The sequence below is a fragment of the Enteractinococcus helveticum genome (assembly GCF_020742345.1).
In the GTDB taxonomy this organism is placed as follows: domain Bacteria; phylum Actinomycetota; class Actinomycetes; order Actinomycetales; family Micrococcaceae; genus Yaniella; species Yaniella helvetica_A.
In genome coordinates this window covers 1-57,671 of sequence record NZ_DYXC01000030.1, presented here as the reverse complement: position 1 = coordinate 57,671, position 57,671 = coordinate 1, and the positions used below count along the sequence as shown (strand labels likewise).

Annotated in this window: 52 protein-coding genes (1 of these 52 running past the window's edge); 37 read left to right on the top strand and 15 right to left on the bottom strand. The window is 56.3% G+C overall.

Features of this window, described 5'->3' with window-relative positions; translation table 11 throughout:
- The 7 genes from K8V32_RS02630 to K8V32_RS02600 form a co-directional block, all read left to right on the top strand.
- On the top strand, nt 1–560 hold the end of the coding sequence (locus tag K8V32_RS02630; RefSeq protein ID WP_303902438.1) for a monovalent cation/H+ antiporter subunit D family protein. 1,090 nt of this gene lie to the left of the window's left edge; the window shows 560 of its 1,650 coding nt (coding positions 1,091–1,650); its start codon lies off the left edge, out of view; the stop codon is at nt 558–560.
- Nucleotides 557–964, top strand: a complete 408-nt coding sequence (locus K8V32_RS02625) for a Na+/H+ antiporter subunit E (protein WP_303902435.1) — start codon at nt 557–559, stop codon at nt 962–964. Before K8V32_RS02630 ends, K8V32_RS02625 begins: the two co-directional genes overlap by 4 nt.
- On the top strand, nt 961–1,230 hold the full coding sequence (locus K8V32_RS02620; protein WP_303902431.1) for an MrpF/PhaF family protein: 270 nt from the start codon (nt 961–963) through the stop codon (nt 1,228–1,230). The genes K8V32_RS02625 and K8V32_RS02620 overlap by 4 nt, the downstream gene beginning before the upstream one ends.
- Nucleotides 1,230–1,670: a monovalent cation/H(+) antiporter subunit G gene (mnhG, locus tag K8V32_RS02615; RefSeq protein WP_303902428.1), complete on the top strand. Its 441-nt coding sequence runs from the start codon at nt 1,230–1,232 to the stop codon at nt 1,668–1,670. Before K8V32_RS02620 ends, mnhG begins: the two co-directional genes overlap by 1 nt.
- A 112-nt stretch (nt 1,671–1,782) precedes the next feature.
- Nucleotides 1,783–4,545, top strand: a complete 2,763-nt coding sequence (polA, locus tag K8V32_RS02610; protein WP_303902461.1) for a DNA polymerase I — start codon at nt 1,783–1,785, stop codon at nt 4,543–4,545.
- A 235-nt stretch (nt 4,546–4,780) separates the two neighbouring features.
- A complete protein-coding gene (gene rpsA / locus K8V32_RS02605) occupies nt 4,781–6,247 on the top strand; it encodes a 30S ribosomal protein S1 (protein WP_303902424.1) in 1,467 nt (488 codons plus the stop codon).
- Nucleotides 6,248–6,381: 134 nt separating this feature from the next.
- Nucleotides 6,382–6,585, top strand: a complete 204-nt coding sequence (locus K8V32_RS02600) for a hypothetical protein (RefSeq protein WP_303902421.1) — start codon at nt 6,382–6,384, stop codon at nt 6,583–6,585.
- Nucleotides 6,586–6,597: 12 nt separating this feature from the next.
- On the opposite strand, the gene K8V32_RS02595 is transcribed toward K8V32_RS02600, so the two are convergent.
- Genes K8V32_RS02595 through K8V32_RS02585 form a run of 3 tightly spaced genes read right to left on the bottom strand, consistent with a single transcriptional unit; the run spans nt 6,598 to nt 8,943 of the window.
- The gene (locus K8V32_RS02595; RefSeq protein WP_303902418.1) at nt 6,598–7,161 is read right to left on the bottom strand and encodes a phosphoribosylanthranilate isomerase; all 564 of its coding nucleotides are present in this window, start codon (nt 7,159–7,161) and stop codon (nt 6,598–6,600) included.
- Entirely contained in the window at nt 7,154–8,251 is a 1,098-nt protein-coding gene (locus K8V32_RS02590; RefSeq protein ID WP_303902415.1) for a class I SAM-dependent methyltransferase, read from the bottom strand. Before K8V32_RS02590 ends, K8V32_RS02595 begins: the two co-directional genes overlap by 8 nt.
- Nucleotides 8,248–8,943, bottom strand: coding sequence for an IMPACT family protein (locus K8V32_RS02585; protein WP_303902411.1), 696 nt, complete (start codon nt 8,941–8,943; stop codon nt 8,248–8,250). Before K8V32_RS02585 ends, K8V32_RS02590 begins: the two co-directional genes overlap by 4 nt.
- A 26-nt stretch (nt 8,944–8,969) precedes the next feature.
- Here K8V32_RS02585 and coaE point away from each other — a divergent pair, with 26 nt between their 5' ends.
- From coaE to K8V32_RS02570, 3 genes are all read left to right on the top strand, one after another.
- On the top strand, nt 8,970–9,581 hold the full coding sequence (coaE, locus tag K8V32_RS02580; protein ID WP_303902408.1) for a dephospho-CoA kinase: 612 nt from the start codon (nt 8,970–8,972) through the stop codon (nt 9,579–9,581).
- A gap of 80 nt (nt 9,582–9,661) precedes the next feature.
- Nucleotides 9,662–11,806: an excinuclease ABC subunit UvrB gene (uvrB, locus tag K8V32_RS02575; protein WP_303902405.1), complete on the top strand. Its 2,145-nt coding sequence runs from the start codon at nt 9,662–9,664 to the stop codon at nt 11,804–11,806.
- Between the two features lie 212 nt (nt 11,807–12,018).
- Nucleotides 12,019–13,326 carry a TerC family protein gene (locus K8V32_RS02570; protein WP_303902402.1) on the top strand — a complete coding sequence of 436 codons (1,308 nt, stop codon included), beginning with the start codon at nt 12,019–12,021 and terminating at the stop codon, nt 13,324–13,326.
- 79 nt (nt 13,327–13,405) lie between these two features.
- On the opposite strand, the gene K8V32_RS02565 is transcribed toward K8V32_RS02570, so the two are convergent.
- The 3 genes from K8V32_RS02565 to K8V32_RS02555 all read right to left on the bottom strand — a co-directional run bounded on the left by K8V32_RS02565 (nt 13,406) and on the right by K8V32_RS02555 (nt 19,768).
- Nucleotides 13,406–15,538: an HNH endonuclease signature motif containing protein gene (locus tag K8V32_RS02565; RefSeq protein WP_303902399.1), complete on the bottom strand. Its 2,133-nt coding sequence runs from the start codon at nt 15,536–15,538 to the stop codon at nt 13,406–13,408.
- A 178-nt stretch (nt 15,539–15,716) separates the two neighbouring features.
- Nucleotides 15,717–17,018, bottom strand: a complete 1,302-nt coding sequence (locus K8V32_RS02560; RefSeq protein WP_303902397.1) for an alpha/beta fold hydrolase — start codon at nt 17,016–17,018, stop codon at nt 15,717–15,719.
- A gap of 116 nt (nt 17,019–17,134) precedes the next feature.
- Complete coding sequence (locus K8V32_RS02555; protein ID WP_303902394.1) at nt 17,135–19,768, bottom strand: DEAD/DEAH box helicase; 2,634 nt, start codon at nt 19,766–19,768, stop codon at nt 17,135–17,137.
- A gap of 104 nt (nt 19,769–19,872) precedes the next feature.
- Here K8V32_RS02555 and K8V32_RS02550 point away from each other — a divergent pair, with 104 nt between their 5' ends.
- Nucleotides 19,873–20,721 carry a methyltransferase gene (locus tag K8V32_RS02550; RefSeq protein ID WP_303902391.1) on the top strand — a complete coding sequence of 283 codons (849 nt, stop codon included), beginning with the start codon at nt 19,873–19,875 and terminating at the stop codon, nt 20,719–20,721.
- Nucleotides 20,722–20,811: 90 nt separating this feature from the next.
- Here K8V32_RS02550 and K8V32_RS02545 read toward each other — a convergent pair whose 3' ends face one another.
- A complete protein-coding gene (locus tag K8V32_RS02545) occupies nt 20,812–21,504 on the bottom strand; it encodes an MBL fold metallo-hydrolase (RefSeq protein WP_303902388.1) in 693 nt (230 codons plus the stop codon).
- Between the two features lie 230 nt (nt 21,505–21,734).
- Between K8V32_RS02545 and uvrA the strand changes: the two genes are divergently transcribed.
- The 11 genes from uvrA (at nt 21,735) to K8V32_RS02490 (ending at nt 34,757) form a co-directional block, all read left to right on the top strand.
- Nucleotides 21,735–24,677, top strand: coding sequence for an excinuclease ABC subunit UvrA (uvrA, locus tag K8V32_RS02540; RefSeq protein WP_303902457.1), 2,943 nt, complete (start codon nt 21,735–21,737; stop codon nt 24,675–24,677).
- A gap of 62 nt (nt 24,678–24,739) precedes the next feature.
- Nucleotides 24,740–25,420, top strand: coding sequence for a lysophospholipid acyltransferase family protein (locus K8V32_RS02535; RefSeq protein WP_303902385.1), 681 nt, complete (start codon nt 24,740–24,742; stop codon nt 25,418–25,420).
- Between the two features lie 23 nt (nt 25,421–25,443).
- Nucleotides 25,444–27,381 carry an excinuclease ABC subunit UvrC gene (uvrC, locus tag K8V32_RS02530; protein ID WP_303902382.1) on the top strand — a complete coding sequence of 646 codons (1,938 nt, stop codon included), beginning with the start codon at nt 25,444–25,446 and terminating at the stop codon, nt 27,379–27,381.
- Complete coding sequence (gene rapZ / locus K8V32_RS02525; protein ID WP_303902379.1) at nt 27,378–28,271, top strand: RNase adapter RapZ; 894 nt, start codon at nt 27,378–27,380, stop codon at nt 28,269–28,271. The genes uvrC and rapZ overlap by 4 nt, the downstream gene beginning before the upstream one ends.
- Nucleotides 28,268–29,323, top strand: coding sequence for a gluconeogenesis factor YvcK family protein (locus tag K8V32_RS02520; RefSeq protein ID WP_303902376.1), 1,056 nt, complete (start codon nt 28,268–28,270; stop codon nt 29,321–29,323). The genes rapZ and K8V32_RS02520 overlap by 4 nt, the downstream gene beginning before the upstream one ends.
- A 60-nt stretch (nt 29,324–29,383) precedes the next feature.
- Nucleotides 29,384–30,367: a DNA-binding protein WhiA gene (gene whiA, locus K8V32_RS02515; protein WP_303902373.1), complete on the top strand. Its 984-nt coding sequence runs from the start codon at nt 29,384–29,386 to the stop codon at nt 30,365–30,367.
- Nucleotides 30,368–30,521: 154 nt separating this feature from the next.
- The gene (locus tag K8V32_RS02510) at nt 30,522–31,148 is read left to right on the top strand and encodes a superoxide dismutase (protein ID WP_303902370.1); all 627 of its coding nucleotides are present in this window, start codon (nt 30,522–30,524) and stop codon (nt 31,146–31,148) included.
- 169 nt (nt 31,149–31,317) lie between these two features.
- Nucleotides 31,318–32,541 (top strand): phosphoglycerate kinase, encoded by a 1,224-nt coding sequence (locus K8V32_RS02505; RefSeq protein ID WP_303902367.1) that lies wholly within the window; start codon nt 31,318–31,320, stop codon nt 32,539–32,541.
- A gap of 43 nt (nt 32,542–32,584) precedes the next feature.
- The gene (gene tpiA / locus K8V32_RS02500) at nt 32,585–33,400 is read left to right on the top strand and encodes a triose-phosphate isomerase (RefSeq protein ID WP_303902365.1); all 816 of its coding nucleotides are present in this window, start codon (nt 32,585–32,587) and stop codon (nt 33,398–33,400) included.
- Between the two features lie 23 nt (nt 33,401–33,423).
- Nucleotides 33,424–33,672, top strand: coding sequence for a preprotein translocase subunit SecG (gene secG / locus K8V32_RS02495; protein ID WP_303902362.1), 249 nt, complete (start codon nt 33,424–33,426; stop codon nt 33,670–33,672).
- Between the two features lie 398 nt (nt 33,673–34,070).
- On the top strand, nt 34,071–34,757 hold the full coding sequence (locus K8V32_RS02490; protein WP_303902359.1) for a LysM peptidoglycan-binding domain-containing protein: 687 nt from the start codon (nt 34,071–34,073) through the stop codon (nt 34,755–34,757).
- A gap of 85 nt (nt 34,758–34,842) precedes the next feature.
- Here K8V32_RS02490 and tal read toward each other — a convergent pair whose 3' ends face one another.
- Both tal and tkt read right to left on the bottom strand, forming a co-directional pair.
- Nucleotides 34,843–35,961 (bottom strand): transaldolase, encoded by a 1,119-nt coding sequence (tal, locus tag K8V32_RS02485; protein ID WP_303902356.1) that lies wholly within the window; start codon nt 35,959–35,961, stop codon nt 34,843–34,845.
- Between the two features lie 9 nt (nt 35,962–35,970).
- Nucleotides 35,971–38,118, bottom strand: coding sequence for a transketolase (gene tkt / locus K8V32_RS02480; protein ID WP_303902352.1), 2,148 nt, complete (start codon nt 38,116–38,118; stop codon nt 35,971–35,973).
- A 204-nt stretch (nt 38,119–38,322) separates the two neighbouring features.
- Between tkt and K8V32_RS02475 the strand changes: the two genes are divergently transcribed.
- Nucleotides 38,323–39,315 carry a heme o synthase gene (locus K8V32_RS02475; RefSeq protein WP_303902454.1) on the top strand — a complete coding sequence of 331 codons (993 nt, stop codon included), beginning with the start codon at nt 38,323–38,325 and terminating at the stop codon, nt 39,313–39,315.
- A 3-nt stretch (nt 39,316–39,318) separates the two neighbouring features.
- Nucleotides 39,319–39,858, top strand: a complete 540-nt coding sequence (locus K8V32_RS02470) for a Cpe/LpqF family protein (RefSeq protein WP_303902350.1) — start codon at nt 39,319–39,321, stop codon at nt 39,856–39,858.
- A gap of 304 nt (nt 39,859–40,162) precedes the next feature.
- Here K8V32_RS02470 and K8V32_RS02465 read toward each other — a convergent pair whose 3' ends face one another.
- The 3 genes from K8V32_RS02465 to K8V32_RS02455 form a co-directional block, all read right to left on the bottom strand.
- Nucleotides 40,163–41,179, bottom strand: a complete 1,017-nt coding sequence (locus K8V32_RS02465) for a COX15/CtaA family protein (RefSeq protein WP_303902347.1) — start codon at nt 41,177–41,179, stop codon at nt 40,163–40,165.
- A gap of 62 nt (nt 41,180–41,241) precedes the next feature.
- Entirely contained in the window at nt 41,242–42,012 is a 771-nt protein-coding gene (locus tag K8V32_RS02460) for an ABC transporter permease (protein WP_303902344.1), read from the bottom strand.
- Nucleotides 41,999–42,859, bottom strand: a complete 861-nt coding sequence (locus K8V32_RS02455) for an ABC transporter ATP-binding protein (RefSeq protein ID WP_303902341.1) — start codon at nt 42,857–42,859, stop codon at nt 41,999–42,001. The genes K8V32_RS02460 and K8V32_RS02455 overlap by 14 nt, the downstream gene beginning before the upstream one ends.
- A 260-nt stretch (nt 42,860–43,119) precedes the next feature.
- Here K8V32_RS02455 and K8V32_RS02450 point away from each other — a divergent pair, with 260 nt between their 5' ends.
- The 7 genes from K8V32_RS02450 (at nt 43,120) to K8V32_RS02420 (ending at nt 50,353) form a co-directional block, all read left to right on the top strand.
- Nucleotides 43,120–43,866: a helix-turn-helix transcriptional regulator gene (locus K8V32_RS02450; RefSeq protein ID WP_303902338.1), complete on the top strand. Its 747-nt coding sequence runs from the start codon at nt 43,120–43,122 to the stop codon at nt 43,864–43,866.
- Between the two features lie 94 nt (nt 43,867–43,960).
- Complete coding sequence (gene sufB / locus K8V32_RS02445) at nt 43,961–45,421, top strand: Fe-S cluster assembly protein SufB (RefSeq protein WP_303902335.1); 1,461 nt, start codon at nt 43,961–43,963, stop codon at nt 45,419–45,421.
- 59 nt (nt 45,422–45,480) lie between these two features.
- Nucleotides 45,481–46,680 carry a Fe-S cluster assembly protein SufD gene (sufD, locus tag K8V32_RS02440; protein WP_524536675.1) on the top strand — a complete coding sequence of 400 codons (1,200 nt, stop codon included), beginning with the start codon at nt 45,481–45,483 and terminating at the stop codon, nt 46,678–46,680.
- Between the two features lie 64 nt (nt 46,681–46,744).
- The gene (gene sufC, locus K8V32_RS02435) at nt 46,745–47,509 is read left to right on the top strand and encodes a Fe-S cluster assembly ATPase SufC (RefSeq protein WP_303902329.1); all 765 of its coding nucleotides are present in this window, start codon (nt 46,745–46,747) and stop codon (nt 47,507–47,509) included.
- A 44-nt stretch (nt 47,510–47,553) separates the two neighbouring features.
- The gene (locus tag K8V32_RS02430; protein ID WP_303902326.1) at nt 47,554–47,877 is read left to right on the top strand and encodes a metal-sulfur cluster assembly factor; all 324 of its coding nucleotides are present in this window, start codon (nt 47,554–47,556) and stop codon (nt 47,875–47,877) included.
- Between the two features lie 109 nt (nt 47,878–47,986).
- On the top strand, nt 47,987–48,676 hold the full coding sequence (locus tag K8V32_RS02425; protein ID WP_303902323.1) for a ribonuclease H family protein: 690 nt from the start codon (nt 47,987–47,989) through the stop codon (nt 48,674–48,676).
- A gap of 78 nt (nt 48,677–48,754) precedes the next feature.
- On the top strand, nt 48,755–50,353 hold the full coding sequence (locus K8V32_RS02420; RefSeq protein WP_303902320.1) for an ABC-F family ATP-binding cassette domain-containing protein: 1,599 nt from the start codon (nt 48,755–48,757) through the stop codon (nt 50,351–50,353).
- A gap of 13 nt (nt 50,354–50,366) precedes the next feature.
- Here the strand turns inward: K8V32_RS02420 and K8V32_RS02415 are convergent, their stop codons facing one another.
- Nucleotides 50,367–51,269 (bottom strand): SURF1 family cytochrome oxidase biogenesis protein, encoded by a 903-nt coding sequence (locus tag K8V32_RS02415; RefSeq protein ID WP_303902317.1) that lies wholly within the window; start codon nt 51,267–51,269, stop codon nt 50,367–50,369.
- A 250-nt stretch (nt 51,270–51,519) separates the two neighbouring features.
- Nucleotides 51,520–52,017, bottom strand: a complete 498-nt coding sequence (locus tag K8V32_RS02405; protein WP_303902314.1) for a DUF3099 domain-containing protein — start codon at nt 52,015–52,017, stop codon at nt 51,520–51,522.
- A gap of 126 nt (nt 52,018–52,143) precedes the next feature.
- On the opposite strand from K8V32_RS02405, the gene fabG reads away from it, so the two are divergent.
- The 3 genes from fabG (at nt 52,144) to K8V32_RS02390 (ending at nt 54,454) form a co-directional block, all read left to right on the top strand.
- Complete coding sequence (fabG, locus tag K8V32_RS02400) at nt 52,144–52,854, top strand: 3-oxoacyl-[acyl-carrier-protein] reductase (protein WP_303902311.1); 711 nt, start codon at nt 52,144–52,146, stop codon at nt 52,852–52,854.
- 5 nt (nt 52,855–52,859) lie between these two features.
- The gene (locus K8V32_RS02395) at nt 52,860–53,630 is read left to right on the top strand and encodes an SDR family oxidoreductase (protein ID WP_303902308.1); all 771 of its coding nucleotides are present in this window, start codon (nt 52,860–52,862) and stop codon (nt 53,628–53,630) included.
- Nucleotides 53,631–53,764: 134 nt separating this feature from the next.
- On the top strand, nt 53,765–54,454 hold the full coding sequence (locus tag K8V32_RS02390) for a suppressor of fused domain protein (protein WP_303902305.1): 690 nt from the start codon (nt 53,765–53,767) through the stop codon (nt 54,452–54,454).
- A 31-nt stretch (nt 54,455–54,485) separates the two neighbouring features.
- Here the strand turns inward: K8V32_RS02390 and serB are convergent, their stop codons facing one another.
- The gene (gene serB, locus K8V32_RS02385; RefSeq protein WP_303902303.1) at nt 54,486–55,337 is read right to left on the bottom strand and encodes a phosphoserine phosphatase SerB; all 852 of its coding nucleotides are present in this window, start codon (nt 55,335–55,337) and stop codon (nt 54,486–54,488) included.
- 146 nt (nt 55,338–55,483) lie between these two features.
- On the opposite strand from serB, the gene K8V32_RS02380 reads away from it, so the two are divergent.
- The 3 genes from K8V32_RS02380 to K8V32_RS02370 all read left to right on the top strand — a co-directional run bounded on the left by K8V32_RS02380 (nt 55,484) and on the right by K8V32_RS02370 (nt 57,526).
- The gene (locus K8V32_RS02380) at nt 55,484–56,254 is read left to right on the top strand and encodes an ABC transporter ATP-binding protein (RefSeq protein WP_303902448.1); all 771 of its coding nucleotides are present in this window, start codon (nt 55,484–55,486) and stop codon (nt 56,252–56,254) included.
- 18 nt (nt 56,255–56,272) lie between these two features.
- Nucleotides 56,273–57,103, top strand: a complete 831-nt coding sequence (locus tag K8V32_RS02375; protein ID WP_303902300.1) for a sulfite exporter TauE/SafE family protein — start codon at nt 56,273–56,275, stop codon at nt 57,101–57,103.
- 165 nt (nt 57,104–57,268) lie between these two features.
- Nucleotides 57,269–57,526, top strand: coding sequence for a type B 50S ribosomal protein L31 (locus K8V32_RS02370; protein WP_043058278.1), 258 nt, complete (start codon nt 57,269–57,271; stop codon nt 57,524–57,526).
- The last annotated feature ends 145 nt before the right edge of the window (nt 57,527–57,671 follow it).

Sequence of the window (57,671 nt, the reverse complement as noted above, 5' to 3'; positions counted from 1 at the left end):
TGGGCGGCATCTCGCGCACCGAACCGATCGTCGCCGTGACATTTATGATCGCTGCGCTCTCGCTGGCCGGGATTCCGCCCTTCTCCGGTTTCGCCGCCAAATTCATGCTCATCGTCGGTGCCGTGGAGGCCGGCGAGATCGCCGCCGTCGTCGTCATGCTGTTCGTCTCACTGATCACCCTGATGTCCATGTTGAAAATCTGGACCGGCATGTTCTGGGAAAAGGGTTCAGGCGGCCCGGCCACCAAATCCGGAACAATCATCACCTCGGCCACCCGCGACCCCTACGCCCAAGAGGCCTCCTACACTCCCGAACTGGCCACCGAGGCCACCCACGCCCAGGTCACCACGCTCACCGGAGTCCAAACCATCCTCGAATCCGATGACACCACCCTGCCGCGTCGGCGCATCAACTTCGCGCTGGCCGCACCGTCGGTCATCCTAGCCGCCATCACCGTCGCCTTTGGCCTGGGCGCCCAGTTCCTGCTGACGCTCTCCGGCATCGCCGCCGAAGGCCTCCTGGACACCACCGACTACATTCAGGCGGTGCTCACCCGATGAAAACACTCACCTGGCTGCCCCGCTGGATTTGGTTGATCATCTGGTTCATCGGCCAGATCATCGCCTCGTCCTGGGCCGTCCTCCACGACCTGATCACCCCCGGCGTCAACGCCCACCCCGGCATCGCACGCGTGCGCACCGACTGCCGCACCGACGCCGAAATCACCATGCTCTCGGCGTTCATCACCATCACGCCCGGTACCCTCACCCTGGGCACCGAAATTGACGACGACGGCGTACGCTGGATCTACGTCCACTCCCTCTACGACGGCGACCCCGCAGCCGTGGCCGAAGGCTCACTGGACATGCAAAACCACATCCTGGCCGCCATGCGCCGAACAGGCTTTGACCCGCACACCGTCGACCAAACCAACCGCCACCACCCCGGGAGGGCCACCACATGACTGCCGTCACCTTTGGCCTGCTGACCGGACTGGTTGTGCTGGCCGCCTGCATGATCGCGGTGGCCTACCGCATGATCAGCGCCACCACCGACGCCAACCGCGCCATCGCCGCCGACCTCCTAATGTTTTCATTCACCGGCATCCTGGCCATCCTCGGCGTCATCCTGGCCGGGGACTTCTTCTTTGACCTGATCCTGGTCGCATCCGTGGTCGGCTTCCTCTCCGCGGTATCCCTGGCACGCGCACTCACCAGGGGGCGCCGCTAATGCAACCGGTCATCCTCGAGTTCAGCGCCAACGCCAGCATCCTGCTGGGCGTACTAGTTTTCGCCGGGGCCGCCATCGGCCTATTCAAATTCCGCGACGTCTACACCCGTATCTCCGCGGTCGGCACCGCCGCCGGGCTGGGCATCTGCCTGGTCATCATCGGAGTATTTCTTATGACGCCGTCCTGGCCGAACTTCATCAAACTGCTCATTATCCTGTTCCTCCAATTGGCCACCTCATCCATCGGCACCATGGCCATCGCCCGATCCGCCTATCTGACCGGTTCCACAATGCAGCCCGGATACTTCGATCACCTGGCCGAAGACCAGACCGACCCGTCGGAAACCGCGCAACCCGATCATGACGTCCCACTCCAAGACCCCAACGACGACGCACACCCAGATTCCACCGACGACGACACGGTACTGGGCGCATCATAATGCCGCCTGCGGCACAACTGTGGAGAACAACCCGCCACCAGGCCAGCGGCTCGTTACACTAGATACCGTGACTGCTACCAATAACTCTGCTTCGACGAATTCCAACCGCCTGATGGTCATCGATGGCCACTCCATGGCCTACCGCGCATTCTTCGCGCTTCCCGCCGAGAACTTCCAAACCAAAACCGGCCAACACACCAACGCCGTCTACGGTTTCCTCTCCATGCTGCTGGCCATGATCCGGGAACAACAACCCACCCACATCGCCGTGGCCTTCGACACCGAAGTCCCAACCTTCCGTGCCGAACAGTACGCCGAATACAAAGCCGGCCGCGACAAAACCCCCGACGAATTCCACGGACAAATCGATTTGACCAAACAGGTCATGGCCGCCCTGAACATCCCGTGCATCGAAGTTGATGGTTTCGAAGCAGACGACATAGTCGCCACCATGGCCACCCAGGCCGCAGCCCAAGGTTGGACCGCCCGCGTCGTCTCCGGCGACCGGGACACCTTCCAGCTCATTGATGACAACATCACCGTCTTGTACCCGATGCGCGGGGTCTCGGAACTGCCACCCTTCGACGCCGCGGCAATCGAAGAACGTTACGGCGTGTCCCCCAAGCAGTATCCAGAACTGGCCGCCCTGGTGGGCGAAACCGCCGACAACCTGCCCGGTGTCCCCGGCGTAGGCCCCGGTTTCGCGGCCCGCTGGCTCAAAAAATATGGCAGCCTGCAGAGTATTTTGGAAAATATTGACCAAATCGGTGGAAAAAAGGGCGAGGCCCTGCGCGAGCACCTCGACGACGTCAAACGTAACCGCCAGCTCAACGCCCTGGTCACCAATATGGAATTACCCATCGAGCTCGACGACACCGAAATGGGCAACCCAGACCGCAACCTGGTCGCGGAACTCTTCGATGCCCTGGAATTCAACACGATCCGTGATCGCGTGTTCACCACATTCGAAAAACAATTGGGCAATGCCGACGACGCCGCTGACGACGACCACGATATGCCCGAACCCACGGTCATCGACACCACGGAAGCCTTCGCCGCATTCTTAACCGACGTCAACGAACCCATCGCCGTGTTCAGTCACATCAACCCACCGGCAACCGTGACGCGACGCAAAATCCCCGCCCCGGGCGACTACGGCCAGATCCGTGCCTTCAGCTTCGCCACCGCCCAAGCCACCGCAGTCATCGACCTGGACACCGCAAGTAGTCAACTGGGAGCCGCCGTCGCCGATTTCTTGGCCAATGACCACTACGCCAAGGTCGTCTACGACCTGAAAGCCATGCTCAAAGCCCTGGCCACCGCACCGGAGTTCACACCGCTGCCGGCCCGCCCCGATGTCAACACCTCCATCGTCAACGTCACCGACGACGTCCTACTATCGGGGTACATCCTGCAGCCCGATCGCCGCGGCTACGAGCTGGCAGACCTCGTCCAAACCTACCTGAACACGCGTCTGGAAGCCGTCAGCGCCACCAGCAACCAGGGGCAACTGACTATCGAAGGCCTCGACGACGATGCCAATGCCAAACTCTTAGCCCAATACGCCCGCAACGCCTGGATGATCCACCGCCTCAACGAGTCGATGGACGTCCAATTAGCCCAGCGTAACGCCGAATCACTGCTGCACGATTTGGAAATCCCACTGTCGGTCGTGTTGGCCAAGATGGAACTCACCGGTATCGGCATCGACCGTCAACGCCTCGACTCGCTGCTGGAAGGCTTCACGAATGAAGTCAATCAGGCCCAGCAGTCCGCTTTTGCCTCCATCGGAGGACAGGAAGTCAATCTGGCCTCACCAAAACAGCTCCAAGTCGTGCTGTTCGAGACCCTGGACATGCCCAAGACCCGCAAAACCAAGACCGGATATTCCACCGACGCAGACTCCCTGGCCGACCTATTAGAAAAAACCGATCACCCGTTCTTGCACAATTTGATGTCCTATCGTGATGCAACCAAACTGCGTCAGACCGTCCAAGGCCTGCTGGACTCCATTGCCGACGACGGCCGCATCCACACCCGGTTCTCCCAAACCGCTGCAGCCACCGGCCGATTATCCTCGCTAAACCCCAACCTGCAAAACATCCCGGTACGTACACCTGCCGGCCGCCAGATTCGCGATATATTCGTTGCCGGGTCCAACCCGCACGTCAATGAGCGCACCACCCTGCTCACCGCCGACTACTCGCAGATTGAAATGCGCATCATGGCACATATGTCCGGAGACGAAGGCCTCATCCAGGCCTATCAGGACGGCGAAGACCTGCACCGCTTCGTCGGCTCCCAGGTCTTCGAAGTCGCACCCGAGGACGTCACCAACTCAATGCGCGACAAAGTCAAGGCCATGTCTTACGGTCTGGCCTACGGGCTGAGCTCATTCGGACTGTCCCGTCAGCTGCGCATCTCGGTGGATGAAGCCCGCGAACTGATGAGCAGCTACTTTGACCGGTTCGGCGATGTCCAGCGCTACCTGCGGAACGTCGTTCGCCAGGCGCGCAAGGATGGCTATACCCAAACCATGCTGGGACGACGTCGATACCTGCCTGATCTACAATCCGACAACCGCCAGCTGCGAGAAATGGCCGAGCGAGCTGCCCTCAACGCACCCATCCAGGGGTCAGCAGCCGACCTGATCAAGGTCGCAATGCTTGGCGTGCAGGCACGTTTGGAAAAAGAAGCGCTCAACTCCCGCATGATCCTGCAGGTGCACGACGAATTGATCCTGGAAGTTGTGGATTCGGAGATCGAGGCAGCTGAAGCCATACTGGTTGAAGAGATGTCCTCGGCGGCCACCCTAAAAGTCCCGCTCGACGTCCAGATCGGCAAGGGCTACTCGTGGCATGAAGCCGCTCACTAAGCTCCAGCGGTAACATCCTGTTCACTTCGATGTCAGCTCGAGGTCAAAATACGAACCGAAATTTCACAACTCATCAACAACAGCGCGGGTCTTACGTTGATTTTGACAGGACGGATACCGTACTATATTAAACGTTGCCTAATTTTTGGCAAAAACTGTTGTGACTGGTCACAGGCCATGTCATAAAACTCGTAAGTTTATCAACCATATTAATCCATATCGGAGTCCCTACTACATGACCACTACTAGCAACGCCCCGCAGGTCGCTGTGAACGACATCGGCTCGGCTGAAGAATTCATGGCCGCAGTTGATGAAACCATCAAATACTTCAACGATGGCGATCTGGTGGCTGGCACCGTCGTCAAGGTCGACCGAGACGAAGTACTGCTCGACATCGGCTATAAGACCGAAGGTGTCATTCCTTCACGTGAACTGTCAATCAAAAACGACGTCGATCCTGATGACGTCGTCGAAGTTGGCGATTCCGTTGAAGCATTGGTTCTTACCAAAGAAGATAAAGAAGGTCGCCTGATCCTTTCCAAGAAACGCGCTCAGTACGAGCGCGCTTGGGGCGACATCGAAAAGATCAAGGAAGAAGACGGTGTTGTCACCGGTACCGTCATCGAAGTTGTCAAGGGTGGTCTCATCCTCGACATCGGCTTACGCGGCTTCCTGCCAGCATCGCTGGTTGAAATGCGTCGTGTTCGCGACCTGGCACCATACGTCGGTCAGGAACTCGAAGCCAAGATCATCGAACTTGATAAGAACCGCAACAACGTTGTGCTGTCCCGCCGCGCATGGCTGGAACAGACGCAGTCCGAAACCCGCTCAAACTTCCTGCAGGCTCTGCAGAAAGGTCAGGTTCGTACCGGCGTCGTCTCATCGATCGTCAACTTCGGTGCGTTCGTCGACCTGGGCGGCGTCGACGGTCTGGTACACGTTTCCGAACTGTCCTGGAAACACATCGACCACCCATCAGAGGTTGTCGAAGTTGGTCAGGAAGTCACTGTAGAGGTCCTGGACGTCGATATGGATCGCGAACGCGTCTCCCTGTCGCTGAAAGCCACTCAGGAAGATCCATGGCAGGTCTTCGCCCGCACCCACGCTCTGGGACAGATCGTACCGGGCAAGGTCACCAAACTGGTTCCATTCGGTGCATTCGTTCGCGTCGAAGACGGCATCGAAGGCCTGGTTCACATCTCCGAGCTGGCCAACCGCCACATCGACACCGCAGAACAGGTCGTTTCGGTCAACGAAATCCTGTATGTCAAGGTTATCGACATCGATCTCGATCGTCGTCGTATCTCCCTGTCGCTCAAACAGGCCAACGAAGGTGTGGACCCACAGGGTACCGACTTCGACCCAGCCCTTTACGGTATGGCTGCCGACTACGACGAAGACGGCAACTACAAATACCCAGAGGGCTTCGATCCTGAATCCAACGAATGGATGGAAGGCTTCGAAGCAGAACGCGCCGCTTGGGAACAGCAATACGCTGACGCTCAGGCTCGCTGGGAAGCACACAAGGAACAGGTTTCCCGTCACCAGGCCGAAGCAGCAGAAGCCGCTACCGCCAGCCCAGCCGAGACCGGTGCAGCTTCGTACTCTTCTGAAGACGAAGACACCCACGTCGATGACTCCGGCACCCTGGCTTCTGACGAAGCCCTTGCCGCACTGCGTGAAAAATTGACTGGTAACTAACCCGTCAGCCCACTAGGGCAGACCACGTACGAAAGGCCGTCACTCACTTGAGTGGCGGCTTTTCGTATGACATCACAACACGTCACCATCTGAGATCACTTTCACCCACTCACACCGACACGACGTAGGCCCACATGGTCACAAGCCGCACCGCCGTCGACCCCGTTATGGCAGCCTATAGTCTGGCAACCACCATGACCGAGGTCGGGTGGCCACTCTTAGCGTTTACACTGTGGGAAGGTCTCATCTGTGCATTTTTGCGCATGCGACGCGGTGTGACCACAGCGGCACTGGCACACGGAGTGGCGATCTTTCTGCTCGGCAGCGGATTGATCTAGCAGTACCCAACGCTAACGCTCAGACTGTGCAACGCCACGGGCCGCCTCAATGAAGGACTTCATCAGGGCATAATCTTTCGTTCCGGGACTGGATTCCACACCCGAGGAGACGTCAATGCCATCGGGACGGTAGTGTTCGATAACCTCTGCAACATTGCCGGGATTCAGCCCGCCGGCCAGGATACATCTCGCATCGACGTCGTGCACCCACTCGGGGATTCTAGAAAACGTTCCCGTGCCGTGCGAGGCATCATAGAACCAGTAGTCCAGGCCCTGCGTTGATGCTGGGGGAGTGTCTGAAGCCAGCGCCAACGACTCGACCTCAGCGGGTTCATACAGTTGTATCGTATCGACATGGTCCTTGAGGGATGCCACCTGATCCAGCGTAAGGCCCACGGCAAAGGTCTGGATCTTGCCATCCGCGTAGGCGATCAGCTCTCGGGCCGTCTCGACATCCACGAGGCGCGGTGAATGCGGCGCGCGCATCAGACCGATGGCATCATAGCCCAAGTCGATGGCCCACTCGAGCTGTTCCACGGTGGTAATACCGCAGACTTTGACAAACAGGTCAGACATTTTCGTGGACTTTCTGTGATTGTGTAACGATAAAACGCTGATCCCGGGCCAGCTGCCGGGTCGGTCCCACACGGTGTTGCAACTGAGGCCGATAGTGTCTTGATGCGTTGAACACCGTCAACAGTACACCACCGGGTTTCAGGGTTCGAGCCGCTTCATCGAAGAGGAAAAACGCAATGTCACTGGTCAGCTGTGTGCCCGCGTGAAACGGTGGATTCAGGACGACGACGTCCACGGACGCATCGGCAAGCTCAACCAGTCCGGACTGGTGCATCACCTCAACACCGTCAATCCCATTGGCGGCCAGGGTCGCCGTCGTCGAAAGCACCGCAGAGGCCGAATCATCGGTGGCGATCAACCTGCCCACCGGAACGCTGTGGGCTAATCCGGCAGCAATTATTCCGTTGCCACTGCCCAGGTCCACCACGGTTGCCTCGGGTGTGAGTTGTTCTGGCGGGTGGATCTGCAGCGTTGCTAGGAGCAGTTTGGTACCGGGATCCAGGCGTGCGGCACCGAAGGTCAAGCCGTGAGCGCGCAAGTGAAGCTCCTGACCGGCGACTGTCACCGTGTTTTTGCGCGGAATCCGTGGGGGAGTCTGACCCGTGAGCGGTTTTGGTTGCCGGGCACGCAAGGCTCTGGCCTTATAGTATCCGCGCGAAGCCGATACCTCATCGAAGACGCGCTCCAATACGGGGTTGAATGAAAAGCTCAGGTGCCGTTGCAGCTGCCCGGCCAACAAAACGACCTCTGGTGCAGCCCAGCGTGCAACCTGCCAGGACAGTTCTTCCAACGCTTCCAACGGACGGGCCAACCGGGTTACCACGGTAGCCGCGTCGGTTAGTACGTCCTGGGAGGGTACCGCGGCAACCGGGCCGGTAACGGGAGCATGTGCGGTGGCGAGGCCAGCCGAATCTTGCACACACCGCACCGGAAGGTCGCGTTCCAGTGCCCAGGCACTCAGCGCACCCGTGGCATCATTGATCACCACCACCGGTTCCGCCCGCCGCCACGGCTCAGCAGTAAATGTTTCCTCTAGCACCTGGAATAACATCCGGTCGATGTTATCGGGCGTGGGCTGTGTTGTCGTCATCGGGAAAGATCCTGCCATTGCGTACCCACAGCTTCTGCAATGAGCGCCCCCGCCGTCATCGAAGCCAATCGAGCATTAAAGTTCTCCAGTGCGTCATCGGCGTCATCCAGTCCCACCGTAATGGTGGCTTGCGGGCCGGCATAATCGGTACCCAGCACCGTAAAACCGGCCGAACGCAGGTCATTTTCGACCCGCCCAACCTCACCGTGAGGAGCCTGCAACGCGACCAATACCATCCGCTGGCGCACCACCAGGGGCGTCTGGTCTAACGCGGCAACTACCGTATCCGAATACGCCCGTACCAGCCCGCCGGCACCGAGTTTCACCCCGCCAAAATATCGCACGGCAATTGCACACACATCCGAAATATCCGCGTGCTCAACGCCGTCATGCACGGCCCGGTAATTCGTCAGCGCCTGGAGCATTGGCATACCTGCGGTTCCGGCCGGCTCGCCGTCATCCGAAGAGCGCTGAATATCGCGATCCGGGCCCAACACAAAGGCCGGTACCACGTGGGTTGCCGCATGGTGCACCCCGCGCACCTGATCAATCCAGGCCCTGGCTTCGTCTTCTGACTCGACACGACGCACCATACCGATAAACTCAGATCGGCGGATATCGAGCGTCACCTCAACGGTGTTGCGATGGGCGACGACGGTATATCGTCGAGTACGGGAATCGGCATGAGACATGCCCTCAAGTCTACCGAAGGAGAATCATGCGTCATCTCGCGTTGACCGGCGGCATCGGATCAGGCAAGTCTACGGTCGCGGAGCTTTTTGCCGCCCACGGCGCTACCATCATCGATGCTGATGCGATCTCCCGCTCCCTGATGGAACCTGGCCAGCAGGTTCTGGCCGATGTTGTGGCTACCTTCGGCGACAACTTGCTTGACGAATCCGGGCGGCTCAACCGCCAGGCCCTGGCCGATATTGTCTTCAATGACGACGACGCCCGCAACCGTCTCAATGCTCTGGTGCACCCCGCCGTCCGCGAGGAATCCAAGCTGCAGCTTAAGGCAGCTATGGAAGCCGACCCGGACAACGCCGTCATTATTCAAGACATTCCACTGTTGGTCGAAACCGGACAGGCTGAGAAATTCGACGGCGTGATCGTGGTGTACACACAGATGGATACCCGCATGCAACGGCTCGTTGACGCCCGCGGCATGAATACCGACGACGCCCGCGCACGCATCGCCGCCCAGGCAACCGACGAGCAACGCAACGCCATCGCCGATTGGATTATTGACAATTCCGGGTCCCTGGAAAATACTGCAGCACAGGTCGCCGAAGTGTGGGACGAATTGCGCAACGCATCCACCGTGTAGTCCTGAGCCAGCACGGTGTAGTCCTTAGCCTGCGGGTGAATAAGTAGTCACCCGTTATGCTCCGGCGTAACATGCTAGGCATGAGTTTGGCTCGAGAGATTAACCGCGTCGTTGCCCCGTTCAAGGTTGAAGCACCGTATGAACCGGCCGGTGACCAGCCCCAAGCTATCGCCGAACTCGCCGAGCGCATTGAAGGTGGGGAAAAGGACGTCGTACTGCTGGGTGCCACCGGTACCGGTAAATCCGCAACCGCAGCGTGGCTTGTTGAACGACTCCAGCGGCCCAGCCTGGTGCTGGTGCAGAATAAAACCCTGGCCGCCCAATTGGCCAATGAATTCCGCGATCTGCTGCCACATAACGCAGTTGAATACTTCGTGTCGTATTACGACTACTATCAGCCGGAAGCTTACGTCCCGCAAACCGATACGTTCATTGAAAAAGACTCCTCGATTAACGAAGAGGTCGAACGCCTGCGCCACTCGGCTACCAACGCGCTGCTGACCCGCCGCGACACCATCGTCGTCGCCACCGTCTCATCAATCTTCGGTCTGGGAACGCCCGAAGAGTACATCGCCCAAATGGTCACCGTGAAAGTCGGCGATATGCTTGACCGCGACGATCTGCTGCGCCAGTTTGTGAACATGCAGTATGTTCGCAATGACGCCGATTTCCACCGCGGGACCTTCCGCGTGCGCGGCGATACGGTGGAAATCATCCCCATGTACGAGGAACTTGCCGTGCGCATCGAGTTCTTCGGCGACGAAATCGACGCAATTCAAACCCTGCACCCGCTGACCGGCGACATCATTCGCGAGGAAGAAGAAATGTATATCTTCCCGGCATCGCACTATGTTGCCGGTGATGATCGCATGGCCCGCGCGATTCGCGATATCGAAGACGAACTACGCCAACGCTTACAGGAACTGGAATCGCAGAACAAATTACTGGAAGCCCAGCGGCTGCGCATGCGCACCACCTATGACCTCGAGATGATGCAGCAAATGGGGTACTGCAATGGCATTGAGAACTACTCGCGCCACATTGACGGTCGCCCCGCCGGATCCGCACCGCACACCCTGCTGGATTATTTCCCGGATGACTTTTTACTGATCATCGACGAATCGCACGTCACCGTCCCACAGATTGGTGGTATGTATGAAGGCGATGCGTCGCGGAAGCGAACACTGGTCGATCACGGGTTCCGCCTGCCATCAGCACTCGACAACAGACCGTTGAAATGGGATGAATTCCTGGAGCGCATCGGACAAACAGTTTACATGTCGGCAACTCCGGGACCCTATGAACTCAGCCAGGCCGATGGCGTTGTTGAACAGATCATTCGACCAACCGGGCTGGTGGACCCTCAAATCGTTGTCAAAGGCACCAAGGGTCAGATCGATGACCTCATGGATGAAATTAACCTGCGTGTCGAACGGAACGAACGTGTACTGGTGACGACGTTGACCAAACGCATGGCTGAAGACCTCACTGAATACCTGGTCGAACACGGGGTCAAAGTTCAATATTTACACTCCGACGTCGACACTCTGCGTCGCGTTGAACTCATGACGGAGCTGCGCAAAGGGGCCTTTGACGTATTAGTGGGTATTAACCTGCTGCGTGAAGGTCTAGACCTTCCCGAGGTATCCCTGGTGTCTATTCTGGATGCTGATAAAGAAGGGTTCCTGCGTTCGAACCGGTCACTCATCCAGACCATCGGTCGTGCGGCACGCAACGTTTCTGGTGAAGTGCACATGTATGCGGATAAAATCACCGATTCAATGCAGTACGCGATTGATGAAACCAATCGTCGTCGTGATATCCAGATTGCACACAATAAGAAGCACGGTATTGATCCACAACCGTTGCGTAAGCGCATCGCCGACATCACCGATCAGTTGGCACGTGAAGACGCTGATACTCAGGATCTGATGTCGGGTATGGCCGGCATCAAGACCGGCTTTGATTATGGAATGGGTAATCGCGGTTACACGGCGACGATCACCGAGGAACAACAGCGATCAGCGATGTCTGAGGAAGACAAGAAGGTTGCGAAACTTGCTGCGGTTCCGGCCAAGGACCTTTCGGATCTCATTCAACAAATGTCTGAACAAATGCACCAGGCCGCCGTGGATCTCAATTTCGAACTCGCGGCCAGACTACGCGATGAAGTTTCGGAGCTCAAAAAAGAGCTGCGCGACATGAAACGCGAAGGCCACGCATAGTTCACAGGATTATTGTCCACTGCATTTGGTTTCGACCATTACCAGGGACCGTTTCCTGATATAGTCGGTGCAGAACAAGGGAGTATCCCAGAAGCTCCGTGCACGTCAACACGTCGAACACCGTTGTTCGGCCGGGTACGGACCCCGTTGTTACGTCGGGGGAGAGACTTGTGGAATTGAAGTTACCTAAAAACTAGGAAGGACTCCCTTTCATGGAGATTACCGGGCTTACTTGGGCTGTCACAATTGCAGCCATTATCGGGTTAGTCTTCTTTGACTATTTTTTCCACGTCCGGAAAGCCCACACCCCCACTCTCAAAGAGGCGGCAATTTGGTCGAGCATCTATGTTGGGGTAGCACTGGCTTTTGGTCTCGTGTTCTTTGCCTTGGGCGACACGGATCACGCGATCGAATATTATGCCGGCTTCATCACAGAGAAGGCGTTATCCGTTGATAACCTCTTCGTGTTCATGATCATCATGACGAGTTTCGCTGTACCCCGGCAATTCCAGCAAAAGGTCCTGCTGTTTGGTATTACGTTTGCGCTCATCAGCCGCACAATCTTCATTCTGCTGGGTGCCGCCATTCTTGAGTGGTGGTCAGATGCGTTCTACATCTTCGGTATTTTCCTCCTGCTGCTGGCTGGACAACAGCTCAAATCTGAGTTCTCATCCGCGGAAGAAGCAGGATCTGAAGCAGATAACGCCCTGGTCCGGTTTGCCCGAAAAGTCTTGCCAGTTGCAGAACACTATGACGGCGACAAAATCATCACCCGGTTAGACGGCAAGCGCCTATTTACCCCAATGCTGCTTGTCATGGTTGCCATTGGCGTGACCGACCTTATCTTCGCGCTTGACTCGATTCCTGCTATTTTCGGGCTAACACAAGAGTCATACATCGTCTTCACAGCCAACGCATTCGCGCTGCTGGGTCTGCGTCAGTTGTACTTCCTCATCGACGGTCTGCTTGATCGACTGGTCTACCTGGGATACGGTTTGGCTGCGATTCTCGGATTCATCGGGGTCAAGCTCATGCTGCACGCATTGCACCAGAACAATCTGCCATTCATCAACGACGGCGAAGATGTGCCGGTGATCGAAATCAGCACTGGATTCTCGTTGCTCGTCATTATCGGGATCCTTATCACTACCATCGCCTTCTCATTGCTCAGCCCGAAGGGCAAGGCACTCCGTGCACTGCAAAACGCTGAGAAATTTGCCCACCGCTACACGCTGCTGCCAGAAGATGCCACAGTAGAGCAACGTCAGGAAGCTGCAGAAAAGATGGATTTCTGGACCCATCGTGCCCAAGAGACCGAACACCGGTATCTTGAAGAACTTATTGAACATAAAGATCAGTGGTCGGCTATTATTCGACTCGCTCACGAAACCCGGTTGGAGGACGCCAACCGTCGAGGCATCCCAGCGTTAATGTCACAACGTATTGTCACTAGCGACGGTCCGGTCCTTGCCCCGAATACCAATGGAAAAGATAACGAAGATTCAGAAGCTCGTGACTAATTGAATCATAGTATTGCTCGCCAGGATGCTTCGTCCGGGCGAGCAATTCTTTGCACTGATCCTGTGACTGTCCGGAGTGCTAGTCGTCCCAGTAGGTATTTCGAATCGGGGTCTGGGCGGGATCCAGCCATGGGGCTGGAATCCAGTACAAGACACCGTCGTCATTCCATGTTGGGGTCCAAACACCTTGGTGGACGTGGGTATGACAGGCGTTGCATAACAGGATGAGGTTGGTGGTATTGGTTCCACCATCGTGGAACCAATAGATCCCATGGTGGCCTTCAGTCCATGCCGGAGGGACTCGACAGCCGGGGCCGCGACATCCGCCCAGCATGGCGGCAGCTAGGATCTGCTGATCGCTAAAGAGACGTTTCCCTTTTCCAAGGAATAGTGGGACGCCACCCTGGTTGAAGATCGCCGGGATTATTTTGGCATCGCACAGATCCTGTAGTACGGCCGCCAGAGCAATAGTTCCCGTTTGAAACCGGTGTGAGACATATGGATGGCCTCGTTGTTGCTGATGTTCAGCTTTGTCATTGCTGACATCATCGTGATCGTCCGGAGGGTCTGTTGACTTTTGGCGCCACACACGACCCAAGACGGGGTCGGCACCCAAGAGTTGTTCCGGATCGGTTGTTCCCGGTGGAACATGTTCATCAACGATTGCTTCGAGAGGATCGAGTCTCCGTGGCGGTCCTGGGTCAAATCCAGCCATGCCGGGGCTGCGCGTGAACTGTTCATCAAGATGGTATTGCTGGGGTAACCGGTCGCGGTGAATTTGCAGCAGTGTTTCGTAGTCCATCACGGTCCACAAGATGGCGGGAGCTCGTTTATACTCCGTCATGCCTTCGGCACCTGGGGAGCGTTTCCCTTGGGCTTTGAGTATGGTCAGAAAGATATCGTGGGCCTTTTCATCGCGGGACCGCGGATCAAGTTTGCGAGTCTGCTCCCGAGTAAGTTTGGTGCCATCTTCGGTCTCGATGAACGTTTCTTCGTCATTGACAGCATCATCCATACGCTGATGGAAGGCTCCGAGGCGTTCCTGAGCGTTCCGATCGGCAGTACTTGATTCCGAGCCATCAAGACCCACTTCATCTTCTTCTTGATCTGCGTCGTCATCGAAGGTATTTGATGAGGTGGCGGGTGCAGGCTCCGACTCTGAGTCAAACTCCGTGCTGTCGTTATTTGTAGCGGTTTCAGCGGTATCAGCTTCAGAATGATCCTCATCCGGTCGGAACTTATCTTGGTTGGCCTTGAAATTGAGTCCTGCAAGAATCAACGCTTCGATGAGTTCAAGATTTACGACGTCGGTAATAATGTTGACGTGGAGCTTGCCGTTTACGATACGCGTTGTTAGCGAGTTTTTGACCTTGGTCAAGCGCTGTTCTGGTGGTGGCCCGTCAGGATCAACAATATGGGCGATTTGGTTGAGCCACCCAGTTGCTTGTTGTGCCAACTCTTGGGGTCGCAGCTGTTTGGCAGCGTCGGTGAAGAATGGATCCATGGTTTTTAGGATCTCTTTGGCATTGTCCTTGCTCAGTCCCACCGCGTGATAAAAATCAAAAAATCGGTTCGCAATCTGACTCATCCGGTCCATATTTTCGGAAGGGATCTCCCCGGCAGTATAGGCTGCTGCCATTTCGGGGAGTAACGGCTCTGTGGCCAATCGATCGATGGTTTCCAAATCACCGGTGACAAGGGCTGCCCGGTTATAGAACTTGGAAATCTGGCGGGTCTCGAGTTGAAACCGCTCGGCCAGCCAGCGCTTGCCGGTCTTGTGGAGATTCACCTTGGCGGGGATACCCAGCATGGTGTCCCGATCAAAGAGATACGCTTTTTCAGCGAAACCCGTGAGCTGAGCGATGATGGCGTCTTGGACACGCCGTGCGGTGACGAGGTTGTCCACAAATCCGGGCAGAGTATTGAAGAACTCATCCGGTGGCACCGGGGTCGGTCCTGCGTGTTTTCCCTGAGAAACGTCCGCGTCGTCGTCATGATGGTTTTTGACAGGGTCGTTGAGCCAGACAGTGCCCCAATCCGCTCCAGACGCGTAAGTGTGGCGAGCGAATGATTCGTAGGCCTCCGGGGTTGACAGCTTGAGCTGTTGTTTTTGCACGATGCGTAGGGCCAGGGCTTGGAGTTCACCAGGCGACAGAGCATCAAGTTCCACCTCAGAAATCAGGCCGTCGGTATCCGGTAACCGCGTCACCATGGTGCTCACCTCCCCATCACCCGGCTGAGTATTGTTGCGTTGAATCCAGCCTAAGGACCGCCCGACGTAATGGTGCAAGAAGTGCGCCAGCTGGTGGAAAACTTCGCCACATCGCACCGGCTGTGGAAAACACCGGAAGGCGCGGGGCCGCGGTGTGTAAAATACCCGGGCACGGATGCTAGTTGCGCTGGATCATCTGGTGGAGGCGGGCGAAAATCTCGGCCCCGGCTTCACCAAGGCCGTCGTGGTGCCACCGGTCGGACTCCCAAACGTGCAGATTCGTGACCTGTTCGGCGGCGGCAAGGGAGAGGTCACGATCCACGTAAACGTCGTCGGTATACACCAACGCGGCCACGGGTACCTGGTTAGCGGCGAGTTGGTCGAGGTCATACAGTGGGCCCCACTGTGTCCAGTCGGCAATCAGCTGGGTTGCCCGGGCTACGGGTTGTAGGGCTGGATCCAGCTCGGTGTACCAGTCGAAACACATCTCACCGGTGAGCAGGGGAGTATCGGCCTTCTTGGGGTTGAAGTCCGGGAAATCGGCGAGCACGCGTTGGGCTGCCCAAGCTGTGGGTTGGGCCCCAGGTTGTGCATAAATGGCCTCGTGCAGGATCAAATACAGCGGGTTCGTGGCGCGCGAGACCTGCTGGTAGACGGCCGTCAAAAACGTGTCCGACAGGGTATCGGTGCCGGCAACGAAGGCCTCTTCCAGCACATAGTGCAGCGCATCGATCCGGGTGTTGCCGCCCAGGTACATGCCCAGGGCTTGGACACGCCCAACCGTTAGTGGGGAACCATCGGGTAAGACGACGTCGTTGCAGCGCACGCGAGAATAAATCTTCGCCAAAATCTCCAGGTCCTTGGGAAACCTGCGGAAATATTCGCGGTTGCGGGCGCGCATCTTGCGATAGGTGGCCTGATACACCTGGTCGGCGGGTCCAGCCAGCGGTGGGATACCGCCGGTGATCATCGATCCTGCTAGGCCTTCAGGTGCAAAGGATAAGTACGTCAGCGTGCAGAATCCCCCAAAAGACTGGCCCAGTGTGACCCAAGGGTCAGCCCCCAGTGCGTGCCGGATCGCTTCTGCGTCGGCTACGATATCCGGGGCCCGAAAATGCGTCAGGTACCGGGCCTGGTCGGCGGGTCTACCGCGAGCAATTAACGTGTGCCGGTTGATCGGGGTGGATAATCCGGTGCCGCGTTGATCCAGCATCAGCACCCGGTAGTGTTTCAGTGCCTCGGCCATCCAGCCGCTTATGCGAGCTGGTCGGGTTCCTTTTCCACCCGGCCCACCCTGCAAATACAAGAGCCAGGGCTTGTTTTCACCGCCGTCCTCGGTAAAAAATTCGCGCGCATACACGGTCAGTTCTTCGCCGTCGGGGACCTGGTGATCCAGTGGCACGGTGAAATAGTGGTCACGTATCCCGGTGCCATCGTGCATTCGGGAGGGGGAACCTACAGTGTGCGGGGCGGTGGCCATGGGTCTCCTGATGTGTCGGGTGGGTTGTCAACGGGCGCTGCGAAATCTTCCCACAGTCCCACAGCGCGTGGACCGTATTCGGGCTCAGTCGTGGTGCACCGGGCGTCAGCGGTGCCTCATAACAGTGGGGCCCCCACCGACAGTGTGGTGACGGCGGGGGAGCCTTGCTCATTGGATGCCTCGAGGTGGACGACGGCGTTGATCCCAAAGTCGTAGTTACCCTGTGGGTCCACGAGCACCTGGGTGACCAGCCAGTAGTCCCCGTCCTGGGCGCCCACATCGGCCATTTCCGCCGACGACAACTTCGGAGCCTTGTCGATGCGGAAGAATTCGGGGGAGCGGGCGGCCGGGGAGTCATCGAGGTCCTCGTAGGCGCCAAAGTAATCGTCCAGCGCATCGGCCCAATTATCGCAAGTGTAGGGTATTGCGCCGTCGGGCAAATGATCCAGTGCTTCGAGGCGGGCGTCTTGTTCGTCGCCGAATAGCTCAACCCGGTGGAACATCGCATTGCGCAGCATGACCGTAAACACTCCGACCGTATCGGTAAGTTTCGGTGGCTCGGGCGGGGAGAGTGACTCGTGGTCGGCGATGAGTTGGTCGACGTCGTCGGCCATCATGTGTTCCCATTCCTCGAGCAGCGACGAGTCGGTTGTGACAATAATGGTCTCGAGCCATTCTTGGAGCAGGTCGAGTTCCTCGGTGCGCAACTCCTGGGGGATTGTCTGGCGCAGGGCCTTGGCCGCATCGGTGAGATACCGCAGCAGCACGCCCTCCGAACGGGCAATACCGTAGTAGTTCACGTAGTCACCAAAACCCATTGCGCGCTCATACATGTCACGCACCACGGACTTGGGTTGCAGCTCAAATTCGGCTAACCACGGCGCACCCTGACGGTAGATCTCAAACTGTTGATCCAACAGCTCGGCCAACGGTTGCGGGTAGGTGAGTTTATCCAGGACATTCATCCGCTCGTGATACTCATACCCGTCGGCGCGCATCCGAGCCATTTCTTCGTCACGGATCTTGCGCAATTGGGCGGTCAGCACCTGGCGCGGTGCCTCGAGCGTGGCCTCAATAATGGAGACCATATCGACGGCGTAGGTCGGTGACTCTGCCTCCAGCAGCTCGAATGCGGCCAGCGCGAAGGGGCTCAGCGGCTGGTTCAGTGCGAAATCGGCCTGCAACTCGACGGTCAGCTCCAACCGGTTGCCCCATGCATCGGGTTCGTCTTGGACTTCGACGACGTCGGTTACCATCAGTTCACGCAGAATCCCAATCGCCCGGCGCTGCAGTGCCGCCTTGGAGGCTTTGGTTTCGGCCGATCGCAGGATCATCCGGCGCACCGCGGTCACCGGGTTGCCCGGTCGGGCCAGAATATTGAGCAGCATCGAGTGGGTGATGCGCATCCGCGAGACCATCGGCTCGGGTTCGGCGGCGACCAATTTCTCAAATGTGGCCTTCGACCAGGACACAAAGCCCTTGGGTGGGGACTTTTTCGGTTGCGATTTCGAAGACTGCGCAATCCGGCGCGCCCGTTCTTCGGCATTTTTAATGTTCGCAAATTTCTCGGCGGCCTTGGCATCGGCCTGCTGGTTTTCAATCACATGCTCGGGGGCCTGGACGACGACGGTACCCGCTGTATCGAATCCGGCACGCCCGGCCCGCCCGGCGATCTGGTGGAACTCGCGCGCATTGAGATGACGCTGTTTATTGCCGTCAAACTTCGATAACCCGGTCATTAACACCGTACGAATCGGCACGTTGATGCCCACACCAAGCGTATCGGTACCAGAAATGACCTTCAGCAGGCCATCCTGGGCGAGGCGCTCTACGAGCCGGCGGTATTTGGGTAGCATCCCGGCGTGGTGGACGCCGATGCCCTGACGAATCAACCGGTTCAGGGTCTTACCAAAACCCGAGGTGAACCTGAAGTCCTTGATGATCTGGGCAATCTGGTCCTTCTCGGCGCGCGTCGTCACCGAAATAGAGGCCAGATTTGAGGCCTGCTCAACGGCGTCCAACTGAGAAAAGTGCACAATATAAATCGGCGATAGGCTGGATTCGACCAGCGCCTCAATTTGTTGCTGCACCGGCAGCTCAGAGTATTCAAAATACAGCGGGATCGGCCGGGTTGCAGAGGAGACGGTCACGGTGTCACGCCCCGTGCGCTGGGTCAAAGACTCCTCAAAGAACGTCGTATCACCCAGGGTTGCCGACATCAACACGAATTGTGCCTGGGGTAATTCCAACAGTGGCACCTGCCAAGCCCAACCGCGTTGCGGGTCTGCATAGAAATGAAACTCATCCATAACCACCGGCCCGACGTCCAAACCGGAACCCTCCCGCAGCGAATGGATGGCCAGAATTTCAGCGGTGCAACAAATAATGGGTGCATCCGGATTAATCGCTGAGTCCCCGGTGACCATGCCGACGTGCTCGGCGCCAAAGATCTCAATGAGGTCAAAGAACTTCTCCGACACCAGGGCTTTGATCGGCGCCGTATAATAGCTGCGTTGATTCATGGCCAGTGCATAAAAGTGGGCGGCCAGTGCAACCATAGACTTGCCGGACCCCGTCGGGGTGGCCATGATGACGTTCTTGCCGTCGGCCAGTTCGGTCACGGCCTCATCTTGGGCCGGATACAGCTCAATGCCGCGATGGGTTGTCCATTCAACAAACCGATCGTACAGCAATACTGGCTCGAGGTCTTCGCCGTGGTCAGGATCAGGAATAAAATCAGTCAGTTGCACCTAACCCATCCTAGTGCCCAATTCTTGTGCCGAAGGCTTCGCGAACATTGCGATTCATAACGCGCCCCTCTTGGGAACTCAGCACGCCCGTTTAGGCTGATCACATGGAAAACTTCGTATGGGATCCCGCCCAGTATGCGCACTTCGCCGGCCACCGAGCCCGGCCCTTTGTGGACTTGACCAACGCCGTCCAACTGGATGCCCCGCAACTGGTATTTGATATGGGATGCGGTCCCGGCAATATGACCGTGACCCTAGCCGATCGCTGGCCACAGGCCAATATCACCGGCTACGATGCCTCAGCCGAAATGATTGCCGACGCCGAACAGTTAGTCGCTTCTCGTGACGACAACGCCTGGGCCAACGTCTCCTTCGGCCAGCAGGAAGCCGGTTCGTGGACGCCGCCGGCCGACACCGACGTCATTGTCTCCAACGCGATGTTCCAGTGGATTCCCAACCACATCAATATTATCTCCGGTTGGCTCAAAACCCTGAAACCCGGCGCCTGGTTTGCCATGCAAGTACCCGGTAACTCCGTGGCTCGTTCGCACCAGTACATCGGTGAACTGGCCTCCGAAGAACGCTTTTCCTTGGCTAAAGACTCGGCCTACACCGGCGAAACTGTGCATTCGGTGGAGGACTACACGCACATGCTGCTGGAACACGGTTTCCGTCCAAATGTCTGGGAGACGACGTACCACCAGGTGCTCAGCGGGCCAGATCCGGTCTATGACTGGGTCAAAGGTGCAGCACTGCGCCCTGTGCTGCAGAAACTCCAAGAGCACGATGACGCACACGCCACGAACCTCCACGACGCATTCGTGACCCGGTATAAGGCCGAAATGGTTGCCGCATACCCGCCATATATTGGTCCGGACGGTCAAGAAGTCACCGTGTACCCATTCCGCCGGATCTTTGTGGTCGGGCACAAGGAACTGGACTATTTCATCTAACGGGCGCGACACAGAAAAACCGTTGACTACTTCGCCAGGTGGTCAACGGTTTTTGGTCTGAGCGCGACTCGTATCGTCGTCCCGCGGTTCTTACCAGCCGCGTGCACGCCACTCGTCCAGGTGTGGGCGCTCAGCACCCAGCACGGTGCTGCCGCCGTGGCCGGGCAGGATCACCGTGTCGTCGTCGTACCGGGCAAAAATCCGTTCGGTGACGTCGGTTAGCAGGGAATTGAAGCGTTCGGCGTCGTCCCACGTGTTGCCTACGCCCCCGGGGAATAGTGAATCTCCGGAAAAGATAATGGTCGGCTCGTCACCGTTGGGCACATAGACTAGGGCCACCGAGCCGGGGGTATGCCCGCGGAGTCCGATCACGTCGAGCTCGATGCCCGGGAACTGGGCCTTATCACCGTGGTGTAGCTCGACCTTGGCGCGGATGCCGGTTTCCTCATAGATTGCCGCGGCGTCAGGGGTTCCTGCGGAGGTGGGAACCTGGGTACGCTCAACAATTTCTGGCAGCGCACGGATGTGATCCCAGTGCTGATGCGTAGTAATCACCGACACCAAATCCAGATCGCAAGGGGTGTCCACGGTGGCCGATTCGATCAGCTCCATAATCGCGTCGGGCTCATCGGCAGCATCAATAAGAACCTGGGCGCCGGTGGTCTTGGACGTAATAAGGTAGACGTTATTATCCATCTCAGAAACCGAACGGGTTCGGATGGTGACCTGGGGCAGGTTGTATAAAACCTTGATGGGACCAATAGGTGACGACGTTTTGGACATGAACGCTAATTTACACGTTCCGTCGTGTTGTAGCGAATAGCCCACTGCTGTCCGGGTCCTTTGCTTTCGACGAAAACTAAGCGCGAAAGGCCTAGCAACGTGATGCAATACCGAGAATTGATCTATTCTGGAAGTCTAGTTTTCTACTGTCTTGAACGACTCGAGGGACTGAGTACTTGACCACCACACATAATATTGACGGCGCTGCAGGTCTCCAGGTTTCAAATAACGTGACACCTGACACAACGCAGACTAAAGCCGTTATCGGGGCCCACGAGCCTGACCGGATCGTGGTTCAGGGTGCGCGTGAACACAACCTCAAAAACGTGAACCTCAACATTCCACGAGATGCTTTCGTGGTCTTCACCGGACTCTCCGGGTCCGGAAAATCCTCGTTGGCCTTTGACACCATCTTCGCCGAAGGCCAACGACGCTACGTCGAATCCCTATCGTCATACGCGCGCATGTTCTTAGGCCGAGTGGATAAGCCCTCGGTCGATTTCATTGAAGGGCTCTCCCCGGCGGTCTCGATCGACCAGAAGTCGACGTCGAAAAACCCGCGCTCAACGGTTGGCACAATCACCGAGATTCACGACTACATGCGCCTGTTGTGGGCGCGCATCGGTGTCCCGCACTGTCCGGAGTGCCACGAACCGGCTTCTCAGCAGACCCCGCAGCAGATCGTAGACCAGCTGCTCGCCCTGGAAGAACGCACGCGTTTTCAAGTCCTGGCACCGGTTGTGCGCGGGCGCAAGGGCGAATTTGTCGACCTGTTCGCTGACCTCTCGGCCCAGGGTTTCTCCCGTGCCATTGTCGACGGTGAACAAGTGCAGCTGATCGATCCGCCCAAACTGCAAAAACAGGTCAAGCACAACATCGCCGTGGTCATCGACCGTCTAGTCATCCGCGAGGGAATCCGCCAGCGTCTGACCGACTCGGTAGAAACCGCGCTCGAATTGGCCGACGGGATCGTCGTCGTCGACTATGTGGACATTGACGCCGAGATTGATCCCGAGATGCGCAATACCGGTGAGTGGACTGCGGTTGACGACGAGGGCCGCGCTAAGTACCGGTCGTTTTCGGAAAAACTGTCCTGTCCCAACGGTCACATTCTGAATATTGACGAAATTGAGCCGCGCTCGTTTTCTTTCAATAATCCCTTCGGAGCGTGCTCGACGTGTACCGGTATTGGATCGCAGCTGCAGGTTGACGAAGAACTGCTCGTCCCAGATCCTGATCTGTCGCTCAAAGAAGGAGCCATCGCACCGTGGGACATCGGTAAGCGTACGCGCGAATACTGGCAGCGGTTGATGTCCGGGCTGGCCGAAGAGGTCGGTTTTTCGATGGACACGCCGTTCAAGGACCTGCCAAAGGCCGCGAAGAAGGCGCTGCTGCACGGCAAGGATTTCAAAGTCAAAGTGTCCTACCGTAACCGGTGGGGACGTGAACGCCGCTACACCACCGGGTTTGAAGGCGTCATGGACTACGTCAAACGCAAACACGACGAAGCTGAATCGGATCAAGCCCGCGATCGTTACCAGTCGTATATGCGCGAAGTCGCCTGCCCGGCCTGTGGGGGAGCACGTCTGAACCCCACGTCACTGTCCGTGCTGGTGGGTGGCCGCTCGATCGCTGAAGTCTCGGCCATGCCAATGCAAGACTCGATCAATTTCATGCGTGACCTTGACCTGTCAGCACGCGACGCCAAAATCGCTGATCAGGTGCTCATTGAGATCAAAGCCCGACTGAAGTTCCTGCTCGACGTCGGACTGGACTACCTGAACCTGGAACGCCCCGCCGGCACGCTATCCGGTGGGGAAGCCCAGCGTATTCGCTTGGCCACACAGATCGGCTCGGGTCTGGTCGGGGTGCTCTATGTTCTTGACGAGCCATCAATTGGGCTGCATCAGCGCGATAACCGCCGTCTGATTAGTACCCTGCTGCGGCTGCGCGATTTAGGCAACACCCTGATTGTGGTTGAACACGATGAAGAAACCATTGCCGAAGCCGACTGGATCGTGGATATCGGTCCGGAGGCCGGGGAAAAGGGTGGCAATATTGTCCACTCCGGCTCCGTTCAAGGGCTATTAGAAAATACTGAGTCGTTGACCGGCGACTACCTGTCGGGCCGCCGAGAGATCCCGATTCCACCCAAACGTCGCCCGATCGACCCGGCCCGTCAGGTCGAAGTTGTCGGAGCGCGCGAAAATAACCTGCAGAACGTATCAGCCAAATTCCCACTGGGAGTCTTCACCGCGGTAACCGGAGTATCCGGTTCGGGTAAATCCACCCTGGTCAACGAAATCCTGTACAAGGTCTTAGCCAATGAGCTCAACCATGCACGCCACGTTCCCGGCCGTCACCGCCGCGTCAAGGGCCTAGACCAACTGGATAAGGTGGTCCACGTCGACCAGTCACCAATTGGGCGCACCCCGCGGTCCAATGCCGCAACCTACACGGGCGTATTTGACCACATCCGAAACCTATTTGCCGACACCCCAGAGGCCAAGGTCCGTGGGTATAAGGCCGGCCGGTTCTCGTTCAACGTCAAAGGTGGCCGCTGTGAAGCTTGCGCCGGTGACGGCACCCTGAAGATCGAAATGAACTTCCTGCCCGACGTCTACGTCCCCTGTGAGGTCTGCCACGGCGCCCGCTACAACCGAGAGACGCTGGAGGTTGAATATAAGGGCAAGAACATTTCGGAAGTGCTCAATATGCCAATCGACGAGGCCGCGGAATTCTTTGCGCCCTACCAGCGCATCGCCCGCCACCTCAATACGCTCGTCGACGTCGGACTGGGCTATGTGCGCCTCGGCCAACCCGCCACAACCCTGTCGGGTGGTGAGGCCCAGCGTGTCAAACTGGCCACCGAGCTGCAACGCCGTGCAACCGGTAAATCGGTCTACGTACTCGACGAACCCACCACCGGGTTGCACTTCGAAGACATCCGCAAACTGCTCATCGTGCTCAACCGGCTGGTCGAAAAAGGCAACACCGTCATTACGATCGAACACAACCTGGATGTCATCAAATCCGCCGACTGGATCCTCGACCTGGGCCCAGAAGGTGGCTCCGGCGGTGGCCAGATCGTTGCCACGGGAACCCCCGAGGACGTTGCCAAGGTGTCTGCAAGTCACACCGGACGATTCTTAGCAGAAGTGCTCCGCGCTTAACGTTGTAGAATCATTGAGTCCACGTCCAAAAACGCTGCCGTCCAATGGCAGGGAGGGGAACCATGGCAATCGGCGAAACTGGGCTGGTGCGCACCACGGTACGCACACTGCTTCGAGTGGGAGCACGACCTGAAACAACAGGTTTCGAACACGTCCCGGCCACCGGCGGATTCATCGTCGCCAGCAACCACCTGTCATTTTTGGACTCGGTCATCATCCAGGCGCTGCTGCCCCGCCAAGTACGCTTCTTCGCCAAAGCCGACTACTGGACCCAACCCGGGCTCAAAGGCAAGATCATGAGCGGATTCTTCAACGCCGTGGGATCCATCCCGGTCGAGCGCGGCGACCAATCCGCCTCGGTCAACGCCCTGAACCAGCTGGTGGATTTTATTGAAGCCGGTGACGGCGTTGGCATCTACCCGGAAGGCACCCGCTCCCGTGACGGCCGCCTCTACCGCGGCCGCACCGGCGTCGGCTGGCTCGCACTGACCACCGGGGCACCAGTGATCCCGGTGGGACTCATTGACACCGATAAACTGCAACCACCCGGGCGCAACATCATCCTGCCCCGCAAATTCCAGATCCGCGTCGGTGAACCCATCCACGTTGAAAAACTTGGACCAAAACACAGCCTCCCCATCCGGCGTCAGACCACCGATAGGATCATGGACGCCATCGGGCAACTGACCGGTCAACAACGCGTAGCATCCTATAATAAGAGGCCAGACGAAACGGCCTCCTAAATTTCTAAGGAGACCCCACCACCTTGGCTGATCCAGCCTCCTACCGGCCAAAATCCTCCGACATTCCCACCGATCCGGGAGTGTATCGCTTCAAGGATGAACACGGCCGCATCATCTACGTCGGCAAAGCCAATAACCTGCGCTCCCGACTGGGTTCCTATTTCGTCAACCCAAACACCCTGCCACCCAAGACCCGCACCATGGTGCACATGGCCGCCGGGGTGGAATGGACCGTCGTCGCCTCCGAACAAGAGGCCATCCAGCTCGAATACACCTGGATCAAAGAATTCACCCCGCGGTTCAACATCATGTACCGCGACGACAAGTCCTACCCGTATCTGGCCGTGACCATGAACGAAAAATTTCCGCGAGTCATGGTCATGCGCGGAGACAAACGCAAAGGCGTCAAATATTTCGGACCCTTCTACCCGGCCAAAGCCATCCGCGAGACCGTGGACCGCATGCTGCGTGTCTTTCCAATCCGCAGCTGCTCAGCCGGGGTATTCCGGCGCGCCCAATTGGCCAACCGCCCGTGTCTCATGGGGTATATCGATAAGTGTGCTGCTCCCTGTGTGGGCCGGATCTCGGAAGAAGACCACTACGCTCTGGCCGAAGACTTCGTAGCCTTCATGAATGGCGATGTCCGCCCATATTTACGCGAGCTAGAAGACCACATGAAACAAGCCGTGGCTGAACTGCGCTACGAGGATGCCGCCCGCTATCGCGACGACATCGAAGCGTTGAAAAAAGTCTTCGAGCGCAACGCCGTCGTCCTGCCAGAAACCACCGAAGCCGATATCTTCGCATTTGCCGAAGACGAACTGGAAGCCGCTTTTCAGGTCTTTCACGTGCGCGACGGACGCATCCGTGGCCAGCGCGGCTGGGTAGTCGAAAAAGTCGACGACACGACCAAACCCCAGCTCGTGGAACAGCTGTTATTGCAAATCTATGGCGATATGGAAGATACCGAGCGTATTCCGCGCGAGGTGCTGGTTCCCGTCCTGCCAGAAAATGCCGACGACGTCGAAACCTGGATGACACAACGCCGCGGCGCCCACGTAGATCTGCGAGTGCCCCAACGCGGTACCAAACGGCAACTCATGGAGACCGTCCAAGAAAATGCCGACGGCGCCCTGCGACTGCACAAATCCCGCCGCTCTGGTGACATCACCGCGCGTTCGGCAGCACTGCGCGAGCTGCAAGAAGCCCTGGAATTCGACCAACCACTGTTACGCATTGAGGCCTACGATATCTCACATGTCCAGGGCACAAACGTGGTGGGATCCATGGTGGTCTTCGAAGATGGCCTGCCCAAGAAACGCGACTACCGCAAATTCAATGTCACCGGGGACGCCGCCCGCGATGACACCGCGGCCATGGACGATGTCCTGACCCGACGCTTCAAAAACTACCTGCGCGAACAATCCGATGCACCCCTGGTACTCTCCGGCGAACTGGACCCCGAAGACAACGGGGATCCCAAAAAATTCTCCTACCCGCCATCCCTGGTGGTCGTTGACGGGGGATTAGCCCAGGTCAACGCCGCACAACAGGCTCTACTGGACTTAGGAATTGATGACATCCCCGTGGTAGGGCTGGCCAAACGTTTGGAAGAACTGTGGATCCCCGGCGATGAATTTCCCCTGGTGCTGCCGCGCACTTCACAAGGGTTGTATCTGTTGCAGCGCCTACGCGATGAATCCCACCGGTTTGCGATTCAGGCCCACCGGACCAAACGATCCAAATCAATGATCCATTCGGCCCTGGATGAAGTCCCCGGACTCGGGCAGCGACGTCGCCAAGATCTGCTGAAACATTTCGGTTCCCTGAAGAAGATTCGGGCCGCCAGCATTGAGGAGCTTCAGGCCGTTGCCGGGATCGGTCCGAAACTGGCCGAGACGATTCACACCGCATTGTCCACAGCTTCGCCACGTCAAGAACCAGGTAAGCTTGACTCATGACCTCCGAACTCGAACCGGTCAAACCGGACACCGCAGAAGTCCTGATTATCACCGGCATGTCGGGTGCTGGACGCACCACCGCCGCGCACTCCCTTGAAGACCTCGGCTGGTATGTCGTAGACAACCTGCCACCCCAATTATTTTCCACAATGGCCGGGCTGATCGGCAAAAACCCTGACACCCCGCTGAAACTTGCCCTGGTCGTGGATGTCCGTTCCAAAGAATTTTTCGAATCCCTCCAAGAGGCCATGAACCAGTTGCGCACCGATGGTGCTGAGCTGCGGGTGCTCTTCCTGGACGCCTCCGACGAGGCCCTGGTTCGCCGTTTCGAAACCCTGCGTCGTCCACACCCGCTGCAAGGTGACGGCTCAATTCTCGATGGGATCGCCAGAGAACGCGACCTTATGGCACAACTGCGAGAGCAAGCCGAAATGTTCCTGGACACCTCCGATTTCAATGTCCACGATCTGACCACCGAAACCACAGAACTATTCACCGAGTCCGGGCCCATCGTCATCCGACTCAACGTCATGTCATTTGGCTTTAAATACGGCGTCCCACAAGACTCGAACTACATGGTCGACGTGCGTTTCATCCCCAACCCACACTGGGTACCCGCACTGCGCCCCTACACCGGCCAAGACCACCAGGTCGCCGATTATGTGATGTCCCAAGACGGGGTCACGGAGTTCATTGAAAGTTACGTTGAAATGATGAAACCGGTCATCGCCGGATATCGTGCCGAAAATAAGCACTACGCAACCTTGGCGTTTGGCTGCACCGGTGGCAAACACCGCTCCGTGGCGATCACTTACGAAATCGCCCGCCGCCTGAGTAGCTTCCCCGGAGTGCGGGTGCGCGTGAGCCACCGAGATATGGGGCGCGAATGAGCATGCATGTAACCGGGCAGCTTCCGCTGACGCCCGTCAATCGACCAGAACGCGCAACCATTGGCCACTATGCGCCAAATCTCTCCGTGACCGCTCTGGGTGGCGGCCACGGTCTCTACGCCACACTCTCCGCTCTGCGACTGATCTCCGGTGAAATCACCGCGGTGGTCACGGTCGCCGATGACGGCGGCTCCTCGGGGGTCATCCGTGAAGAAATGGATGTCCTGCCACCCGGAGATTTACGTATGGCCTTAGCCGCGCTGTGTGATGACACCGACTGGGGCCGTACCTGGCGCGACACCATGCAGCACCGCTTCAAAACCGCCACCACCAACGGCGACCCCGGCACTTTGGACAACCACGCGCTGGGCAACCTACTGATCGTCGCCCTGTGGGAACTGCTCGGCGACCCGGTCGATGGTTTGGCCTGGGCTGGAGCACTGCTCGGCGCCCGTGGTGTCGTGTTACCCATGTCGACCACCCCAATGACCATATCGGGCATTGTGCTGGGCGACGGGGGCGACGGCAGACTAACACAACGCCACGTCACCGGACAGGACCGCCTGGCCAAGACCGCTGCCCGCGGCCGAGTCAGTCACATAGAATTGACTCCCGCTGATGCACCGGCCACCCCGCAAGCACTGAAAGCCATTGACTCCACCGACTGGGTCATTCTTGGACCCGGCTCATGGTACACCTCGGTGTTGCCACATCTGCTGCTGGCCGAACAACGCGCTGCGCTGGCCCAGACCCCGGCCAAACGCTGCCTGGTCATGAACCTGCAACCCTCCACCACCGAAACCGTTGGTATGTCAGCCGCCGAACACCTGTCGGTATTGCACTACTATGCGCCAGAATTTCGTCTCGACGTCATCATTGCCGACCCGACGGTGGTCACCGATGATCACCGCGATGAATTCTGTCAGGCAGCGGAAAAACTTGGCGCCACCGTGGTGTTTAGTAAGGTAAAGGACGAGCATCGCGACAACGTCCACGATCCGCTGCGACTCGCCGTGGCGTTCTCCGAGGCCTTCGACTCCATTAGTTCTTAACCGCCAGGAAGATTAGTAACCGCTCGCGCCGGTGCGCGAAGAAAGAATAGTGAACAGCCCATGGGACTTACCGCAACCGCTAAAGACGAACTCGCGCGCGTACCTGTGACGCGCTTTTCCGAACGTTTAGCAGAGGTTGTTGGCATTCTCCGTTTTGGCGGGGGATTGCAGTTATTACCCGGGCGACTCATTATCGAAACCGAACTTGACCACGAGGCCGCGGCCCGCCGGTTGTACATCACACTACGTGACACATTTGGCACCGAATGCGAACTGATCACCCTGGCCGGTTCCGGATCCCGACGCGGCACCCGCTATGTCATGCGCATCATGGAAGGCGGTGCTGAACTCGCCCGCAAAACCGGATTATTAGATCCGCGCGGTCGTCCCGTACGAGGCATGCCCCCGGCCGTGGTCAACGGCACTGTGGCTGATGCTGCTGCCGCCTGGCGCGGAGCCTTCCTCTCTCAGGGCTTGCTGACAGAACCCGGACGATCCTCGGCACTTGAAGTCGTAGCCCCCGGGCCGGAAGCTGCCCTGGCCCTGGTTGGTGCCGCGCGCCGATTAGGTGTCACAGCCAAGGCCCGCGAAATCCGTCAAGCCGATCGGGTCATCATCCGCGACGCCGATACCATCACCAAACTGCTCATGGTCATGGGTGCCGAACAAACCGTGAAAACTTGGCAAAAGCGTCACACAACCAAAGAGGTCCGCTCCTCATCGAACCGACTGGCCAATTTTGACGACGCCAACCTGCGCCGTTCCGCTCAGGCCGCCGTGGCCGCTAGTGCCCGCGTTACCCGCGCCCTAGAAATCCTTGGCGACGACGTTCCTGACCACCTGAAATACGCCGGCAGGCTCCGTGTTGAACACCAGCAGGCCTCCCTGGACAAACTGGGACGCTTGGCCGAACCACCCATGACCAAAGACGCGATTGCGGGGCGCATCCGTCGTCTACTTGCCATGGCCGATAAGCGTGCCAAGGACTTAGGCATCCCTGACACCCACGAAGCAGTCCCGGACGATCTGCGCGATCGCAACTAACATCACACCGCTGTTCGCAAACGGATAAGCGTTCAGCACTTGACCAGCCCCCCGGGGTCTCGGCCTAAGATAGACAAAGTGGTTCAAATAAGAGAACCAACTATTTTGCTGAGACTTATACTTCAGTACCATCCGTACTTACCAGGAGGAACACGTGGCTACTTATTCATTGCCAGAACTACCCTATGACTACGGTGCGTTGGAACCGCACATCTCAGGTCGCATTATGGAATTGCACCACTCCAAGCACCACAATACCTACGTCAACGGTGCAAACACTGCACTGGAGAAACTCGCCGCAGCTCGCGAAGCCGGCGACTTTGGCAACATCAACCAGCTGTCGAAGGACCTGGCATTCAACCTGGGTGGACACACCAACCACTCGATCTTCTGGAACAACCTGTCTCCAGACGGCGGCGACAAACCAACCGGTGAACTGGCTGCTGCAATCGACGAGTACTTCGGTTCCTTCGACAACTTCCAGGCACAGTTTACTGCTGCAGCGCTAGGCATCCAGGGCTCCGGCTGGGCCATCCTGGCCTATGAACCAATCGGTGGCAACCTGGTCATCGAACAGTTCTACGACCAACAAAACGGTGTCCCAGTAGCTACCACTCCACTGTTCATGCTGGATATGTGGGAGCACGCTTTCTACCTCGACTACCAAAACGTCAAACCAGACTATGTCAAAGCCATCTGGAACATCGTCAACTGGGCCGACGTCCAGAAACGCTTCGAAGCTGCCCGCGCGGGCGCGTCCCAGATTGTGACCCCAAACTAGTCAGTCAACCGGATTAGCCGGTTGCCTACCACTTCACCCAAGGGGACCTTTTGCCACCCGGCAAAAGGTCCCCTTGGTGTGTGATAACCCAAACCGCAAGCGAAATGACTAAGATAGTGACGGTCGCACATGCGACCCTACCCACTAGTCGAGACTAAAGAGAAGATTGATGACGGCCCAAACCCTTCGTGACCTGCTGCCCACAGCTTCCGGACGCACCATAGTAGTTCGTTCCGATCTCAATTGTCCCCTGGACGAAGGCACAGTCACCGACGACGGTCGCATCCGCGCCAGCCTACCCGTGATCACTCAACTGGCCGAAGCCGGGGCCAAAGTCATTGTCATGGCACACTTAGGTCGCCCCAACGGCACCGTCACTCCAGAATTCTCACTGGCCCCCGTAGCCAAGCGCATGCGCGAGCTGACTGACATCCCTGTGACCCTGGCCGACGACATCACCGGCCCCGATGCACAACAGCGCGCCCAACAACTGGAACCAAGACAGATTCTGCTATTGCAAAACGTCCGCTTCGATGCTCGCGAAACGTCCAAGAACGACACCGAGCGCACCGAGCTTGCCCAAGAAATCGCCGCCCTGGCCGGGGATCACGCCGCATATGTGAACGACGCATTCGGTGCAGTACACCGCAAACACGCCTCGGTCTATGACATCGCGACCATCCTGCCCAGCTACCAAGGCACCCTGGTCGCAACCGAACTTCATGTCCTAAACCAACTCATCCTCGAGCCCAAGCGCCCCTACACAGTCGTACTGGGCGGTTCGAAGGTGTCGGACAAGCTTGCAGTCATTGACAACCTCCTGGATCGCGCCGATACGTTACTGATCGGCGGCGGAATGGCCTACACCTTCCTGAAGGCCCAAGGATATGACGTCGCCTCTTCACTATTAGAAGAGGACCAAATCCCAGTGGTCAAAGACTACCTGGCCCGTTCAGCAGCCGGCGCCGCAAAGATCGTCGTCCCCGTAGACACCGTTGTAGCTGAAGCCTTCAGCGCAGATGCGGCCCACGCCGTGGTGACGGTAGATGCCATGACCTCCGGTCCGGGTGGCTCTGATGCCCTCGGATTAGATATCGGTCCGGAAACCGCCAACATCTACGCCGAACATATTGCAGCATCTGCCACAGTGTTCTGGAATGGTCCGATGGGCGTGTTTGAGATGGAAAACTTCGCCGCTGGAACCCGTACGGTCGCTGAAGCTCTAAGCAAAGTCAACGGCCTATCGGTGGTCGGTGGTGGCGACTCAGCCGCAGCCGTGCGTGCTCTGGGTTTTGACGACGAACAGTTTGGCCATATCTCAACCGGTGGGGGAGCATCCCTGGAATATCTGGAAGGCAAAGCCCTGCCAGGCATTGACGCGCTGGCCAAATAATCTTTCCGGGATACCATCACCCCACAACACAGGAGTACTTTCATTGACCTCTAAGACCGACGGTGTCTACACTCGCACCCCACTGATTGCCGGCAACTGGAAGATGCACCTGGATCACTTCCAAGCTGTCTCTCTGGTACAAAAGCTGTCGTGGACACTGACCGATCACGATCACGACTTCGACAAAGTCCAGGTTGCCGTTTTCCCACCGTTTACTGACCTGCGCAGCGTTCAAACGCTGATCATGGCCGATAAGCTCGAGCTGACCTACGGTGCCCAAGATTTGTCACAATTTGACTCAGGTGCCTATACCGGCGATATCTCCGGCGATTTCCTGAAAAAACTTGCGTGCACCTATGTCCTCATCGGCCATTCTGAACGCCGCAGTATTCATCAAGAATCCGACGCCGTGGTTGCGGCAAAACTGCAGGCCGCGCTACGACACGACCTGACTCCCATCTTATGCGTCGGCGAAGGATTAGAGACTCGTCAAGCAGGACAGCACGTCGACTTCACGCTGCAGCAACTTCGTGCGGCTCTTCAAGATGTTGCTGCTGCTGACGCTGCTCAACTCGTGATCGCCTATGAACCCGTCTGGGCCATTGGTACCGGCGAAGTCGCTGGCCCAGCCGATGCCCAAGAAATGGGTGCAGCGATTCGCCAAGAACTCACAGCACTGTATGACACCGAAACCGCCCAGGCAACCCGTGTGCTGTATGGTGGATCTGTCAAGGCAGATAACGTCGCAGCCATTATGCGAGAACGTGACATTGATGGTGTCTTGGTCGGGGGAGCCAGCCTCGACGATGAGGAATTTGCTAATATTGTCAGGTTCGAACATCACCTGGTAACCGATTAATCGTTGAAGAATGGGAATAGCCGTTGAATTTTGAACTAGTGCTCCAGATCATTTTAGTGATCGTGTCAGTCGCGTTGGCCTTTGCCATTCTGCTGCATAAGGGCCGTGGTGGCGGCATGTCCGACATGTTTGGCGGAGGTGTCACCAGTGGCCTGAGCTCTTCCGGTGTCGCTGAACGAAATCTCAACCGATTGACGATCACCCTGGCTGTGTTGTGGGGTGGCATCATCCTGGTGCTTGGCATTATGTCCCGTTTCTCGGGTGACTTCTAACCTGCAAGACGGTCGCCTAATACGTCGATATTGGGGTGGTTGAGGGAATCCTCTCCACCCCTTTTTGTTATCTAGGTCACGGATTAAGCACATTCCTAAGGTTTTCTCAAGGTGATTCACAGAGCATTAAAAGGTCTACACTTAAAGTAAATAAACCTTCTTCTGACAAGGTCAAATACAGTCGCAGAGTGCAGCAAAGCGTGAGGGATGAACCATTCAAAGGTGGTTTTACTGCATCACGGTTTGATAACAAATCGAGAAGCTGTAGTGTGGCAACCTCAGGTCATTTCAGTACCGTTGGCATCTTCAAATATTCATCAAAAAACTTCAGGATGACCAACCATGGCCTGCACATGAGATCCCTATCGCAAAATTGCGAAGGAAAGGATTGACCAAACGTGAAGACGCAACCTCGTCATCGTAAGCAGAAACCATCACGCGGCACCTTCGCCGCGAAATCGCTAGCCGCTGCTGCGGCGATTTCCCTGCCATTTCTGGGCTTTGCCGCCCCCGCGAACGCGGACAATGGCAGTACCTGGGACCAGCTGGCCGAATGTGAATCGGGCGGTAACTGGAACATAGATACCGGTAACGGCTACCGCGGCGGGCTGCAGTTCAGCCAGTCAACTTGGGAAGCCTACGGTGGCTCCGGAAACCCAGCTGATGCCAGCCGCGAGCAACAAATTGCTGTCGCTGAAAACGTCCTCGAGGGGCAGGGCTGGGGCGCATGGCCAGCCTGCTCATCTCAGCTTGGCTTATCTGGTAACGCCCAGCCATCCGGTGGTTCTGGCGAACAAGCTCAGCAAGAGCAGCCAGCCCAGCAACAACAGCAAACCCAACAGCAGCAGACACCTGCGGAACAACCAGCTCAGCAGTCCCAGCCTGTCCAGCAGCAAACCGAAGCTACACCTCAGCAGGCTGCTCCCAGCGGCAAAACCTACACGGTAGTAGCCGGGGATACGCTGTCAAAGATTGCTCAGGCACATGCTGTCAGCGGTGGTTGGCAGGCCTTGTATGAAGCGAATGCAGCCACGATTGCTGACCCTGTCCTGATTTATCCCGGACAGCAGATCGTTATTCCTTAATATGGCAAGGCCTAGGCCTTAGCAACACGACTGAGCCCGGCGCATTCTGCAAGCTATGCGCCGGGCTCAGTCGTGTTCTGTGAGTCTATTGGTGGCGCTTGAGCTGTTCCTCAATATCTGTGAGGAGTTCATTCCATGCGTCAACGAATTTTTCGAGACCCTCTACTTCGAGTTTCTCTACAACCTGGTTGTAGTCCACTCCGGCACGCGCTATCGCATCGAGGTCTTCGTCGTCCATTTCGTAATATTCCGGGATGCGGGTATCGGTGATCTCCCCGTGATCAGCCACGGCATTGAGCGTGGCTTCTGGCAGGGTATTGACCGTATGCTCAGCCACGAGACCATTGACGTAGCGCACATCGGAATACTCTGGGTTCTTCGTGCCTGTGGAAGCCCACAGCGGACGTTGCAATCGGGCGTTGGAAGCGGCGAGCAACTGCCAACGTTCCGTTTCTTGAGCTTGTTCAAAGATTCTGTAGGCAAGCCGAGCATTGGCAATACCTGCACGACCACGCAGCTGCTGCACCTGGTTGTCAGGCAGCTCAGCAGCCTCGAGCTGATTGTCGATTTCGGTGTCTACACGGGATACGAAGAAGCTAGCCACTGAGTGAAGCTTCGACAAATCATGACCGTTGGTGCGAGCCCCTTCTAATCCAGCAAGCCATGCGTTGATAACTTCGCGGTATCGGGTCAAGGAGAAGATCAGCGTGACATTGACGCTGATGCCCTCGGCGAGAACCCGAGTGATCGCCGGAAGCCCTTCGGTCGTGGCAGGGATCTTGACCATCACATTTTCACGGCCCACCTTCTGTTGGAGTTCGATGGCTTGAGCAACCGTCTCCTCAGTGTTGCGTGCGAGTCGAGGATCAACTTCGATCGAAACCCGACCGTCGTAGCCATCGGTTGCAGCGTAGACATCGGCCAGGACATCACAGGCAGCGCGGACATCGTCGGTGGTCATTTCTACGATGGCGGTAGTGGCATCTGCCCCCGAGGCCGCCAATTCCGTGAGTTGTTTGTCATAGGCGTTACCACTGGTCAGTGCCTTAGCAAAGATCGCCGGATTCGTAGTGACGCCCGTAATGGTTTTGGTATCGATGAGTTCTTGTAGATCGCCGGAGGTTAGGCGGTCACGAGACAGGTCATCTAGCCACAGTGACACGCCGGCGTCGTCGAGGGCTTTAGTGTACTGATTCTGAGTCACAAAGAGTCCTTAGGCGTTGTAGAGGCTGTTGACTTTATTCACGAGGGCTTCGGCGGTAATACCGAATTTGCTAAACAGCGTCTGGTAATCAGCCGAGGCACCGAAGTGTTCCAGCGAGACCGAATGGCCATGACCGCTGGTGTATTGCTGCCAGCCTTGTTCAACACCGGCCTCGATCGAGACCCGGAGCGCAGTTGTCGGCAGCACCTCGTTGCGGTAGTCCTCATCTTGGGCGTCGAACCATTCCAGACATGGGGCCGATACCACGCGCGTGGCAATGCCAGAAGCTTGAAGTGTTTGACGGGCTTCCACCGCCAATTGAACTTCTGAACCGGTTGCAATCAGTACGACGTCAGGGTTCGTTTCGCCGCGGTCATTGCTGGCTTCAACCAGCACGTATGCACCGCGTGCGACACCGTCGGCTGGACGGAACCCGTCCCGGCTGCGGTCAAAGACCGGCAGTGCCTGACGAGACAGAATCATCCCGGATGGACGTTCGCGCTGGGACAGAATGGTCTTCCACGCAACCGAGACTTCATTGGCATCTGCTGGGCGGACAACGTCAAAATTCGGGATCGCACGCAGTGCTGCTAGGTGTTCAACGGGCTGGTGAGTTGGGCCATCCTCTCCTAGACCGATCGAGTCGTGGGTCCAGACATAAATTGCTGGGACACCCATCAGTGCTGCCAGGCGTACCGCTGGGCGCATATAGTCCGAGAAAATCAGGAATGTGCCAGCATAGCCTCGGGTAAGCCCACCCAGGGTAATCCCGTTGACGATAGCGCCGGAGGCGTGCTCACGGATCCCGAAGTGTAGGGTGCGTCCATAAGGGTGACCCGACCAGCTAGTGGTTTGGCGCTCCACCGGCAAAAATGATGGCTCACCGGCCATGGTGGTGTTATTTGAGCCGGCCAGGTCGGCTGAGCCACCCCACAGTTCAGGCATAACATCGGCCAGAGCTGACAGTACCTTGCCAGATGCCGCACGCGTGGCCATGGATCCTTCAGATGCCTCGAACGTTGGGAAGACATCCTCGAAACCCTCTGGTAATTCACCAGCTACTAGGCGATCATAAAGCCTAGCAGCATCAGGATTCTCATCTCGCCAGCTCTGATATGCGGCTTCCCAGTTCTCACGGTACTCCGCCGAGCGTTGTTGGACAGTGCGCGCATGTTTCAGAAGTGCGTCGTCCATCACGAAGTGTTCATCGGTGTTGAATCCCAAGACCTCTTTGAGTCCAGCAAGTTCTTCGGCCCCCAGTTTCGCGCCGTGTATACCACCGGTATTTTGTTTCGTCGGTGATGGCCAGCCGATGATCGTGCGCAGTGAAATCAGCGAAGGCTTAGCAGTTTCTTTTTTGGCATTAATGATTGCTTCGTACAGTGCTTTGGTATCTTCGACGTAGTCGCCAGTCTGCAACCAATCGATGCGCTGTACATGCCATCCGTAAGCTTCGTAGCGCTGCTCAACATTTTCGGTAAAGGAAATGTCTGTGTCGTCTTCGATGGAGATTTTATTATCATCCCAGATGACGATGAGGTTGCCCAGTTCTTGGGTACCAGCCAGCGACGACGCTTCAGAGGTCACACCTTCTTGGAGATCGCCGTCAGAAGCGATCACGAACACGTGGTGATCAAACGGTGAACTACCGGGAGCTGCTTGCGGGTCAAGCAAACCACGGACACGACGCTGATCATAGGCAAAGCCGACAGCCGAGGCTAGACCCTGACCAAGCGGGCCGGTGGTAATTTCTACGTGGTCGGTATCGCCGTATTCCGGGTGACCGGGTGTTTTTGATCCCCAGGTACGCAATGCCTGGAGGTCTTCCATTTCCAGTCCGGCACCAGCGGCGAATAATTGTAGGTACAGTGTGAGCGACGTGTGACCAGGGGAGAGGATGAAGCGGTCGCGGCCTGCCCAGTGTGGATCGCTGGGATCAAAGTGCATAATGTTTTGAAACAACTGCCAGGCAACCGGTGACAAGGAGAACGCGGTGCCCGGGTGGCCCGACCCAACCTTTTCCACCGCGTCTGCGGCGAGTACGCGTAAGGTGTCAACCACGCGTCGATCCTGATCAGAGTAGACATACTCTCGGGCGGGAAGCTGGCGGTTGAGTGCGGTCGTCGAGACGGACGGATTTGTTGCGGAGGAAACCACGAAATGCCTTCCTGAAAGGTAGCGATAGTTGAGCCAATTGGGTGCTGCTAAAGCAAAAACACTCTCTAAGCTTACCGGGCAAAAGGCGCGGACAGCCATGATTTGCGCGCGGGGCGTTACACAACAGCTACACTATATAGAGGCACCGACATGTCACGGTAGCCAAAGATTTACTTACTTGTTACGTAGAATACGAGAGTATTGATGTCAACATCGCTAGAGTCCGCAACCAAACAGAGCGCATCGCTCACTTCTGCTTCGGAGCCGACTCGAGAAAAAATCGGGTTTCGACGTAAGGCCAAAGCATATCTGGCACTGACGAAACCTCGAGTTATCGAACTGTTGTTGGTCACCACGTTGCCAACTATGATTTTTGCTCACCGCGGTTGGCCTGACTTATGGACCGTCTTGGCAACCATGGTAGGTGGCGCATTAGCAGCCGGTGCATCGGGATCATTTAACTGTTACATCGACCGTGACATTGACCAGCACATGAAGCGGACTAAAAACCGTCCACTAGTCACCGGCGAAGTGACCCCTCGCGAAACCTTAATCTTCTCATGGGTGCTCACCGTAGCCTCCATTGCGATCTTGGCACTCGGGACCAACTGGCTGGCCACCGCCTTCGGTATCGCTGCTATCTTCTTTTACGTCGTCGTCTACTCACTCATTCTGAAGCGCCGCACCGAACAGAATATTATCTGGGGCGGCCTGGCCGGTTGCTTCCCGGTGCTGATTGCCTGGGCTGCTGTCCGCGGCACCGTTGAATGGCCCGCCGTCGTACTCTTCGTTGTGATTTTCTTGTGGACGCCTCCGCATTACTGGCCACTGAGCCTGAAATATAAAGAGGACTACCAAGAAGTCGCTGTCCCAATGCTCGGCGCGATTGCCACATCCCGCCGTGTTTCCTCACAGGTTGTGCTCTACACCTGGGCGACCGTGATCTTCTCGCTGTTATTGGCGCCCATGGGTTGGGCAGGGATCGTCTACACGGCGACCGCGGCAGTATCGGGTGGCTGGTTCATTTACGAAGCGCATAAGCTATACCGTGACTCCCAACGTCCAGACTTCACCGATAAGAAGGCCATGCGCGTCTTCCATCTGTCCATCACCTATCTGACGTTGATCTTCGTCGCGCTTGCCGTGGATCCATTCGTCGGGACACCACTCATGGGAGACATGGTCACCGCACCATAAACTATGCAACTTACAACACCACGCACCATCCTGCTGACCCTGTTCACCGCAACCACATTGACACTGACCGGTTGCGTGGCGGATCCCGATATCGCTGACGACCTCCCAGATCAAGGTGCAGCACCAACTCACGTCGCAGCAGTCACTTTCCCAGATACCGAGGTCGCCCAGACCTCCGAATGGGTTGTGGAAGAGATCAACGGCATCCGAGCCATCAATAAACAAGACTGGTACCCCCGCGTTTCGCCCGAACTGTCAGAGGACATCCCCGTGGACTCGCTGGTGGGCACGCTGAACTCACAATTGCGGCCATCGCTGCCGTTTGTGCCATCCGACTACGAAGAACCTGAACCCAATTATGGGATCACCCGGCTGACACCCGATCTGACCGCCCAACCGGTTGATTTACACATTCAAGTTGATGACACCGGTCTCATCAGCGCCCTGTGGTATGAGACCGTCGAATCCGATGCGACGACGAACACTACTGAGCAGCCCTCCGACGACGGCGAAGAAATCCCATCCGATGGGCTGGGTCAATGACGCCGTAGCTTGAAAACACAGCTGAAAAGCACTCGCGACATCACAGTGCGGGTGCTTTTGTTTTGCTTACACAATGACATCCCCCGCCAACGGCAGGTCAGCCCTGGCGCGGCCCCTCATACCGATAAACATGACTCCAATAAAGAGCAGCACGATGTGAAATTTTGTGGTGCTACACATCGATAGCTGATCAAACGTGGAATGACAGTCTTTTGTGTCATCGCTTAATGTAAGACGGCCAGCGCCAATGACGACGCTGGCAGTTATTACACTTTTGGAGACCCTGAGGTCTGCCTACGGGAGATTATGCCGAGGCTAAATGTTCTTTTGGACCTTCGACAATTCGTTCGGCTTGGGTGGGTCGGGTGGTGTACTTTGCGGTAAATACGTCCAACACCATGGTCATGGCCCAGGTGACGAGTCCGATGCCGACCATATGTAAGCCAACTACAAGAATCGGTAGCCCATTGAAGTGCTGGTAGAAGCCCACCAAGGCCTGGAACACGATCACCGCGATAAATGCCCAGACTGCCCGACGCTGCCGCTGTGACGTATCCATGCGGTACATCATGACAGCCACCACGATCGCCAAAATGGTCATGAGGTAGACGGGAGCAGCATGCATGCGGGTCACCAGCAATTGGTCAAAGTCGTGTCGTGGAGCTGTTGGGTCGCCACCGTGTGGCCCAGACCCGGTTACGACCGTACCGATAACCAGTACGACCCAGCCGGCAACATAAATCACGATCGCACAGACTCGGGTCAGAGAATTCGATTGACCGTCCTGTACCCGGACCGGATGGTCGTTGGTCAGGCGAGCCCGTCGTTCAGCACCAATGCGATGAGCCAATAATGTCGCGACCGAGACCATAATCGCCGAGACGATGAAGTGCAGGCTGACAACCCATGGGTTCAGATCGGTCCAGACGGTTATGCCACCGATAACAGCCTGTGCGGGAATAACCAAGAACAGGACGATTGACATATTGAATAGCGACCGGTGTGTCTTGCGGACCCGGAGTAGCGCTAGAATCATGAGCACGGCAATTGCAGCCAGTACAAAGGTCAGTAGACGGTTGCCAAATTCGATCATCCCGTGAATACCCATCTCCGGGGTTGTCACATAGGAGTCAGGGGTGCACCGTGGCCACTCGGAACAGCCCAGACCCGACGCCGTCAAGCGCACAGCTCCACCGGTGACGATAATGCCGGCCTGGGAGATGACTGAGGCTACGCCGAGAATCATGGTCCACAGGGTGAACGTGCGAGGCATTAGCACATCAACCCAACTGTGGGCCGCGTGATCGCCTGAAGTAGTCATGAAAAGAATCCCTCAATATTCGTGGTGAGTGTGTTGCCACACTCGTGATGATGGCACATGGATTAACGCCACTTAAACCAGCGTATAGTGCCAAGGCTTAGGAGGACGGCCCAGATACACAGAATGACCAGTGAAAGGCCGTCGAAGCTGCCATCCAAGAGGGCAGCGCGTAGCCCGTTTCCAAGGGCTGCCGACGGTAGATAGTCGACAAACACGCTGCCGGCGAATTCAGCTACTGGGAAGACGACGCCGCCCAGCGCACCTAGGATGACCCAGGAAATATTTGTGATGGCCAGGGTCGCTTCAGCGCGTACTGTCCCGGCAATCAATAAGCCCAGTCCTGTAAAGGTCATAGCTCCCAGGATGACGAATAGCAGCGCCATGCCGACACCTGAAACTTCGGGGGACCAGCCCAATAGCAGAGCCACGCCACCGATAACCACCAGTTGGGTGGTTTGTACCATCAGGACGGCAACAACTTTGCCTAATAGCAGCCCGATCGGGCCCAGCGGAGTGGTAGCCAGATATTGCAGCACCCCGTAGCGGCGGTCAAAACCTGTCGCAATGCCTTGGCCGGTTAGCCCAGATGACAACACAGATAGCGCAAGGATACCCGGCGTAGCAATGTCGATCGTCGACGGCCCCCCGGGAGTATCAAATAGATCAGTGAAATACAGGCCTGCTAAGGCCAGCAAGGGTAGGATAATTGAGACCAACAGTTGTTCGCCGTTTGTCACCGTCACTCGGGTTTCGTAGCGACCTTGCGCTAATACTTTGGAGACCAAAGATGCCGAGTGCGGTCTTTCTACCGGCGTCAGATCAAGCGTGGTCATGTGCCGTCAACTCCCAAAATACGTCTTCAAGTGACTTGCTATTCAACCCCATATCCACGGGCATGATGTCGTGGTGAACCATCCATGCCGTCAGGGCATGAAGATCGGCGGGTCCTTCGATGCCAGATACACACCACGTCAAGGATTCTGTTTGAAGGTCATCGCGAAACAAGCTTAGGTGCGGCGGAAAATCCTGACGTTGTTCAACGGTCAACTCCTCGGCCACCCGAAAAGTAAACGGTGGCCGAAACCCCGTGGCGGTCAGTTCCTGGACTGAACCTGCGGCTTCAACTCGACCGTCGCGAATCAACACGACGTGATCAGCCAATCGCTGGGCGTCTTCTAATAGATGCGTGGTCAAAATAATGCAGACCCCCACAGCTTTGAGTTCTTCGATGAGTTCAAACACAATACGGCGGGATACCGGATCGAGTCCCGCCGACGGCTCATCTAAAAAAACCACCCGGGGGCGTCCTACCAGGGCTGCTGCCATGCCCAGCCGTTGCCGTTGCCCACCGGATAACCGTCGAATCTGCCGGTCTTTGAAGTCGTTGATGTCTAAGCGGTCCATCAAAGCATCAATATCGGCAGGCTGTCGATAGAGCCGTTGCAGGTGCTGAAGTAACCGTTGCCCGGTGACTGCCATGGGCAACCCGCCGTCTTGTAACATCACACCGACTTGGCTGCGTAAGTCAGCTCCAGCGCGATATGGGTCAACACCAAGCAACCGTACGGTTCCAGCACTGGCCTTATCAATGCCTTGCGCTATCGATAGCGTCGTGGTTTTCCCCGCACCATTGGGCCCCAACAGGGCTGTGACCTCACCGGCTTGGGCACGAAAGCTCACTCCCTTAAGAATGTGGAAGCGGCCGTTACGAGCCGGCACATCGCGATGAACATTTGTTAATGACAGCATGAACGAGAAATCACAACACTAGTGCAGAATCAAGAATAAATACGGCCTTAGTTTAGCCGCATATTCTGACAATTACTGTCATGCGCGGGTTTCGGCGCCTTGGCCAACAGCAAAACATCATCGTCCGTGAGCAGGAACATACGGACCCTGGCTAGCCAAATAGCCGAAGTTGTCTATAATTAGGGCATACCATGTTTACTAAATTCGCTGATAGCCCCTCAGATAATCCCACTTCTGGTAGCGGTCCCACCAAAACGACCCGCCAAAAGGTTATGCATGCTGTCCTGTCACAAGGACCGGTTAGCGCTGCGACAATCGGTAAGAATCTCGATCTCACCGCCGCTGCTGTACGTCGTCACCTGGATGCACTCGAAGAAGAAGGGCTCGTCGAGGTCAAAGCCGTTTCGGGCTCCCAACGCGGAGCTGGAAGGCCATCACGTCGATATGTTGTGACCCAACAGGGTCAGGTTGAACTCGGCGATGATTATCTGGAGGTCGCCAAGGACGCGATGACTGCGATCCGTGAACTCGGTGGACAAGAAGCCCTGCGGGGCTTTGCCCGAAATTATTTCAGCAACATCGAACAGCGCTTCCATGAAGAGATCGGTGAGAACTCAACACTCAACGATCGGATTCAAACGCTGACCAACGTGCTCGCAGAGCTCGGCTTCGCGGCAACGACACGCCGCGCCGGAAGAACCGCGAAGGTTACCACTCTGCGCGCCGCCCAGATCTGCCAGGGACATTGCCCAATCCAAGAACTGGCCGGAGAATTTCCACTGTTTTGTGAGGAAGAAACTGACTTATTCGCGCGTTTACTAGAAGTAGACGTTCGACGACTCGCGACAATGCCCACAGGTGGCCATGTGTGTAACACCCACGTACCATTGGGGCGGGCAGCACATGCGTCACTCAGAGCAGCAACGAGTTCCCGATAGTTTTAGTGGACGAACAAAAACCATAATCATCGAAAGTCGCAACAGGCTTTATTGATGATCACCAAATCACGACCCGTTATAAAAGAGGTTGATAATGACGGATCAAATCAGTCAAGAAACCGCCCATCCCGGTGTGATCCAAGACGTTCTGGACGCAAACCCAGAACTGGAAGCCATCGGACCCTACGAATTCGGCTGGCATGACCCGGATCCAGCCGGAGAAAAAGCGGTACGCGGCCTCAATGAAGATGTCGTCCGCAACATCTCTGCGCTAAAAGACGAGCCAGAGTGGATGCTGAAAACCCGCCTGAAGGGTCTTCGCTACTTTGATCGCAAACCGATGCCAACGTGGGGTGCAGACCTCTCCGGCATCGATTTCGATCAGATCAAATACTTCGTTCGCTCGACCGAGCGCCAGGCCACCCGCTGGGAAGACCTGCCAGAAGACATTCTGGAAACTTACGAGCGTCTGGGGATTCCGGAAGCCGAACGCGAGCGTCTCGTCGCCGGTGTGGCAGCCCAGTACGAATCTGAGGTTGTCTACCATCAGATCAACGATGAGCTAGAACGCCAGGGTGTTGTCTTCCTGGATACCGACACCGGGCTCAAAGAACACGAAGACATGTTCAAAGAGTACTTCGGCTCCGTCATTCCAGTAGGTGACAACAAGTTCTCCGCACTGAACACCGCAGTCTGGTCGGGTGGCTCGTACGTATATGTGCCAAAAGGCGTTCACGTCGAGATCCCACTACAGGCCTACTTCCGGATTAACACCGAGAACATGGGTCAGTTTGAGCGCACCTTGATCATCGCCGATGAAGGCTCCTACGTTCATTACGTTGAAGGCTGTACAGCACCGATCTATAAGACGGACTCGCTGCACTCCGCCGTCGTTGAAATTATCGTCAAAAAGAACGCCCGCGTTCGTTACACGACGATTCAGAACTGGTCAAACAACGTATACAACCTGGTTACCAAGCGTGCAGTCGTTGAAGAAGGCGGCACTATGGAATGGGTCGATGGCAACATCGGTTCCAAGGTCACCATGAAATACCCGGCCGTCTACCTCACCGGCGAACATGCACAAGGCGAAACCTTGACCATGGCATTTGCTGGTGCCGGACAGCATCAGGACACCGGCTCCAAGATGGTTCACTTGGCCCCAAATACCAAATCGAACATCATCTCCAAATCTGTTGCCCGTGGTGGGGGACGCTCCGCTTACCGCGGTCTGGTACAGATCACCGAAGGTGCCAAAAACTCCACAAACAACACCGAGTGTGACGCGTTGTTAGTCGATACGATTTCCCGTACCGACACCTACCCATACATTGACATTCGCGAAGACGATGTCACCCTGGGGCATGAGGCAACCGTTTCCAAGGTCTCCGAAATGCAGCTGTTCTACCTGATGAGCCGTGGCCTGTCAGAAGAAGAAGCCATGGCCATGATCGTCCGCGGTTTCGTAGAACCTATTTCGCGCCATCTGCCAATGGAATACGCACTGGAACTGAACAAACTCATTGAATTGCAAATGGAAGGATCGGTGGGCTAAGCGTGGCCAACACTGACGCAACTACTCTCGACGACGGTCCAGCCCTGTTAATACCGGGGATGGGCGAAGAAGGCGAAACACTTGTCGTCAAGCAAGCGACTGGCCAGCAGTCCGACAGCGACGAAGTAAAATTCGGCACCTCCCGTGCGGATCGTCCCACCAGCTACAACCTTGCAGATTTTCCCGTCCTGACCGGTGAAGAAGAAGACTGGCGCTTCACCCCGCTGCACCGTCTGGCCGGGCTGCACCTGCCAGACGGCGACGACGCACTGCTCACCGGTGCTGCGCCAAAAGTCACGGTAACCGAAGTCGATGGTGTCACTATCGAAACCGTGGGTCGCGATGATAAACGCCTCGGCTCCTTCATGATCCCAGACGACCGCACCTCCGCGGCAGCCTGGGCATCATTCAGCCAAGCCACCGTGATCACCGTTGCTGACAACCTCGAGATCGATACCCCGATCACCGTATCGGTGGAGGGCAACTCGATGGATCCAGCAGCACAACACATCTACGTGGCTGTCGGCGCAAACACCCACGTCAACCTGGTGATCAACCAGACCGGCAAAGCGATTGTCTCGCAAAACATTGAGTTTGCCATTGGTGAAGGTGCCAACGTCAATGTCACCTCGGTTCAGGCCTGGGACGACGAAACCGTACATATCGGTTCACAACAGGCATCCCTGGGTAAAGACTCGACCTTCAAACACGTCGTCATCACCTACGGCGGTTCGCTGGTTCGGCTGACCCCGATCACCCGTTTCGCCGGTGAAGGTGCCACCACCAACATGTACGGCCTGTACTTCGCAGACGCCGGACAGCACCTGGAACATCGCATCTTCATTGACCACTCGACCGATAACTGCACCTCGGATGCGCTCTACAAGGGTGCACTGCAGGGACAAGGTGCACGTACCGTATGGGTTGGAGACGTCCTGATTCAGGGCAACACCTCAGGAACCGACTCGTACGAAAAGAACGAAAACCTTCTGCTGACCGAAGGCGCACAGGCCGACTCGATTCCAAACCTAGAAATCGAAACTGGCATCATCGACTCCGGTGGTCACGCATCCTCCGTTGGACGCTTTGATGAACAGCAACTGTTCTACCTGATGGCTCGGGGTATCCCAGAGCCGGTCGCACGCAAGCTGATCGTACGTGGTTTCCTCAACGAAATCATCCAGAAGATCGGCATCGAGGAAGTCGAAAAAGCCGTGACAGAAGTCATGGAAGAAGAAATCGCCGGACTTGAGCTCTAAACCCCGCTTGTAGCCATTACCAAAAGACCCGTATCCCACGGGCAACAAGGAGACTTTTACAACAATGTCAACTCTTGAGATCAAAGATCTGCACGTCAGCATCGATACCGAACAGGGCGAAGTAGAGATCCTCAAAGGTGTCAGCCTGACCATCAAATCGGGTGAAACCCACGCCATCATGGGTCCAAACGGTTCCGGAAAGTCCACCCTGGCCCAGGCCATAGCTGGTCACCCATCATATAACGTCACCAGCGGTGAAATCCTGCTGGACGGCGAGGATGTCCTAGAAATGGAAGTCGACGAACGCGCCCAGGCCGGCCTGTTCCTCGCCATGCAGTACCCAGTTGAGGTACCCGGCGTCTCCATGACAAACTTCCTGCGTACCGCAAAAACCGCTCTCGACGGTGAAGCCCCATCGATTCGTACTTGGACCAAAGACGTCCGCGAGGCCATGAACAACCTCGAAATGGACCCAACCTTTGCAACTCGTAACGTCAACGAAGGGTTCTCCGGTGGTGAGAAGAAACGCGCAGAGATCCTGCAGCTAGAACTCTTCAAACCAAAATTCGCCATCCTCGACGAAACCGACTCTGGCCTGGACATCGACGCCCTACGTGTCGTTTCCGCAGGTGTCAACCGTGCCCAAGAAAACAACGACCTGGGTAACTTATTAATCACCCACTACACCCGCATCCTGCGTTACATCAAGCCAGACTTCGTACACGTCTTCGTCGACGGCAAAATCGTCGACTCCGGTGGCGCAGAATTGGCTGATCGCCTTGAGGACGAAGGCTACGTCAACTACGAAAAGACCGAAGCCACCGCCTGAGGCAACTCTGATAACGTGCTAAGCAGACGGATCAGGAGGTAAACATGTCCACTGTTGCACAAACACCATTAGATGACATTAAAGAAGCCCTCAAAGACGTCATCGACCCCGAACTCGGTGTCAATATCGTTGATCTGGGACTGCTGTACGGTCTGAACTACGCCGAAGACGGCGCGCTCATCGTTGACATGACGCTCACCACGGCCGCCTGCCCGCTCACTGATGTGATCGAAGATCAGGTTGGCCGTGCGGTAGAGACTATGGTTGACGAATGGCGCCTCAACTGGGTCTGGATGCCTCCATGGGGACCAGAGCGGATCACTGAAGACGGACGCGAGCAAATGCGCGCGCTAGGCTTCAATATCTAACCCAACTGGTTTATCACCAACCGGTCGCACTCCATCCGGTATGCGACCGGTTGGTCATTTAACCCTTTACACTAAGAACGCCCCTACTTTCAGACGATCAAGGACACACATGCTCACAGTCGGCGTAGATGGATCAGCACTCGGCAACCCCGGGCCAGCAGGCTGGGCCTGGTACATCGACGACTCCAACTGGGCCGCTGGGGGCTGGGATGAAGCCACCAACAACCGCGGCGAACTGACCGCCATTATCAAAATCCTGGAAGCAACCCGCAATACGGACCATGATCTAAACATCCTGGCCGACTCTCAATACGCCATCAATTCGATCACGAAATGGATGACCGGCTGGAAAAAACGCGGCTGGAAGAAAGCCGACGGCAAACCAGTGGTCAACCAAGATCTGATGATCCAACTCGACAAGCTCATGACCGAAGCCCAACAAGCGGGACGGACCATCACTTTCAAATGGGTCAAAGGCCACGCTGGCCACCCGCTCAATGAAGCCGCCGACTCCCGTGCCAATGCCATGGCCAAAGGATTCCAAAACGGTCAACCAGCACCGTCTGGCCCGGGACTCAATATAGACAACGACAGCGACGCTGCCACGTTGCAACCTGCCGAAGCCGAACCCGGTATCACAGCCAGCCCGAACGGTTCCGTCACCGTTCACACACCATTGGATCGCAGCATGGCTGATGAGATCGTAACCCGCGCCCAACAGCGTGGCATCACACCGCACCAGGAACTTGCACGACTCATCGAAGCCGGGATGGACGTCCTATACCGAACCGAACAGTGAACAAAATCGTGAAGTCCTTCGGACCCCAATACACTAGACTGTGCCCATCCCATTTCAACATCCTGAGGTAGTACACGCATGATTTCAGCACAACAGTTATCTGTTGTGGTTGGCTCTCGGACCCTGCTGTCCGATGTCACGTTCCACATCAACGCCGGCGACCGTATCGGGCTGGTGGGACGCAACGGCGCCGGTAAAACCACGCTGACCAAAGTGCTCATGGATGAAGTCATCCCCGCAACAGGCAAAGTGATGCGTTCCGGAACCGTCGGCTACCTACCGCAGGATCCTCGCACCGGCGATCTGACGCAGTCGGTGCGGGACAGGATTTTATCGGCACGAGATTTGGCTGAGCTATCACGCCGCATGCGTCGGGCCGAAGAAGAGATGAGTTCATCAGATCCCAAACTTATGGAACGCGGCATGCGTCGCTATCCAGCTGCCGAAGCCGAATTCATCGCCGCCGGGGGATACGCAGCTCAATCTCATGCCGCATCCATTGCAGCCAATCTCGGGTTGGAGAACAGCATCATGGACCGGCCGTTGGAGACTCTGTCTGGCGGGCAGCGTCGGCGCGTGGAGCTGGCCCGAATCCTGTTTGAAAAACCAGACACCATGATTCTCGATGAGCCAACTAACCACCTCGATGCCGACTCCATCATATGGTTACGCGAGTATTTAAAGACCTACGAGGGTGGGCTGCTGATCATCTCTCACGACCTCGATCTAATCGACGAGGTCGTCAACATCGTTTTCTTTCTGGATGCGACCCGCCAGGTCATTGATATTTATTCGATGGGCTACCGTGCCTATCTCAAACAACGCGAAGTCGATGAACGACGTCGTCGTCGTGAACGTGCTTCTGCCGAAAAGAAAGCCGCAGCCTTGTATGCTCAAGCCGATAAGATGCGAGCAAAGGCAACCAAAGCCGTGGCCGCTCAGAATATGGCACGTCGAGCTGATCGTATGCTTTCTGGCCTGGCAGATAAACGTATCGAAGAAAAAGTGGCAAACCTGCGCTTCCCGACCCCTGCACCGTGTGGGAAAGTACCGCTAACGGCCAGCGGTCTATCAAAATCATATGGCTCAACCGAAGTTTTTACCGGAGTCGACCTGGCTATTGATCAGGGCTCTCGTGTCGTCATTCTTGGGTTCAACGGTGCGGGTAAGACAACGCTACTCAAGCTCTTAGCCGGTTATGAGGAACCCGATTCAGGCCAAGTGGAACCCGGATACGGTCTGAAATTGGGCTACTATGCCCAAGAACATGAGACACTAGACATCAATCAGTCTGTATTAGAAAACATGATGTCATCAGCACCGAACCTGGATGAAACCTCAGCACGAACTGTACTGGGGTCGTTCCTTTTTTCTGGTGACGACGCGCATAAACCTGCAGGTGTGTTGTCGGGTGGCGAAAAAACTCGGCTGGCGTTAGCAACTCTGGTGGTTTCTGGTGCCAATGTGCTGCTGCTCGATGAGCCCACGAACAACCTCGATCCAGCCTCACGCGAAGAGATTCTGTCAGCAATTCGCAATTACGAAGGTGCCATCATTCTGGTTACCCACGATGCCGGCGCGGTGCAAGCGCTCGACCCTGATCGCGTACTGGTTTTGCCAGACGCCGATGAGGATATCTGGTCAGAAGACTATTTGGAGTTGGTCGAACTCGCCTAAGCTCAACAGAGCATTAGCTGTTGAGCATCGCGTCTTCAATTTCTTCGTCGGTCATTTGACCCCTACGACGTTTCACCGGTTTGACCCGTTCGATCCGGTGTGCCGATATATAGCCGTCTTCTTCTCGCTCGCCGTACATTTCGTCTTCGCGGTTTCGGACAGCCTTTTGATAGGCAAGCCAGCCCCAGACGACGAACGACATCAGCCCAAACGTAAACCACTGCATTGAATAGGACAAGTGGGGCCCCTCATCACGCTGCGGTTCCGGCATCTGTTGTGGCACCACATCCATCTGTGGTGATTCACCAGCCATCAACCCATAAGCTTCTTCTGCGATCTCATAGTCGAGTTGTTCGCTGACCGTTGGAAGATGAATGGAGGCTACTTGACCGTCGGGAGCATTACGATTGATGGTCTGTTCTCCTGGCACGACACGAACGATAATGCGTGCTTGGCCTTCAGGCGGGGCAGGCACCGTGTCTGGTGCAGTGGCATCTTCACCAATAGGTAGCCACCCTCGGTCAACCAGGATGTGATCGCCGGATTCAGTGAGGAAAGGAACCAACACCTCAAAACCCGGTTCGCCAGCTCGAGGCCGGTTTCGTGCAACGAGCGTGTCTTCTTCCAAATACTCACCCTGTACGATGACTGGAGTCCATTTGTGCTGTTCTTCAAAGTTCTCAAACAGATGCCCTGCCTCATCGTAGGGCACTGGTTCAATGTCGTAGTTATCGACGATCTTATTGATCTCGTCAAGCTTTTCCATGCGACGGTCCATCTGCCATTCGCCCAAGAACACAGTAATAATGGCGAAAATGATGCAGAAGATAAACCCAGCAATCCAGGCGCCAGACAACAAAAACCGGAAGTTCAGCTTCGGTTTTTGGGTGGATTCAGTCTGTTGTTCAATACTCATGAAACATTGTCACCTGGGTAGCGGTTGGATTTCCTTGAGAAAAGCCCGAGACGATAAGAAGTCGGCAAGAAACTGTTTGTGTTCATCACAGGCCAACCATATTTTACGACGATCTGGGGTATGAATTTTCGGGTTATTCCATAGCAGCTGCCATCGTGCGTCTGCTGTGCATGCTTTTCGAGAGCATTGTGGCACGGTACTTTCCGGTTCGGTTGTCGCCGAACCGGACTGGAGAAGATTTCCTAGAAGATCAGGACCTTGTGTCATCATGCTTCTTCTCATCTTCGTCCAGATCAGCGGGGTCTGCCGTGGATTCAGCGGAAGGCGTGCCGGAGTCGGTATTGTCGTCGACGATATCGCCGACGATCACGGTGTTATCGTCGCCTTCTTTCGGCTCGTGTTTGGCTGCTGCAAGTGCGGCTTGTTGGGGAGCAACGGCAGTGATTGACCGATCTTGCACTTGTCGAATATTGTTGGCGATCTGCACGCCAATCCATGGAGCCAACATGCCACCGATAAAGACTACAATCTGAACCCAACCGTGGGTCATCAGGACCACAAATAACGAGGCAATTCGCACGCCGATTAGTACGGCATAGATACGGTTTTTGCGCTCTGAATCAGCGACGACCGACTCTGATGCTCCGGTAATGAGATAGACCTGTCGGTCTTCTTTTTTCTGCTGGCGAGCATGCTCTCGACGATCATGCCGCTGGTGTCGGGAGGAAGATTTCGACCGATGCGTCAAATCGCCTCCTTTCGCGCCGTACGTGTGCGGCACAAATTTCGTTACGTTAGGGGTTGCAACCTCTATTCTCTCACTATCCAGCATAGAGTAGTGGCAAAGCGACTTAATCAATCTCAAGGAGTAAATGTGGCGCAAGGCCGAAGTGTATTAGTAACCGGCGGAAACCGGGGGATTGGCTTGGCCATCGCCCGGGCTTTTCAAGCTAATGGCGATAAGGTCGCCATCACCTCGCGTTCTGGTGAAGGCCCGGAAGATGTATTCACGGTTCAAGCCGATGTCACCGATATGGCCTCATTGGACACCGCATTTGAAAAAGTTGAAGAAGTTCACGGTCCGGTAGAAGTGTTGGTGAACAACGCTGGTGTCACCAACGACCAGTTGCTCCTACGCATGTCCGAAGATGACTTCGAACAGGTGATTAACACCAATCTGACAGGTTCCTTCCGTGCACTGAAACGCGCAACACGGGGCATGATCCGTCTGAAGAAGGGGCGGGTTATCTTCATCTCTTCGGTCGTCGGGCTGTACGGTTCACCAGGTCAAGTCAACTACGCCGCCTCTAAATCGGGTCTCGTCGGCATGGCGCGTTCCTTGACCCGTGAATTGGGCTCGCGCAACATCACCGCCAACGTGGTTGCCCCCGGCTACATTGATACCGAGATGACGCAAGAGCTCAGCGAAGATTTGCAAAAGCAATATAAACAAGCCATCCCGGCAGGACGCTTTGCAGCACCAGAAGAAGTTGCAAATGTGGTTCGCTGGTTGGCGTCAGATGAAGCAAGCTATATTTCGGGCGCAGTCATCCCAGTAGATGGCGGCCTCGGGATGGGACACTAAGACACATGACACAAACTCAAGATTTGGCTGATAAAAGCATTATCGTCACCGGTTCATCGCGCGGTGTCGGAGCCGCCACTGCACAACTTCTGGCTGACCGAGGTGCAGGGATAGTCATTAACTACCGACAAAAAGCCCCACGAGCCAATAAGGTCGTCAAGCAGATCCAAGAAGCCGGTGGCAAGGCTGTCGCGGTCGGTGGCGATATCACCACATCCGAGGGCCGCGCAGCCATGATTCAAGCTGCCAGAGACTCATTTGGCGGACTTGACGTGCTGGTGCTGAATGCTTCAGGCGGCATGGAATCCGATATGGGTGAAGACTATGCCATGCGGCTCAACCGTGACGCCCAGGTGGACATGATGGAAGAGGCCATCGAGGCGATGGAAGCCGGTGGACAGGTTGTGTACGTCACCAGTCACCAGGCGCACTTTATCGATGACGTCCCAACCATGCCGGAATACGAACCAGTCGCCAAGTCAAAACGCGCCGGTGAAGTTGCTTTGCGTGAACGTATTCCAATGCTAAAAGAAAAAGGCATCGGATTTGTCGTCGTCACCGCTGACATGATCGAAGGCACAATTACCGCCACACTACTGAACCGGTTGAACCCTGACGCCATCGAATCACGGCGTCAAGCAGCAGGAAAACTCTACACTGTTGATGAGTTCGCAGCAGAAATCGCCGCCCTGGTTGGACGAGACGAGCTGGAAGTTGGGTACACCGAATATGTCGGTGGTGCGCAGGATTATTTCGAACAGATCGACAAGAAATAACGTTTCCTCATAACGACAGGGCACCGAAAGGAATTTCGGTGCCCTTATCGTCTCCAGCCACTACAGGACAGTGGTTATCCACAATTCGGATGACTCGGCCACTACTGTGCTGTCGAACCTTCTAGGTTGAGCACATGACACACTTTTCTGTATCGCAAAGAAATTCGAAAGTCGAACAATTCGAGCGCCATCTCATTGAAGCGTTGCCCGAGCATATCGGTCAATTCATCGACGGAGAGCCAACGGTCTTTCATGAAACGCATTCGGACCATATGCATCTCGATATATTCATGTGGGAACCGACCGCCCAAAGACCGATTTGGACAATGGTGACCGCTGGACTCTCAGCCCACCCCATGAAGGTTCCAGCTGGAGCAGAATACTACGAACGTGCCGAGTTGGTTTTGACCTTACCGGGGGATTGGCCATCAGTATCTGAGATTCAACGGATGCCTGACAGTCGCGCCAAACGGTTCAGCTGGCCGATCCTGGTCATGAAGCAGCTGGCCAGAATGACATATCTCTACGACACATGGTTAGGGTACGGTCACTCCACGCGGGCGCGTCGCACGATTCACCAGACCTACCCCAAATCTGAGTTCTCGGGACTTCTCATAGAGCAGGTACTGTCCATGCCCCCTGATGCCACAACATTCATGGTCGAAGGTCACACTGTCCACTGCTTAGGCCTCTATGCGCTGTATCCTGCAGAGTTACAATTTATTTTAGAAACACCGCACGGTGGCGCCCATGAAATGATGCACCGGTTTGAAAACGCTAACGTTCACGAAGGCATATTCCCCGGACGCCCAGCGATCGCCTAGTAGACAATTTCTCAGTACCGTTCCAGGGGCCTTAGAACCCCAGGACTGCTCGCAGAATGTCGTGAGTGGGGACCTCAATAATACTGTCGGCATGCTTGCGCACGATCGGTTTTGGACAGAACCCGACACCGTACCCCGCAAGGTCAATCATGTCGAGGTCATTGGCACCATCACCAACCGCCACCGTCGCCTCCAGCGGCACGTTCTGTTCCCTCGCCCACTGACGCAACATTTCTGCCTTAGCGGTTCGATCTATCACACGGCCGGTTACCTTGCCTGTCAGTTTGCCCTCTGCGATCTCCAAGATATTGGCTGCAAATCCGTCTAACCCAAGCTGTTTGGCCAGTGGCTCCAGCGCATGAGTGAACCCTCCAGATACGGCATATACGTACCCACCGGCTTGTTGCACGGCATTGACCAGCTCCTGGGCGCCGTCATGAATTGTGGCCGCGGCTGCGACCTCATCGAGGACCTCTTGTGGAAGGCCAGCCAGAGTTGCTACTCGGTGGTGCAATGAGTCTGCAAAATCAATTTCGCCCCGCATCGCACGTTCAGTAACCTCAGCGACCTCTTGCTCCTTACCAGCGTGAGCTGCCAGCAACTCGATGACTTCCTCATGGATCAGAGTTGAATCCACATCAAAAACTACCAGGGGAGCGTGGCCCTTATGTATTTCAACCTGTGCTGACGGAAGTACAGCAGAGTACCAGTCGGCAGGCAGATCTTTAAGCCGATCTGCTGCCGATACCCACCGATGACCGGTAAAACCAACACCTTCAAGATCCTCCGCGTAAGTGGGTACTCCGTCCAAATGTGGATGCCCCACGTTGTTATAGACCACTACGCGGTCACCAATCTTCATGTTGGCAATATTTATGGGCATTACCGGTTCCTTTCACCAAATCGTTGTGCAACTAGCCTAGTCTGGTTGCTATGAGTTCCACCGAATTGATCCCCTCTGCAACAATTGCGCAACGCCCTATCGTGACCCCTCACGAATTTGAACCACTAGAAGATTCTGTCCTCCATATGTCACACGTCACGCTTCGTCGTGGCCAAAACGTGTTACTGGATGATGTTTCCTGGCACGTCGAAGAGGGACAGCGTTGGATAGTGATGGGACCCAACGGTGCAGGTAAATCGACACTAATCAATATTGCAGCAGCTCGTGCTCATCCCACCAAGGGCAACGTCGCAATCTTAGGTGAAGTCCTGGGCGCGGTCGATGTTTTTGATCTCCGCCCGTCAATCGGCTTGTCATCAACACTGTTAGCCCAGCAAGTACCGGGAGGTGAAACGATCAAGAACCTTGTAGTGACCGCGGCCTATGGTGTCACTGGGCGCTGGCGCGAGGTATACGAACCAGAAGATCTCCAGCGTGCCGAACAGCTGTTGGCACGCTGGGGGATCGCCGGATATGAAGACCGGAAATTCCGGACACTTTCAGAAGGCGAACGCAAGCGTGCTCTAATTGCTCGTGCCATGATGACCGACCCCGAACTGTTGATCTTGGACGAGCCGGCAGCGGGACTGGATCTAGCGGGCCGTGAAACGCTTGTTCGGTCTCTGACACAGTTAGCCAGTGATGCGTTTGCTCCCACACCGATCCTGGTGACCCACCACGTAGAGGAAATTCCACCTAACTTCACCCACGCAATGCTCTTGCGAGAAGGTCAGGTCATTGCGGCCGGCCCTGTCGAAACAGCGTTAACCGAAGAAACCTTGTCAGAAGCTTTCCGGCTACCCTTGAACGTGTCCCGAAATGCTGAAGGTCGGTTCTCAGCCTTCGCACGCACCTAAACACGTTCAAGGAGTCCCATGGAATTATTGGGTTTAGAGTGGTGGCAAGTACTCATTGTGCTACTAGCTGGCTTCTGGGCCGGAACCATTAACTCGGTCGTTGGTTCCGGCACACTCGTCACCTTTCCCACACTCGTTGCAGTGGGCTTCCCACCGGTCACCGCCCAAATGTCCAATGCCATAGGCTTGGTTGCAGCCGGGTTTTCTGGAACATGGGGTTATCGGCGCGAACTTCGTGAAGCCGGTACGATAGCCAGAAAACTCACGTGGGGATCACTGGCCGGTGGACTCATCGGGGCCACGCTGTTGATGCAATTGCCCGCAACCGTCTTTGAGTACGCAGCACCGATTCTCATCGTCTTCGCGATCCTGTTCGTCGTATTTCAGCCACGCCTTAACGCGTGGGTCCGACGACGCCGTCAGGCAGATGGTGATGAGCCCATCAGTCCAGAAGTCTCACCATTGCCGTCAGGCAAGGTGACTCCTGCGCTTTTTATCCTTGTGTTCCTCACGGGTATTTACGGCGGGTATTTCGTCGCCGCGCAAGGCGTCTTACTGATGGGCATCCTGGGTGTCTTTATGACGACTGGCACTCTCGTGCATGCTAACGCTATTAAGACTTGGTTGTCTTTAGCCGTCAATCTCATCGCGGCTACAGGGTATCTACTCTTCGCTTTTGATCGTATCGACTGGACTGCCGTGCTACTCATCGCGGTATCATCACTGATCGGCGGCTCACTCGGCGCCAGGATCGGTCGACGCATCAAAGCCACTGTGCTGCGCATGGTCATCGTGATCGTGGGAATCGCGGGGATCATCAACATGGTGTTGCCTCTCATCAATGGCTAGTGGTAGCACCGCCGGCAACGTCGTTGGTGACGATCGACACGCAGCCTATAGAAGATGCTAGGTCATCGAATACCGTGTAAGATAAGTCCTTGGTCTAACAACCAATTTATCAATTAGTCTTCGTGCGGCTGGCAAAATCCAGTGGCACTATCGAAGGAACTGAGTATGAAACAAGATATTCACCCTGATTACAACTACGTAATCTTCAACGACCTGGCATCAGGCGAACGTGTACTGACCCGTACCACCGCTACTTCGGAACGCACCGCGGAGTGGGAAGACGGCAACACCTACCCGGTAATCGATGTTGAAATTTCTGCTGCTTCGCACCCGTTCTACACCGGTAAGCAACGTATTTTGGACACCGCTGGCCGTGTTGAGCGCTTCAACGCTCGCTTCAAAGGCTTCGGTGGCAAGAAGTAACCACCGGGTACTTCTTTCAATAAGCTTTACGACAGCGCCGCACATAACGTGTGGCGCTGTTTTGTTTGTGTTGAAGAGTCCAGATCTACGCGTCGTCGATATGTTCGGTGCGCATGCGTGCCGAGATAAACGCGATAACCGTTCC

Excerpts from the sequence above, each read along its gene's own strand:
- K8V32_RS02380 (WP_303902448.1), top strand. The coding sequence starts at position 55,484 with ATGTCACACGTCACGCTTCGTCGTGGCCAAAACGTGTTACTGGATGAT.
- serB (WP_303902303.1), bottom strand. The coding sequence starts at position 55,337 with ATGCCCATAAATATTGCCAACATGAAGATTGGTGACCGCGTAGTGGTC.
- K8V32_RS02395 (WP_303902308.1), top strand. The coding sequence starts at position 52,860 with ATGACACAAACTCAAGATTTGGCTGATAAAAGCATTATCGTCACCGGT.
- K8V32_RS02550 (WP_303902391.1), top strand. The coding sequence starts at position 19,873 with ATGGAAAACTTCGTATGGGATCCCGCCCAGTATGCGCACTTCGCCGGC.
- K8V32_RS02535 (WP_303902385.1), top strand. The coding sequence starts at position 24,740 with ATGGCAATCGGCGAAACTGGGCTGGTGCGCACCACGGTACGCACACTG.
- K8V32_RS02370 (WP_043058278.1), top strand. The coding sequence starts at position 57,269 with ATGAAACAAGATATTCACCCTGATTACAACTACGTAATCTTCAACGAC.
- K8V32_RS02560 (WP_303902397.1), bottom strand. The coding sequence starts at position 17,018 with ATGGCCACCGCCCCGCACACTGTAGGTTCCCCCTCCCGAATGCACGAT.
- sufC (WP_303902329.1), top strand. The coding sequence starts at position 46,745 with ATGTCAACTCTTGAGATCAAAGATCTGCACGTCAGCATCGATACCGAA.
- K8V32_RS02570 (WP_303902402.1), top strand. The coding sequence starts at position 12,019 with ATGGAGATTACCGGGCTTACTTGGGCTGTCACAATTGCAGCCATTATC.
- sufB (WP_303902335.1), top strand. The coding sequence starts at position 43,961 with ATGACGGATCAAATCAGTCAAGAAACCGCCCATCCCGGTGTGATCCAA.
- K8V32_RS02430 (WP_303902326.1), top strand. The coding sequence starts at position 47,554 with ATGTCCACTGTTGCACAAACACCATTAGATGACATTAAAGAAGCCCTC.
- K8V32_RS02585 (WP_303902411.1), bottom strand. The coding sequence starts at position 8,943 with ATGTCTCATGCCGATTCCCGTACTCGACGATATACCGTCGTCGCCCAT.
- K8V32_RS02505 (WP_303902367.1), top strand. The coding sequence starts at position 31,318 with ATGACGGCCCAAACCCTTCGTGACCTGCTGCCCACAGCTTCCGGACGC.
- K8V32_RS02465 (WP_303902347.1), bottom strand. The coding sequence starts at position 41,179 with ATGACTACTTCAGGCGATCACGCGGCCCACAGTTGGGTTGATGTGCTA.
- K8V32_RS02460 (WP_303902344.1), bottom strand. The coding sequence starts at position 42,012 with ATGACCACGCTTGATCTGACGCCGGTAGAAAGACCGCACTCGGCATCT.
- K8V32_RS02475 (WP_303902454.1), top strand. The coding sequence starts at position 38,323 with ATGTCAACATCGCTAGAGTCCGCAACCAAACAGAGCGCATCGCTCACT.
- K8V32_RS02600 (WP_303902421.1), top strand. The coding sequence starts at position 6,382 with ATGGTCACAAGCCGCACCGCCGTCGACCCCGTTATGGCAGCCTATAGT.
- sufD (WP_524536675.1), top strand. The coding sequence starts at position 45,481 with ATGGGCGAAGAAGGCGAAACACTTGTCGTCAAGCAAGCGACTGGCCAG.
- K8V32_RS02590 (WP_303902415.1), bottom strand. The coding sequence starts at position 8,251 with ATGACGACAACACAGCCCACGCCCGATAACATCGACCGGATGTTATTC.
- K8V32_RS02625 (WP_303902435.1), top strand. The coding sequence starts at position 557 with ATGAAAACACTCACCTGGCTGCCCCGCTGGATTTGGTTGATCATCTGG.
- K8V32_RS02450 (WP_303902338.1), top strand. The coding sequence starts at position 43,120 with ATGTTTACTAAATTCGCTGATAGCCCCTCAGATAATCCCACTTCTGGT.
- polA (WP_303902461.1), top strand. The coding sequence starts at position 1,783 with ATGGTCATCGATGGCCACTCCATGGCCTACCGCGCATTCTTCGCGCTT.
- coaE (WP_303902408.1), top strand. The coding sequence starts at position 8,970 with ATGCGTCATCTCGCGTTGACCGGCGGCATCGGATCAGGCAAGTCTACG.
- K8V32_RS02520 (WP_303902376.1), top strand. The coding sequence starts at position 28,268 with ATGAGCATGCATGTAACCGGGCAGCTTCCGCTGACGCCCGTCAATCGA.
- K8V32_RS02390 (WP_303902305.1), top strand. The coding sequence starts at position 53,765 with ATGACACACTTTTCTGTATCGCAAAGAAATTCGAAAGTCGAACAATTC.
- K8V32_RS02415 (WP_303902317.1), bottom strand. The coding sequence starts at position 51,269 with ATGAGTATTGAACAACAGACTGAATCCACCCAAAAACCGAAGCTGAAC.
- K8V32_RS02420 (WP_303902320.1), top strand. The coding sequence starts at position 48,755 with ATGATTTCAGCACAACAGTTATCTGTTGTGGTTGGCTCTCGGACCCTG.
- rpsA (WP_303902424.1), top strand. The coding sequence starts at position 4,781 with ATGACCACTACTAGCAACGCCCCGCAGGTCGCTGTGAACGACATCGGC.
- mnhG (WP_303902428.1), top strand. The coding sequence starts at position 1,230 with ATGCAACCGGTCATCCTCGAGTTCAGCGCCAACGCCAGCATCCTGCTG.
- K8V32_RS02375 (WP_303902300.1), top strand. The coding sequence starts at position 56,273 with ATGGAATTATTGGGTTTAGAGTGGTGGCAAGTACTCATTGTGCTACTA.
- K8V32_RS02425 (WP_303902323.1), top strand. The coding sequence starts at position 47,987 with ATGCTCACAGTCGGCGTAGATGGATCAGCACTCGGCAACCCCGGGCCA.
- whiA (WP_303902373.1), top strand. The coding sequence starts at position 29,384 with ATGGGACTTACCGCAACCGCTAAAGACGAACTCGCGCGCGTACCTGTG.
- uvrB (WP_303902405.1), top strand. The coding sequence starts at position 9,662 with ATGAGTTTGGCTCGAGAGATTAACCGCGTCGTTGCCCCGTTCAAGGTT.
- K8V32_RS02565 (WP_303902399.1), bottom strand. The coding sequence starts at position 15,538 with ATGGTGACGCGGTTACCGGATACCGACGGCCTGATTTCTGAGGTGGAA.
- rapZ (WP_303902379.1), top strand. The coding sequence starts at position 27,378 with ATGACCTCCGAACTCGAACCGGTCAAACCGGACACCGCAGAAGTCCTG.
- K8V32_RS02595 (WP_303902418.1), bottom strand. The coding sequence starts at position 7,161 with ATGTCTGACCTGTTTGTCAAAGTCTGCGGTATTACCACCGTGGAACAG.
- K8V32_RS02545 (WP_303902388.1), bottom strand. The coding sequence starts at position 21,504 with ATGTCCAAAACGTCGTCACCTATTGGTCCCATCAAGGTTTTATACAAC.
- K8V32_RS02470 (WP_303902350.1), top strand. The coding sequence starts at position 39,319 with ATGCAACTTACAACACCACGCACCATCCTGCTGACCCTGTTCACCGCA.
- K8V32_RS02620 (WP_303902431.1), top strand. The coding sequence starts at position 961 with ATGACTGCCGTCACCTTTGGCCTGCTGACCGGACTGGTTGTGCTGGCC.